Here is a 57,671-nt window from a genome sequence, read left to right as displayed (position 1 = left end):
CTGCGGAGGCCGCGTTTAACCACGGTGGTCCTTGGCTAGATAGTTTGAATCAGTATTTGGCGGGGAATCGCCAATTATTGACTGATTTCATCCGGCGCGAGCTGCCCCAAGTGCGCCTGATTGCCAGTGAGGCGACTTATTTGGCCTGGCTGGATTGTCAGGATGTCTGTGCTGATTCCACCGATTTGGCCAGCTTTATTCGGCAAGAAACCGGACTGTTTCTCACGGCCGGTGATGTTTATGGCGGCAATGGTCATCAGTTCTTGCGTTGGAATTACGCCTGTCCCCGGGCTCGGCTGCAAGATGGCCTTGAGCGGTTTGCCCAAGCGATCCACGCGTATCCGGATCACCAGTAAATCGACGCATGTCAGGATCAACGCTAAGAATCGTTTGGTCGGTAAAAATTGGTTGGTAAAAATCGGTCGAGGAAAAATCGTTTGGTAAACATTGTTTGGCAAAAACCATTCGGTAAAGATCATCCGGCGTGGACTGTTCCCGGTGTCCGCGGTACTGGTTGCCGATATTCGCAGTGAGCATCTGTCATCGTGTTTTGAAATTCGCGGTTTTGTGATGGTGGACTATGCTATAATACTTATGTTGATTTGGCCGAGCCGCGGCCAGGGTGCGCCGAGTCAGGTGGCAGCTGGCGCCGTGACTTGTGGCTGAAAAATCCAGTCAAGGATGGAGAAATATATGAAACGTGTCATTACTTATGGAACTTTCGACCTGCTGCACTGGGGTCATGTGCGCTTATTGAAGCGGGCCAAGGAATTGGGGGATTATCTGATCGTTGGGTTGTCCACCGATGAATTCAATGAGTTTCAGAAGCATAAAGAGGCTTACACCAGTTATGAACATCGGAAAATGGTGCTGGAAGCGATTCGCTACGTGGATGAAGTTATTCCAGAATCCGGATGGAATCAGAAGGTGCAAGACGTGCAGGACCGCGATATCGACGTTTTCGTGATGGGCGACGATTGGCGGGGCAAGTTCGATTTCCTCAAGGATTACTGTGAAGTGGTCTATTTGCCGCGAACGGAAGGTATTTCCACCACTAAAATCAAAGATGATCTTAAATAAGTAGTCTCCGCTCAGCCCGCGTTTTCGGCGGGTTGAGGTAGCGGCTACTAGACCTGTTGTCGTGAGACACAGGTCTTTTTTTGTAATGAGCGCTGCGACCCAGCTCCCTGCGCATAGCTACGGCAGGCTTCCGGAGGTCAAACACGCTTTTTTAAGACACTCATTGGGTGAAGGTGGACTGCTTTGGTTAATTCATCCAGAACTTGTCTTGGTTTATCTGGTAAACTATTCTGGGGTCACCAATTCAAAACTTGTAACCACTAACCACGGTCGTCAATTGCGTGGCGCCCATCAATTGGCCATAGCTTGCCAGCTGGCGTGTGTGCTCAAACGGCTGTTAAAACGTTGAGCGGCTGGAGCGGAGAAATTCGGGGTGAGATCGCCGTGTCGTTATTCTTAGCGGCTTTGCCGCTTAGAATAAGGCTCAGCTTTGAGATTCGCGCACTTTGCGAAGCTCAAAGTGACGCCCACAGCGAGCTCACCCCGAATTTCGCAGCGCAAGCTGCGGCCAACCTACTTTTGCTAGGTTAATGCTCAAAGTCAACCTGTTGCGTTTCGCCCTCTGTTTTTTGTGGGGATTTGCTTGTTTGAAATGCCGCATCTTCACTTAATCTTCAGAAGCTTTTCATACAAAAAGGTTTGTTTCACCATCCAATAACGGCTATGCTAAGTGAATAGAGGATCATTGGTATGAGAAAGTAGGGACGGCTCATGGAATATCAAACGCTGAATAACGGATTACAGATACCCAAACTGGGATTAGGAGTTTTCCAAATCTGGAACCCCCAAGAATGCCAGGAAATCGTTGAGCAGGCGTTGGCTTGTGGTTATCGCGCAATCGACACGGCCGCGGTGTATTATAATGAGGCTGCGGTGGGTCAAGCGTTGCGAACCAGTGGGGTGCCGCGCAAGGAGATCACTTTGACCAGTAAGTTGTGGCTGACCGATGCTAGTTACGAGGGGGCGAAGCGGGCCTTCGCGCGGTCAACGGAGCGCTTGGGCACCGATTATTTGGATGTTTTTTTGATCCATCAACCTTATGGCGATTATTTTGGCGCTTGGCGGGCGATGGGAGAGCTTTATCAAACCGGCCAGGTGAAGGCGATCGGCGTGTCGAATTTCTCCGCCGGTCGCTTGACCGACTTGATCCTCGCCGCGAAAATCCCCCCGGCGATCAATCAAATCGAACTGCATCCTTATCGACAAGCCCATTTGCAGCGGCAGGCCGGGGAATTAGCGGATGTGATCACCGAAGCGTGGAGTCCATTTCACCAGGGCCGCGACGGGATCTTCCAAGATTTAGTCTTGCATAAGATCGCGGCCGCGCATCAGAAAACCGTGGCTCAAGTTATTTTGCGCTGGCAAACGCAACAAGGTCTGATCACGATTCCGAAATCGGTTCATTTGGAACGGATGCAGGAAAACTTAGCGATTTTCGACTTTCGATTGTCGTCGGCGGAAATGGCCGCGATCGCGGAGCTGGATCAAGTGCCGGATAGCAATGGTCCAGATGAATCCACAGAATTGGTGCAACGTCTTCACCAGATCAATCCCGACCAGCCCCGGACGGATTAAACCCGCAATGGCCGAGCGGGGCGGGTGCTGGCAGCGACAAACGATTTTCCCGCCGCACTGTTCCTACCGCATTGGGTGGCAACAAAGTTAGTAAAGGAAGGCTGAGCCATGGGAACCACACAATTTAAGGAGATTTTGGTGACGGGCGGCGTTGGTTTTGTTGGCGCCAACTTCGTCCATTATTTGGTGGCCACGCAACCGGACGTTCATGTGACGGTTTTGGACAAGTTAACGTACGCTGGTCATCGCGCTAATTTAGCCGATTTGCCGGCCGCGCGTGTGCGGTTGGTGGTCGGTGATATTTGTGACGCCGTTTTGGTCGACCAATTGGTGGCAGGGGCTGATGCGGTGGTCAATTATGCCGCGGAGAGTCACAATGATCGTTCACTGTTGGCACCAGCGCCTTTCATCAAAACGAATGTTGAGGGCACTTACACCCTTTTGGAAGCCTGTCGCAAATATCAGGTACGTTTCCACCAAATTTCCACGGATGAAGTCTATGGCGATTTGCCCTTGGTGACCGCGGCGGAGCAGAAAACGGCGCCTAAATTCACGCCGGAGTCCCCATACCGCCCCAGTAGTCCCTACGCTGCCTCCAAGGCCAGCGCCGACTTACTGGTCCAGTCCTGGGTCCATTCTTTCGGCTTACCCGCGACCATTTCTAATTGTTCTAATAATTTCGGTCCCTATCAACATATTGAAAAATTCATTCCGCGCCAAGTTACCAATATTCTGGCCGGTCGGCGCCCAAAATTATACGGTTCGGGGCGCAACGTTCGCGATTGGATCGCGACTTCCGATCATTCGCGGGCAGTTTGGACGATTTTGACCCAAGGACGGCTGGGTCAGGTCTATTTGATTGGCGCAAATCAAGAATTGGATAACCTAACAGTGTTACGCATGATCTTGCGGGAAATGGGACAGCCAGAGGACGCCTTTGATTGGGTCGCTGACCGGCCCGGACATGATCGTCGTTACGCAATCGATGCGACTAAGCTCCAGCAAGAGTTGGGGTGGCGGCCGCTTGCTGGCGACTTTGCTAGTAATTTACGGACGACGATTGCGTGGTATCAGGACCATCAGGACTGGTGGCACAATCAAAAGGCTGCGGTGGAGGCGGCTTACGCGCGACAGGGACAATGAGTTGACGCCGCCGTGCTAGAAAAAGTATGATGCTCGCAGCTTGCGCTACGCGTGGCGTTGGTGGTTGGCAGACGTGGTGGGGCTCCAGGTCGGGCTGGGGGTGGTGGAACGCGGCGGGCACGACTTGAAGCTTTTCGGAAAACCGCCGAAAATCTTCAAGCTCGGCCTTATTGTAGGCGATAAATCGCCAACAATAATATCGCGGCTGACTCACCCCCAGCCCGACCTTCCGCCAGACGAACAAGCGAACCACCAACACCCAGAGTGTGAACCGAACTGGTCAGCTTCTGAGCATTAGCCTAGCAACTATTTTGGAGGCCGGTCTATGCCTCCAGAATAGTTGCGTAGCTAAGCGGAAGAAGCTAGGTCGGCGAACACGTTTCAATGATATCCACGGCTTGCGCTGCGAAATTCGGGGTGAGCTCGCTGTGGGCGCTGTTTTGAGCCAATCCGCAAAGTGCGCGGCTTGTCTCAAAATCAGGCCTTGTCCTAAGCGGCAGAGCCGCCAAGGACAATTTCACAGCGATCTCACCCCGAATTTCTCCGCTCCAGCCGCTCAACGTTTTAACAGACGTTTGAGCACTCACGCCGACCGGTAAGCTATCGTCAAGTGATGGAGAGCCACGGAATTGACGGCCGTGGTTAGTGGTTACCAGCTTTAAATTGGTGACACCAGTGCAGTCTGTCAGATGAACCAACGCAAGTTCTTGATGAATCAGCTGAATCGGTCGGCTTCCACCCAAGGATTGTCTACGGAGCAGGTAAAGATGTTCAACCAACGCAAACTGTATCAACCGACTAAACCGAATCGGTTGGCATTGCCATACCACCCTAAAACTGAGCAATCGTTTGACCTCTAGCTCGCAAAACCACTTCGTCAGATACCCAACTTCGATTGCAGATAAGCTCAATTCTGCCTAGCAACCGGCTGGAACTGCGCGGCTCAGTGGTGAAATTGTCCTTGGCGGCTTTGCCGCTTAGGACAAGGCTCGATTTGAAGCCAAGCCGCGCACTTGGCGGATTGGCTTCAAACGAGCCCACCACGTTCGAAACAGAGTGCGAACCGACCCGGGTAGCTCCTGAGCATTAGCCTAGCAATTGTTTTGGAAGCCGCACTTTGCTTCCAGAACAATTGCGTAGCTAAGCGCCGGGAGCTGGGTCGGTGAGCACGTTTCCAGTCCGCAACAGCAGTCCCAGCCGGTTGCGCTCACGCGCAACACCCAACACACCTGCCATCAGGCGATAACTTTGGAGTAAATTTTTTTGCTCGATGCCAGCACATCAAGAAGTGCACATCTCACCAAATCATAGGATTCGGCCCTTGTCTAGACGAGAAATTTAAGGGCTATTTTTTTCGTTCTTTTTCTGAACCTGACCATTCTTTTCTTGATCTACCGCGCTTTGTCGCCTCTCGGTCCGCTTTTTAGATGACTGAGAGGCGTTTTTTGCTGGGGTGATGGTAAGCATTGGCGCGGACTTTTGCCGGTAAAGTTTATATAATGCATTTGGAAATATGTTTAAACAACTTTATTTGCTTCTGGGTCCCGATTCGGGGGAGGATGTGGTCACAGTGACAACAAAAAAGACGTGTTTGCACCGACGCGAGCGGGGGTTCGCGGTGTCTTTGGTGGGAATGGCAACCTTGATCGTATTAGGCGAGCCACCTCATGCGGCGCAGGCGGAAACAGTGGCGGTGGCAGAGGCACCAACAACTGCCGCCACGCCGGCAGGATCAATCCCGGCCGTGGCTGGGGGAACGAGCCAATTAATCGAACAATTGGCGCAACCGGCCGAAGCACCAGCGGCGCCAACAGCGCTGGCACAGATTCAAGCGCAACAGCAGCAACTGGCGGGATTGGCGCAGGGAACGACGGCGTTAGCGGCGCCTACCACTGGTGTTGCCGCCGCAACGGCGCAAAGTGATTTTCAATGGTCAGTAAATGAGGGGACTGGTGGCGCGACCTTGACTGGCGTTAATGGCAATTCTCAGTTAGGTGCGGTAGTAATACCCGACACGGTCACATTGGACGGCAAAACATATCCCGTGACAGCTATTGGTGTCGGGGCTTTTCAAAGTCAAGAATCGTTAACTGCGGTTACCTTTGGCGCTAACTTGCAAAACATTGGCGCGAATGCCTTTATTTACGATGCGCAGCTGGCCAGTATAGACTTTAGTCAGGCGACCCAATTGACCACGATTGGTGCCCATGCTTTTCAATCAGATGGAAGTTTGACCAGTGTTGATTTACCACAGAATTTGACTGATCTAGGGGAGGGTGCCTTTGAGTACAGTGGGGTAACGAAGGTCAGCTTGCCTGCAAGCTTGACTAATTTAGCAGCTGAAACCTTTACCAGCTGTACCAAATTGACTCAGGTGACCATTGCGCCAGACTCAAAACTGCAGACGATTGGCGCTAGCGCCTTTGCGTATACTGCGGCCCTAACTGGCTTTGATTTGCCTGAAGCGGTTCAGGAGATTGGGGCCCAGGCCTTTGCTGGGTCGGGCTTGGAGAGTTTTACAATTCCGACCGCAACGCAATTGACCACGATCAGCGCTGGCGCTTTTATGTATGACGATCATTTGGTGAGCTTCACTTTTCCCGATACGCTGACCACGATTGGCGAGCAAGCCTTTCTGGGGGCCAGCAGTATTCCTCACGCTAGTTTTGGCCCGAATTTGACTACAATCGGGGCCCAAGCCTTTCTGTATGACCAAGGCCTGGCTAGCGCTGATTTCAATCGCGCCACCGCCTTGACCGCGATCGGTGCGCAAGCTTTTGAATATTGTGGGTTGACCGGCGCGTTGAATCTGCCGCAAAATTTGATTACGATCGCTGACGGTGCTTTTGCCGGCAATCATATCACGGCGATCGGTTTTCCAACGGCACTGAAAACCATTGGTGCTAGTGCTTTCGCCTATAACGTGATTCCCGGAACCTTACGTGTACCCGCTTCAGTGACGGCGATCGGCGCGGACGGGTTCTTGGGCAATCAATTGGAGGCCGTTATCCTGGATGGCACGCAGGTTGATCTGGGCAATGATGTGTTCACCTATAACCGAATCACCACAATTCATGGGCAAACGATTGTCAATGAGGATGTCATTGGCCGGCAAAATATGGCGACGATTTTCACCGACCCGGCGCACGTGGCCATTGGTGATTTCTTCAGTCTGGCTTACGATGGGCGCTCTGGGATCGAACAGGATCTGAGCATTAGCGATTTGACAAACGGTGTCACCTATCACAATGGTCAGTTCATTGTCCCCACGGGCACGACTGATTTCTATTTTGACTGGGATCTACCGCAAAATGGCACCACGATTTATAGTGGTCACTATCATGTAGTCTTGAGCAATCCCGAGATCAAAGCCGTCGATTCGACGGTGCTGATGGGGACCTCCTGGAATTCGGCGGATAATTTCTTAAGCGCGGTCTTGGATGACGGGCATGTATTGACCTTGCCCGATTTAACGGTCAGCGTTCAGGACCCGCAAGGCAACCCGGTTTCCACCGTTGATCCTACCAAAGTTGGTGCCTACAAAGTTACCTATTCTTATGGCAATTACGCGACAACGGTGACCGTGACCGTGGAGAAACGGCCGGGCAGTTACACCTTGACCGGCAGCAGTAGGGTTGTCTATTCTGGGCAAAAGCAAGCAGTCGGTTCCCCAGATAACTACCAAGTGCTCCTCTCTAATGGCACGAAGTACACGTTGAAGTCTGGAGATCTGGACCTAACAGCTGGAACCATGGCGATGAATGTGGGCCAGTATCCAGTCGCACTGAGCAGCCAAGGAATTACGAATATCCAGTGTTTTAATACGGAAAATGCCTACTACGACTGGACCCAGGCGGCCAATAGTCAGGCCAATTTGACCGTCACTCCAGCGGCAGTCACCATCACCGCTAATGATGCGGCGAAATTCACTGGTGATCAGGATCCCGACTTGACGGCCACGGTCGATAATCCTGCCGCAGCAACGGGCGGCACGCCGGTGACGTATCAATTGGAGCGGACCGCTGGCGAAACGGTCGGCGTATATCCAATCAACGTGACAGCCGCCGCTAGCGCCAATCCTAATTACACGATTAGCACAACTTCCGGCACGCTGACCATCAAGGCCAGCCAGCAAAGTATCTCCGCCTCACCATTCACAATGACAGTTGGTGATCCCGCGCCAACAGTCGCCGATTTCCAGGCTCAGGCCACCGACAAAAACGGTGACGCCAGCGCGTTAAGCTTAGATCTGGGTAACTGCGATCTGAAGACCCCAGGCACATATCAAGTCACCCTTCATAGCGCCGATGGTCAGAGTAAAGAGGTGACCTTGACAATCTTGCCGAACTTGGCCACCTTGACTGGCGCTGATTTCACCACTTACCTCAATCACCCCTTGCCAACATTAGCCGATCTGCAAGCAAAAGCCACCGACAAAAACGGCCAGGAGTTAGCGGTGAGTGCTGATTTCAGCCAGGTCAAAATGGATCAACTAGGCGACTATCAAGTGATTTTGTCAACGGCCACCGGGCTCCAGAAAACGGTCGTCGTCCATGTCGTGGCCAGTCAAGCCCAGATCAGTGGAAATGATTTCACCATGTATGTTGGCCAAACCGAACCTACTGTCGCCGACTTCAAGGGCGCGGCCCAAGACGATAGCGGTGCCAATCTCGACGTCACCGCTGATTTCAGTCAGGTGGTTTGGCAATCGCCTGGCGATTATCCTGTGACCCTTCATGCAGGCGCCAATCTGAGCAAGGTCGTTACTTTGCATCTTTTAGCCAGCCAGAAGGATATTCACGGGCAAAACTTCACCATGTATCTTGGCGATGATCAACCGACCGTCAAGGACTTCCAAGCCGTTGCGCAAGATGCCGCCGGCCATGATTTGCAGGTAACGGCGGCCGTCGATCAAGTCGATTTCCAAAAACCTGGGAAATATCCAGTCAAGCTGACCGCCAGTGACGGTCAGACCCTGACGGTGACGTTGACCATCTTAGCGAATCAGCAAAGCTTGACTGCCAACGATACGAGTATGTATGTTGGCGACCCATTGCCAACCGTTACGAACTTTGAAGCGCAGGCCACCGATAAAACTGGGCAAACAATTGGTGTCGAAGCTGATTTAAGTCAAGTGAATGATCAGGTTCCTGGCAAGTATCCTGTCATTTTGACCGCGGTGGATGGCCAGAAGAAGACAGTCTATCTCACGGTCAAGCCAGATCTAGCCAGCCTCACCGCTAAAAATTTCGCCATGTTTATTGGTGATCCGACACCGACCGTGGCCAACTTCAAGGCGGTGGCGACAGATCGGGACGGTCAACCAGAAACAGTCTATCTGGATTTGCGGGAAGCAGATTTGACGATGCCAGGCAAGTATCCGGTAACGTTAACGACCGCGTCTGGTGAGCAAGTTATCGTGAAATTAACCGTCATTGCGAAGTATCATCAGCCTGAAGAACCCGATAATCCAGAAAACCCCGAGAATCCGGAGAATCCTGAAAAACCGGTGAATCCGGACAACCCCGAGAATCCGGAAAATCCAGAGAAACCAGTTACTCCGGAGAATCCGAGTAAACCTGAAAATCCCGGGAAACCAACGTCACCAGCTAAACCGACCCAACCAACCGCGCCAAACAAACCAAGTCAACCAGTCGTGCCACAACAACCAGGTAGTGGTCACCAAACTGGTGCGACCAATAAACCAACGATCAATCTTGGTAGCCAGATGCCGCTGAACCAGAATAAACTCCCACAAGCTAACGAACAGCGGCACATTTGGCCGGTGATCCTCGGCGGTTTGGTGTTAGGCCTGGTGACTTTGGGAAGTTGGTTTGACAAGTTTCGACATCATGGCACCCACACTCCGCCTAGGAATCAGGGTAAATAGGAACCACGCTTCACGCGACTCAGCAAGACGCTAGTGAATTCTAGTGGACACCAGTGGCGTTTGCTTAACTCAGTCCGTGATTCAAACAGGTGTTACTGCTTGAACCGAGCTGAGATTGTGCATGTCAACGCCGCCAAGCAAGAAAAAAGCACGACCTCGTTATTTGTCCCTGGATCAGTTGCTCATGCAGCTGATCAGGTGACAATGTGGAGGTCGCGCTTTTACTTTGCCCGGATTTTATGGAAATCGTGTGAGGGTTGATTGAACCGCCTTAGAAAATATGGGCCCGATATAAACTGATAACTTTACCCAGAATCGTGGCGTTGGGCAAAATGATCGGATCCATCGTGTCATTTTCTGGTTGCAAGCGAATGTGCCCATTTTCGCGGTAGAAACGTTTACAGGTTGCTTCGTTCTCATCGTTCATGGCGATGACGATATCGCCATTGTTGGCGGCGCGTTGTTGGCGGACAATGACTTGATCACCGTCGAAAATGCCAGCATTGATCATACTTTCGCCGCGAATGGTCAACATGAAGAGGTCGTTATCATCCAAATTTAAGTTAGGAGGTAAAGGAAAGTAATCGGTAGCCTCTTCCACTGCCAAGATCGGTTCGCCGGCGGTGACCACACCTAACAGCGGAATCAATTGTTCCTTGATCCCAATGGCGTCGCGCCCCATCTCGGTCAACTCCATGGCGCGGGGTTTGGTTTTGTCGCGATCTAAGTAGCCGCGCTCGGTCAAGCGCGCTAAATGACCATGAACAGTCGATGAGGATGACAGGTCAACAGCAGCGCAAATTTCCCGGACGGTTGGCGGATAGCCACAATCGTTGACGGTATCATAAATAAAGCGTAAAATTTCAAGTTGTTTGTTGCTGATTCCTTTTGTCATAAGGCACCTCAAATGTAGTATAATTAAATCTTAGCATAAAAGCTAAACCATAGCAAACAGATGTTCCCCATTTTCTAGCTATTTAAAGGAGTTGTTAACGATGAGTGAGATCGATCCTAAGCTGATCGCCCGCATCAACGAACTGGCCGCCAAAGCCAAACGTGATCAACTGACCGCTGAAGAAACCGCGGAACGCCAAGAGTTGCGCCATGCTTATTTGGAACAATTCCGCGCGGGTTTCCGCACACAAGTTGAGAATATGCGCTTGTTTGATCAGCAAGGTCAAGAAGTGACCCCTGAGAAAGTGCGTCAGATCCAACGGGATAAAAATTTACGCGATGATTGATTCGATAGCGGCGCAAGTTAGGGGTACGGCTGGAACAAGTGGCGATTTACTGCTGTCGACCAGCCCATCTGGAATGAGAGTCTGATGAGATTCGCGAGAAATTTTTAAAAAACACATTATTAATTTGTAAAATACCCTTGCAAGTGACAGGGTAATCTGGGTAAAATGAAATTAGCATTTTTGATTAAGGAGTAGGGCGAGCATGAATACAGGACTATGGATTTTATTTATTGTGTTAGGTGTACTATTAGGTGCAGTGGCGGGCTTCTTTGGCGCGCGGGCCTACATGAAGAAGTATTTTCGCGACAATCCGCCGATCAATACTGATATGATGCGAGCGATGATGGTACAAATGGGGCAGAAGCCTTCTGAAAAGAAGCTGAACCAAATGATGAGTGCCATGAAGGCTCAACAAGCTAAAGCTGAGAAGGAAAAGAAATAATCATCCCACTTTAGGCCATACCAGGTAACGATCGCAGGTGCTTGCACCTGTTTTTTTTGTGGAATTTTTTAAGGTGAGGTAAAGAAATGGGAATATTTAAGAAACTCGGCTGGTTCTTCAAAGCCGAAAAGAAACGTTATATTTGGGGATTGATTTTCCTACTCTTGGCCGATTTAGCGGGACTGATCCCGCCAAGGGTGATTGGGATCTTGGCCGACAAAATGGGTAATAAGCAATTGACGCTGTCACTCCTAGCGGAATGGTTGGTGTTGTTGGCAATGGCGGCGATCATCCAATATTTGAGCCGCTTTGGCTGGCGGACGATGATCTGGGGCGGCGCGGCCACCTTGGAGCGGGAAATGCGCTCGCGTTTATTCGCGTTCTTCCTGAAAATGGACGCCACTTTCTTCCAGAAACATCGGACCGGTGACCTGATGGCCCACGCCACCAATGACTTGAACGCGATCCAGAACGTGGCCGGCGCCGGGATCTTGACCTTGGCCGATTCGATTTTGACCGGGAGCACCACGATCATTGCCATGTTGATCTTTGTCGACTGGCGTTTGACCTTGATGGCGATCTTGCCCATGCCGCTATTGGCGATTATGGCGCGGGTGTTGGGTCGCCACTTACACACGGCGTTCGGCGAGTCGCAGGCGGCTTTCTCCCGTTTGAATGATAAAACGCAGGAATCGATCAGTGGCATCAAAGTCATCAAAACATTCGGCCAAGAAGACGAAGATGTGGCTGATTTCGACAAAATCGTCGACAAAACGATCACGATCAATAAGAAGGTTTATCGGATCGATTCGTTATTCGATCCGGCAATCTCGATCATTATTGGACTGACCTACGTGATCACGATTATTTATGGCGGTACCTTGGTGGTCAACCAGACGATCACCGTGGGCCAATTGATTTCCTTCATCGCGTACATTGGCGCGTTGGTTTGGCCGATGTTTGCCATCGGTCGATTGTTCAACGTCATCGAACGGGGCAACGCCAGTTACGATCGGGTCAATGAACTTCTTTCTGAAAAGAGCCAAGCGGTGGCGCCGAAAGTGGACAGCGCGCCAGTTGTCAGCGGCGATTTGGATTATCAAATCGATCGGTTCAGCTATCCTGATGATCCACGCCCGGCCTTACAACAGATCCACTTCAAATTACGTCAAGGTCAAACCCTGGGCTTAGTGGGTCGCGTTGGCGCTGGGAAAACAACGATCATGAAATTGTTGCTCCGGGAATTCGACCATTATCAAGGCCAGATCACGATTGGTGGTCAGGATATTCGTGATGTGCCTGCCGCCAGTGTTTTAGGCGCGATCGGCTACGTTCCCCAAGATAATTTCTTGTTCTCTACCACCGTGCGCGATAATATTCGGTTCGCGGCGATGGATCAAGATCAAGACGCCGTTGAGCACGCGGCAGCCCAAAGCGCGATCCACGACGATATTTTGCACTTCAGTCAACAATATGAAACCCTCGTCGGTGAAAAAGGGGTCTCCTTGTCCGGCGGGCAAAAGCAACGGTTGGCGATCTCCCGGGCGTTGATGGTCTTGCCTGAGATCCTGATTTTAGACGACGCGTTATCGGCGGTGGACGCCAAAACAGAAGAAACGATTCTGGAGAATTTGAAGCATGATCGACAGAATAAAACCACGATCATCGCGGCCCATCGCTTGAGTAGCGTGATGAACGCCGATGAGATCTTGGTGATCGACAATGGTCAGATCACCGAGCGGGGCAATCATCAAGAATTACTGCAACGTGCCGGTTGGTACGCGGAAATGTGGGCCAAACAACAAGTTGAATCACAATTAGGGGGTGAGCAGCATGACGCAGAATAAAGAAAAGAAAACCAAACAACAGTCTGATCACCAGGAGCCAACGGACGTAACGACTTCGACTAGCGAGAATCAATCCGTTTGGGCGCAAAGCATTCCCATGAAGGAACAAGGTCAGATCATCAAGCGCATGCTGAAGTTCACTTTGCCGTTCAAGTGGTTGTTCATTATCGCCATCTTGAGCGCCACCGCCTTGTCCTTACTGAATGTTTTCTTGCCGCGGATCTTGCAGGAATTCATGGATAAATATCTAACGCCATCCCGGGGAACTACCCGGGTGATCTTAGGCTTTGCCGCTTTGTACTTTCTTGGTGTTTTATTGAAAGCGGTGCTCCAGTTTGTCAGTAATTATCTTTACTCCGTTGGGTCCGAGAAGGCGCTGGAAAGTGTCCGGCGCGCGCTATTCAGTAAATTGCACACTTTAGGGATGCGCTACTTTGACTTGACGCCGGCTGGTTCGATCGTCTCGCGGGTGACCAACGATACCATGTCTTTGATGGATTTCTTGCAATTCTTCGCGTCGATTTTGACCGGGTTGCTGGGGATCATCACCGCCTACTTTGCGATGGCGGCCTTGAATGGCACCGGCGCGCTGGTTGTTTTGGCCTTCTTGCCGATTCTGCTGGTGGCGATCTGGTATTATGCCCGTTACAGCTCGCGGGTCTACCGGCGGATGCGGGAACGCTTGAGTGAATTGAATGTGAAGTTGAATGAATCGATCGAAGGCATTGGCGTGATCCAAGAGTTTCGGCAGGAACACCGGATCGGTCAAGAATTCGAGCAGACTAACGGCGAATATTTGGCCACGCGTAAGGCGATGATCCACACCAACTCGCTGCTGTTGTCCTCGTTGATCAATTTGCTCTACGCTTTAGCGCTGACCGCTGTTTTGGCTTATTTCGGGCTTCTTTCGGAACATGTTTTCGTGGAAGCCGGGGTTATTTACGCCTTTACGACCTACGTCCAGAACTTCTTCAATCCGATCTCCGACATGATGGACTCGCTGTCCTTTATGCAAGATGGGGTGGTGGCCGGCAAACGGATCTTCCGGATCTTGGATGATTCGACGATCGCGCCGCAACAACATCCGGACGCGTCTGGGGAGATCACCGCTGGAAAAATCGAGTTCCGCCATGTTTCTTTCGCTTACGATGGCGAACACAAAGTCCTGAATGACATTTCCTTCATCGCTGAGCCCGGGCAGACGATTGGGATCGTCGGTCATACCGGTTCTGGCAAGAGTTCGATCATTAATATCATGATGCGCTTTTACGAATTTTATGAAGGTCAGATCTTGATCGATGGTAAAGACATCAAAGATTATCCCATGACCGAATTACGGCGGAAAATGGGCTTGGTCTTGCAGGATTCCTTCATGTTCTATGGTGATGTGGCCTCCAATATTCGCCTGTTCAATCAAGACATCACTGATCGGCAAATCGAAGAAGCCGCCGAATTCGTTCAGGCGGATCGCTTCATTAATAAATTATCCCGCGGCTACCACGCTCGGGTGATCGAAGGGGGTACTCAGTTCTCCAGTGGCGAGCGGCAGCTGATTTCCTTCGCGCGCACGGTGGTCACTGATCCGAAGATCTTGGTGCTGGATGAAGCCACGGCCAATATTGACACGGAAACGGAAAGTATGATCCAAGAAGGTCTGCGGCGCCTCCGCCGTGGTCGAACCACGATCGCCATCGCTCACCGTTTGTCGACCATCAAGGACGCTGAACAAATCATTGTCCTTGACGCCGGCCGCATTGTTGAGCACGGGACCCACGACCAATTGTTGGCACAAAAAGGGCGTTACTATCAGTTGTACCAATTGCAACACGGGGTCGACGCGACCGCGGAACCAACCGCCTAACTGCCCTTGACCACAACAGCCCACTGTTTTAAAACGTGTTCAGCGACCTAGCTGCGTTCACTTAGCGACGCCACGATTCTGGAGGCAAACCTGGCCGCCAAAATAGTTGCTAGACTAACGATTTGCAGTTGTTCAGATCGTTGCGCGCTCTCTTTTTGGGGGGTTAGGGTGTGTGTGGTGCTCTTGATCTGAAACATCGAACCTGAGACTGGTAGATGAGATCAAGAAATGCGGTCAACAGTGATCGGCACGATTTAGCGCCGATCAGTCAATCAAGTGAGACACATTAATCAAGTTAAGTTTAGTCGAGTCCTGTTGGGCTCGGCTTTTTTTGGTCCGCGGCGGCCACTAATTGCGTTTGGTGGGGAAGCTGATGAACGCCACTAATCAATAAATACGCAATGTTTGCCCATTTCACTTTAAAAAATGATCAAAATCCCAACTTTTTTCCTTACTGTTATTTTTCTGGTGGGCAGTCAGTGTGACCACGGATCTAAGAACGCCTGGGTATCGAAATGCTAAAACAGTTAAAAAAATAACCGCGCTTAGGGGCGACTTCGAAGAGTGCTCCTAAGGCGGTGTTTGTTGACGCTTGGCTATTTCAATTGGTTTTTGGCTTTCTCGGCTTCTAAATGTTTCTCATCAGGCACGTAATGGAAATCGGGGTTGATCTCTTGATCCAGCGCGGCCCAGGCGGCGGTCATCTGTTGATTGATCATTTCTGACCCGGCTTCGTCCAACTTCAAACGGCGGTCGATGGGGATCGGTTCGCCAAAGCCCACGGTCACTCGCTTGTGTTTGAGAAAGTCCTTGAAGGTCACTGGGCCTTGATAAACTGCGGGCAAAAGTGGCACATTGGCCAACTTGGCGATCAAAGCGGCGCCACCCTTGAGCTCACTGGAATAGCGGGTGCCAGACGGAAACATGATCAAGGCCAGCTTGCCGGCTTTTAACGTGCGCACCGGAATTTTGATGACCGAGGGACCAGGGTTGAAGCGGTCCACCGGAAAAGCATGAGCGTGGACCAAGATCCAGCGCAGGATTGGATTGCGGAAGAGTTCCTTCTTTGCCATGAAGCTGAATTCTTTCGGACTCGCCGCCAACGCGAAAATAATCGGTTCCCACCAAGTTCGGTGGGGCGCGACTAGAATGTAACTGCCTTCAGGTAAGTTTTTCTTATTCACGGTTTTGGTGTGACCGTTGAGTAGCCACACGATGAAGCGGGCAATCGGTCGGATGATTTTGTAGAACATGACGTCACCTTTTATGCTAAAATTGAGTTCATAGAAAATTATAGCAGAAAAAGCGGTCAAAGGATATTTTTCGCAATGATATTCTTGGGCGGTCAATGTGGAGGTCATGAAATGACAGAACGGGTCGATCAATTGGTCAACGGCGGTATCAAAATCATTCAAAGCGACGAGGTGTTCTCATTCTCACTGGATGCGGTTTTGCTGGCGGACTTCGCCCAAGTCAAAAGAACAGATCAAGTAGTCGACCTTTGCGCTGGTAATGGCGCCGTTGGTCTGTTTCTGAGCCAGAAAACTAAGGAAACAATCACAATGATCGAGCTTCAGGAGAAGCTGGCGGAAATGGCACATCGGTCAGTTCGACTAAACCACTTAGAAAATCAGATCAACGTTTTACCCATTGATTTGGCTGATGCGTCTGAATTCTTGGGCACTGACTTTGCGGATGTCGTGACTTGTAATCCACCTTATTTCGTTGACCAACCGCAAAGTACGAAGAATCCGAATCCTTATTACGCGATCGCGCGGCATGAATTGAAAACCAATTTGGCGGCGGTCTTGACAACCAGCGCGCGCTTGCTGAAAACCAATGGACATTTTTACATGGTCCATCGGCCGGAACGCTTGGACGAGATCATGGCCAAATGCGTCGCGGCGCGGTTGGCCGTTAAACGGTTGCAGTTCGTTTATCCCAAGGCGGATCGAGAAGCGAATATGGTTCTGGTCGATGCGATCAAGGACGGTCGACCTAATGGCGTGCGGGTGATGCCGCCGATCGTTGCTTATACAGAGCAGGACGAATATACGCCCCAGGTCAAAACCATTTTGCATGGCGATGATTTAACGAAATAAATTTTTGGTGGGCAATTGGTTGCGCGGCTTGGTGAAATTTGGTGTCCTACTTTTTGCTCTTCGCTTGATTGCTGGTTTGAGTGGGTGTTGCGCGTGAGCGCAACCGCCTCAGGACGTTTGTCGTGGCTGGAACGCGGTGGACGCTGTTTTGAGCCAACCCGCAAAGTGCGCGGCTTGTCTCAAAATCAGGTCTTTGTCTAAGTGATAAATCACTAAGACAAATTTCACCGATGAGCCACACGTCCTGAGGCGGTTGCTAGGCAGAATTGCGGTTATCTGCAATCAAAGTTGTGTATCTGACGAAGTGGTTTTGCAAGCGAGAGGTGAAAACAATCGTCCACTTTTTTGGGGTGGTACAGCAATGCTAACGGATTCGGAGTAATAGGCCGGCAGATTTTGGGTAGTGCCGACAGCTGGATCTCACTCGTTTAAACTGATTTTTTCTGGGAACCGACTGATTTGGTTGATTCATCATGATCCTGACCGCGTTCATCAAGAGAATTATACTGTTGGCGCCCACAGGCGAAATTGAGACTGTCAGGCTATGTTGGCAGTTGTGTGGATCCCGATCCGATTTGGAGCCCAATATCACACTAACCATGATTTCGATTTAATGAAAGGGAGGCGCACGATTATTTATTATTGTTATATTTTATTATGCGCCGATGGAACCTTTTATACGGGGTCAACCAATGATGTGGCCAAACGCGTCGCCACGCACAATGCGGGCAAAGGCGCCAAATACACCCGCAATCGCCGCCCGGTTCGCTTGCTGTATCAACAAGAATTCACCAGTAAGTCATTGGCATTGAGTTTTGAGGCCAAATTCAAGCGGCATCGTCGTCAAGAAAAAGAAGCTTTCCTGAGAGACCATCAGATAAGTTGGCAATCAGAATTAGGCGATGGTCGCAACTAGCTGCCGCGGACTGGAAACGCACCCGCACAACTGACTTCTGCGCTTAGCTACGCAACTATTCCGGAGACAGAATTGAGCTGATCTGCAATCGAAGTGAAGGATTGGACGAAGCGCTTTTGCAAGGTAGAAATCAAAAAAATTGTCCTTGATGGGGTGGTACAGTCATACCAATTGATTCGATTGAATGAACCGTTCTGTTTCGCGTAGCATGAACTGCTGTACTCGTTCTTCTAAGTAATTTTTGGTCGAAAACCGACCGATTCAGTTGATTCGTCAAGAACCAGCCTAAGTTTATCAGGCAGATTGTACTGGTGTCGCCAATATAAAGATTGGATCCACTAACCACGGTTATCGATTGCGTGGATCTTCATCAATTGGACATAGCTTACCAGTCGGTGTGAATGCTTCAATGAATCAGATAACGTTGAGCAGCTGGAGCGGAGCGTGGCGTTGAAACGTGTTCACCGACCTAGCTTCTTCCGCTTAGCTACGCAACTATTCCGGAGGCACAAACCAGCTTCCAAAATAGTTGCTAGGCTAATGCTCAGAAGCTGACCAGGTCGGTTCACACTCTGGCGTTGGTGGTCCGTTTGTTCACTTGGCGGAAGGTCGGGCTGGGGGTGAGTCAGCCGCGATATTATTCTTGGCGGCTTTGCCGCCTAGAATAAGGCTCAGCTTTGAGATTTTCGGTGAATTTCCGAAAAGCTCAAAGTGACGCCCGCCGCGTTCCACCACCCCCAGCCCGATCTGGAGCCCCACCATATCTGTCAACCACCAACGCCACGCGCAGTACCAACTTAAATTAATTTTCCTGAAGAAAAACATCAGATAAATTGGCGTTAAGACTTGCATCTTGTATGAGTTCTGGTATAATTTTAAACGGTGTTATCACCAAATTCACACACATTGTGATTACGCTTGTGTTGCCGAGAGGTGCAGACGTGAGGAGAGCAATGTGGCGGGAAAAAACATAGGAGGCTTTATCATGGCAGTATTATCAATGAAACAATTGCTTGAAGCAGGGGTTCACTTTGGTCACCAGACTCGTCGTTGGAATCCAAAGATGAAACCATACATCTTTACAGAACGTAACGGGATCTACATCATCGACTTGCAAAAGACCGTTAAAATGGTTGACGATGCTTATAACTACGTGAAGGCTGTTGCCGCTGACGGTGGCGTTTTCTTATTCGTAGGGACTAAGAAGCAAGCTCAAGACGCGATCGCTGAAGAAGCAACTCGTGCAGGTCAATTCTACGTTAACCATCGTTGGTTAGGTGGGACTTTGACAAACTGGAACACGATCCAAAGCCGGATCCAACGCTTAAAGAACATCAAGAAGATGGCCATTGATGGCACTTTTGATGTCTTACCTAAGAAGGAAGTTTCCTTACTTAAGAAAGAACAAGAAAAATTAGAGAAATTCCTGGGCGGTATCGAAGATATGCCTCGGATCCCTGATGTAATGTTCATCGTTGATCCTCGCAAGGAACGGATCGCCGTTAAAGAAGCGCAAAAGTTGAATATTCCGATCGTAGCGATGGTTGATACCAACACTGATCCTGACGATATCGATGTCATCATTCCTTCAAACGATGATGCCATTCGTGCCGTTCGTTTGATCACTGCAAAGATGGCTGACGCTGTTATCGAAGGTCGTCAAGGCCAAGATGAAGTTGCTGAAGAAGAACAACAAGCTCCTGCAGCAGCTGAAGGCGAAGAATCAATCGAAGATATTGCTAATCAAGTTGAAGAATCAACTTCTGATGACGCTGAATAGTTTTTCGTCAATCACTTATTGACAAAAAAGGAGAGTTTGCCGCAAAACCTGGTTTTGTCACCAAACTCTTTCTTTGTAAATTAGGGTACTTTTAAATCAAATTTTTAATAGGGGGCCTATTGAAATGGCAAAAATTACTGCAGCTCAAGTTAAAGAATTGCGTGAAAAAACCAGTGTTGGGATGATGGACGCCAAGAAAGCTTTAGTTGAAGCTGATGGCGACATGGAAAAGGCTGTCGATCTTTTACGTGAAAAAGGGATGGCTAAAGCCGCTAAGAAGAGTGATCGGGTCGCTGCTGAAGGGCTGGCGCAAATCGCTGTTGCTGGTGACACTGCCGCGGTCATTGAAGTCAACTCAGAAACTGACTTCGTGGCTTCTAACGACAAATTCACTGGTTTAGTTGACCAAATCGCCGAAGCAATCGCTGCTGGCAAGCCAGCTGACAACGACGCTGTTTTGAACTTGACGATCGCTGGCGAGAAGATTTCCGACAAGATCACTGCTTTGACAGCGGTCATTGGCGAGAAAATCAGTTTCCGTCGCTTCGCTTTAGTTGAGAAAACAGCTTCCCAAAACTTCGGTTCATATTTGCACAATGGTGGCCAAATCGCTGCTTTAGTCGTTGTGGAAGGCGCTGACGAAGAGACTGCTCGTGACGTGGCAATGCACGTGGCGGCAATCAATCCGAAATATGTTTCCCGTGACGATGTGCCTGCGGAAGTATTGGCGCACGAACGCGAAGTCTTGACTGAAGAAACCCGTAACGAAGGCAAACCAGAGAAGATCATCGGCAAGATCGTTGAAGGCCGTTTGAACAAATTCTTATCTGAGATCAGCTTGGCTGACCAAGAATTCGTGAAGGATCCTGATTTGACCGTCGCTAAGTTTGTTGAAAGCAAAGGCGGCAAGTTGGTCAGCTTCGTTCGTTTCGAAGTTGGCGAAGGTATCGAAAAGAAAGTCGACAATTTCGCGGAAGAAGTTATGAGCCAAATCAAGGACTAATTTCTGAAATTGTTTCTCTTGAAATTGAACTGAAAAAATCCGTTGACAGTGTCTGCTGCCGACGGATTTTTTATTTGTGGTCTGAGGTCGAAACGTGTTCACCGCCCCAGCTCCTTGCGCATAGCCACGCCAGGCTTCCGGAAGTATAGCCCGGCTTCCTTAAGACATTCATTAGGTGAAGGTCGACGACTTGGTTGATTCATCCAGAACTTATCTTGGTTTATCTTGCAAATTATTCCGGTGTCGCCAATATCACGCCTGTAATTACTAACCACGGCCGTCAATTGCGTGGATCCTCATCAATTGGCGATAGCTTACCAAATGGCGTGAGTGCTCAAACGGCTGTTATAACGTTGAGCGGCTGGAGCGGAGAAATTCGGGGTGAGATCGCCGTGAAATTGTCCTTGGCGGCTTTGCCGCTTAGGACAAGGCTCAGCTTTGAGATTCGCGCGGGTTTCGCGAAGCTCAAAGTGACGCCCACAGCGAGCTCACCCCGAATTTCGCAGCGCAAGCTGCGGCCAAACTATGGTTGCTCAAAATGCTCGGAAGCTACTCGGGTCGGTTCACACTGCTTTTAAACGTGTTCACCGACCCAGCTTCCTCCGCTTAGCCTAGCAATTGTTTCGGAAGCAAAGCCCAGCTTCCAAAACAATTGCTAGGCTAATGCTCAGGAGCTACCCGGGTCGGTTCACACTTTTAGTCACTTGGTTGTCACTTTGGCTTGGTAAACTAAAGATAATCAAGGAGTCAAGAAAAGGGGACCGGTAACGATGGAATTATTGCGTGTGGCAAATCTAAGCAAGATTTACGGGCAAGACAGTACGAAAGTGGTGGCGCTAGACAATGTCAGTTTTACGGTGGCACGGGGCGAATTTGTGGCGATCGTTGGCGCGTCTGGCAGTGGCAAGTCGACCTTGCTTCATTTGATCGGTGGCGTGGATCGGCCAACGGAAGGCACCGTTTTTCTCGATGGGCAGAACATTTATTCTTTCAATGATGACCAATTGGCGATTTTTCGGCGGCGTCAGGTTGGTTTGATTTATCAATTCTATAATTTAATCCCGATTTTAAACGTGACGGAGAATATCACCTTGCCGCTGGATCTGGATAATCGTCAGGCGGATCCGGAGAAGTTGGCGCGGTTATTGGCGCGCTTGGGTTTGACGCAGCGTCAGGATCACTTGCCCAACGAATTGTCAGGAGGTCAGCAACAGCGGGTCTCGATCGGACGAGCGTTGATCACCGAACCAGCGTTGTTGTTGGCCGATGAACCCACTGGTAATCTGGATTCTGCGGCCAGCGCGGAAATTTTAGCCTTGTTGCGCCAAGCCAATCGCGATTATCAACAAACGATCGTGATGATCACCCATGATTTGGAGATTGCCGCCCAAGCCGATCGGGTGATTGAGATCGAAGATGGGCATTTGGTAGGTGATGTCCAATGACGATCCTTCATAAAATCGCCCGGCGGGATTTTAAACTCAATCGCAAGCGCAGTATCGGTACGATCGTTGGAATCACCCTGTCGGTGGCCTTGATCATGGCGGTGGCAACGATGCTGACCAGTCTGCGGCAAACGTTGATCCAACGTGAGATTGACATGAGTGGTTATTATCATATCAAACTGTCTCAAGTAACGCCGCAACAACTCAAAAAAATCCGCCAGAACCGCGATTTTAAGCAAATCAAAACAACCAGTGATTTAGGCGTGGCCGCCTTCGATCACGCGGATGCGGCCGTCGAGCAATCACCGTTGCTGACCCTGCAATCGTTGAATGCGACCAAACCGACCGCGTCAGGCTATCATCTCAGCTCGGGAACTTGGCCGCAAACGGATCAAGAAATCGTTATTTCCGAATCGGCTATGCTGGCCAGTGGTTTGAAGATCGGCGATCAGCTCCAGTTAAAAATCGGCAAACCCACGGTCAAAAAAAGAAAATTGCCGGATAGCGACGCGCTGATCGAACAAGCGACGGTCGTCAAGGGGAAAAATCAAAATTTCCGGATCACGGGTGTTTTAAACGCTGATAATTATGGCTATCAAGGCCTGACAAGCGCGGCGAAAGCCAAAAGTTATACGGTCTATCTCGCCTTGAAAGACCCGCAACATTTTCGTCGTGATCTTCCGGAATTGCTGGGTCTCAGCAATTATCACCAAGTCCGCGAGGGTAAAAAAGCACGTTATCGGTACAGTCTCAATGATGGCTTATTGCACTGGGAAGTTTTGCAATTTTCTGATAAGACCATGCTAATGTTGGTTACCGTTGCCACCATCGTGATTGCGGTGATCATGTTGACAAGTATTTTCTGCATTCGCAATTCTTTCGCCATCTCGATCACTGAGAAAACTAAAACCTATGGGATGTTGGCCAGTGTTGGCGCCACCAAAAAGCAGATCAAACGGATCGTTTTACTGCAAAGTGGTCAGTTGGGGCTGATCGGGATTCCGCTCGGGTTGGGACTAGGCGTGTTGGCGTCTTACATTCTTGGACTTGTGGTCAATCACATCGGCAGTCAATTTTTGTTTGGCCGCGCCAACAGTTTTCAACTGAAATTCTCATGGATCGGGTTACTGATCGCCGTGGTCTTGGGTTGGGCAACGATTTATTTCTCCGCCTCAAGTTCAGCCCGGCGCGCCAGCAAGGTCAGTCCGATCGCCCAGATCCGCAATGAGCAAGATGTGAAACTGACCAGCAAAAATTTGCGTGTTCCGAAGTGGATCCAGCGTGTCTTCAAGTCCGGCGGCGTCCTGGCGTATAAGAATCTGCGGCGCAGTCGGAAGAAATATCGCACCACCGTGATCTCGTTAGCGGTCAGTGTTTTTACTTTTATCGCAATGAGCGCGTTTGTGACCGCGGCGTTTAACTTTTCCTATCAGCGCTTCCATAGCCTCGATTTCAACTTGTCTTTCTCGCCGAATTATGCGGGAATGGCGCTCAAATCGGCCAAAACTCAGGCCCAGATCCAAGCCATCACCAAGCTGCCTGACACCAAGCACGTTCAAGTGATGACCGCCTTAGCAGACAATGGCAATTTGAAATTAGCTGGCGTTGAAAACCATTTGGCACCGGGTCTTACGGCCAGGGATCATCGGGAGCTCCAGTTGCTGGCGTTGGATCGGACTGCTTTTCGTAAGTACGGTCGGGCCAATGGTTTGACCGAGCAACAATTGGCTTCGGGGCTGATTCTGTTCGACAATGACACCCAGACCGTCAATGGCAAACAAATCAATGTGCATAATTATCGTTATCAAGCCGGCGATTTGATCAGCGGGAGCTATCAGGATAATTCAAGTAGCCCCCATAAGAAGTATCAGGCCAAATTCCGCCTTAGTGGGGTGACACGGAAACTGCCAGATATGGTCAGCTTCTATTGGACCATGCCGAGTATCTTGATCGCCGATCAACAAGTGGCCCAGCAACAATTACCGCTGGTGCTGCAATCGATCGTCATGGACGCCAGCAAACCAGAAGACACCATTCGCGAAGTCCGCAAGATCACTTTGCAATTAGGCAGTTGGAATCTTGATGGCCAAATTCGCGAAGAGAAAACGATGCGGCTATTGATCAGCATCTTCTTGTATGGTTTCATTATCGTGATCACCTTGATTGGGATCACCAGTATCTTCAACACAATCACCGCTAATATGGCCCTGCGGCAGCGAGAATTCGCCGTCTTGAAATCTGTCGGGATGACGAAGAAAGAATTTGATCATATGGTTAATCTCGAAACCTTGTTCTATTCCCTGAAGTCGTTGGTGATCGGCGTCGTGAGTGGGATCGGGGTCGCACTTCTGATCTACTGGGGCTTCAATCGCGGTCAAGCCGAACAGGTCCATTACCAACTCCCTTGGCTGGCGATCGGCCTCGCCATCGTCTTCGTTTTCTTGCTGGTCTTTTGGATCATGCGCTATTCACTCCGTAAGTTCAACCGGCAGAATATCATCGAGACGATCCGCAAAGAGAACGTTTAGGTTTTCAGTGTTGTCATAGCGTTGGTCCATTTGTCGTCAAAAAGGAGTCGCCCCGTGCGGCTCTTTTTGTCTGTTGGTGGGGATGGTTTGAACCGATTTGAAAATATGATTTCTATTCTTGATTTTTGGCTTGATTGCAGATGGGGTGGGTGTTGCGCGTGAGCGCAACCGGCTGGGACTGCTGATGCGGACTGGAACGTGGTGGGCATCGTTTGAAGCCAATCCGCAAAGTGCGCGGCTTGTCTTCAAATCGAGCCTTGTCCTAAGCGGCAAAGCCGCCAAGGACAATTTCACCACTGAGCCGCGCAGTCCCAGCCGGTTGCTAGGCAGAATTGAGCCTATCTGCTATCGAGGCGAAGGATTTGACGAAGTGGTTTTGCGAGCTAGAGGTCAAACAATTGCCCACTTTTGAGGTGGTACGGCAATGCCAACTGATTCGGATTAAAAGGTCGGGACAGTTTGCGTTGTCTGAACATCTCTATTTGTTTTCGCAACGATCCATTGGTGATGATCTGGTGTTCTAAATTTTTTGCCTGATGCTGGTGTGGTGGGTTTGGGTGGTGACGCAACCGCCTCAGGACGTTTGTCGTGGCTGGAACGCAGTGGGCATCGTTTGAAGCCAATCCGCAAGCCCAGCGGCTTGTCTTCAAATCGAGCCTTATTCTAAGCGATAAATCGCTAAGAATAATCTCACTGCTGAGCCACACGTCCTGAGCCGGTTGCTAGGCAGAATTGAGCTTATCTGCAATCGAAGTTGAGTATTTGATGAAGTGCATTTGCAAGTAAGCGGTCAAACAATCGCCCCTTTTGGGGTGGTACGGCAATGCCAACCGATTCGGATTAGGAGACGGGTATACTTTGCCTAGGCTGAACATCTCCCCTCGTTTTCTTAACAATCAACGGGTGGGAAGCCGACCGATTCAGTTGATTCGTCAAGATTCTGCTCGAGTTCATCAAACAGACTTTACTGGTGTCACCAATTTAAAGCTGGTGACCGCTAACCACGGTCGTCAATTACGTGTCTCTCCATCAATTGACCATAGCCTGCCGATTGGCGTGAGTGCTCAAACGGCTGTTATAACGTTGAGCGGCTGGAGCGGAGCGTGGCGTTGGTGGTCCGTTTACTAGTTGGCGGAAGGTCGGGCTGGGGGTGAGTCAGCCGCGATATTATTGTTGGCGATTTATCGCCTACAATAAGGCCGAGCTTGAAGATTTTCGGTGCATTTCCGAAAAGCTTCAAGTCGTGCCCGCCGCGTTCCACCACCCCCAGCCCAACCTGGAGCCCCACCACATCTGCCCACCACCAACGCCACGCGCAGCGCAAGCCGCGGACATCATTGAAGCACGTTGCACACAACTGACATCTGCACTTGACGAAGCGCAACACCCAAGGGCAGTTCAGGCTAGTGAAGCCGCCTGGAGTCCGTTATAATGAAAGAGGAGGAATACAGCATGACATTGTTATTAGTGGAAGACAATCCCAACATTGCCTTGGGCTTGACTTATTCGTTTCGACAAAAAGGCTATGACCTACAAACATGCACAACCTTAGCGGCAGCACGGGCTTTTTTGACCCAGACGCGGCCGCGATTGCTGATTTTGGATGTAGCCTTACCAGATGGTGACGGCTTTACCTTTTACCAAGAGGAAGTGGCGGGCACCCAATTACCCACAATTTTCTTAACGGCCCGTGATGATGAAGATGATGTGGTCCATGGGTTGGATCTGGGGGCGGCGGATTACATGACCAAGCCCTTTTCGACCAAGGAGTTGCTGGCGCGGGTCGCTAAATATTTGCGTCCGGAAAATCGGCAGATCGAGGTGGGCGCGTTGGTTTTTGATCAGAGTAAGTTGACGGTGACGGTGGCGGGCCAGCTGGTCAGCTTAACCAGTCTCGAGCTAAAAATCTTGATCTTGTTGCTGGAAAATCTAAATCAGGTCGTGCGGCGGACAACGATTATTGACAAGGTTTGGGAGTGGACTGGCAACGATATTAGTGACAATGCGGTCACCGTATATCTGAAACGAATTCGCGAGAAAGTCGGCGTCGACTTGATCAAAACGGTGAAAGGTCAGGGCTATCGCATCGACCGTGCGCCTCAAGGAGACCGACCGTGATGCAAAATAAAGTGGAATTGAAACGGCTACTGCGCCAGGTTGCTGGGCTGACGGTGGGTGGTTTGATTTTACTGTTTGGCTTGATTTGGTGGCAAGATCATCTTGTTAACGTCCGCGTCAATCAGGCTTTGGCAACGATTATCACCACGGTGGCCACAAAATATCCGCAAGTGACCCAAGGCGAGTTAGTCGCGATTTTGGCGCAACCGCCAACAACCGCGTCAACGAGTCTTCGGGCTTACGGTCTGGATTTCCAAGTCGATCAGGTGATTGGTGGGTTGAACCGGCAGCGTTGGCTTTTTATGGGCTTGGATCTGGGGTTGATTTGTTTATTGGTCGGTGGGGTCTTAGTTATTTTCTTGCGCTATAATCGCCGCAAAGACGCGGACCTGCAACAAATCGTGGCTGACGTGGCAGCGATCAATCGCCGAGAATACCAGCTGAATCTGGCGGATTACAGTGAAGATGAGTTGTCGATCCTGCGCAATGAGTTGCATAAAACTACCATCGTTTTGCGGGAGGCCGCCGCCAATTCACTGCGAGATAAGCGGCTGCTCAAGGACGCGCTTTCCGATATTTCTCATCAGATCAAAACTCCGCTAACTTCGATTTTGGTGATGGTCGATAACATTTTGGATGATCCCGAGATGGCGCCGGCGGTCCGCACCGATTTCCTCCAGCGAATCAAACATGAGACCACCAGCATTAATTTCCTCGTGGCCGCTTTACTTAAATTATCCAAATTTGATGCGGCCACCGTCCAATTTCACCCGCAGATCACCGCGCCGCAAAACATTGTCCAGGATGCTTGTGATCGCGTCAGCGTCTTGGCCGATTTGCGCGGTGTGATCCTAGAATCCACCGGCGTCGGCCAACCAATAATGTGTGATCCCAAGTGGCAGAGCGAAGCACTCAGTAATATTCTCAAAAACTGTATTGAACATTCAGATCCAGCAACGACGATTTCGATTGCGTTGACGAGCAATAAATTATTCACGACGATCACGGTAACCGATCAAGGCGACGGAATCGCGCCGGTCGATCTCCCGCATATTTTTGAACGGTTCTATCGAGCACCGCGGGCAAATGGCCAGCCCGCTGATCAAAATAGTGTCGGGATCGGGCTAGCTTTGGCCAAAGCAATCGTCGAGCATGACCACGGCGTTATCGCGGTTCGTTCTGCTGTTGGTGTCGGTTCGGTCTTTACCTTACGCTATTTCTTTCATTAGCTTGCTGGCCTGGGTCCTGCTTGAGCCTTTTGCTTGATTGCAGGTGTGGGTGGGTGTTGCGCGTGAGCGCAACCGGCTGGGACTGCTGATGCGGACTGGAACGTGGTGGGCATCGTTTGAAGCCAATTCCAAAAGCGGGAATTGTCTTCAAATCGAGCCTTGTCCTAAGCGGCAAAGCCGCCAAGGACAATTTCACCACTGAGCCGCGCAGTCCCAGCCGGTTGCTAGGCAGAATTGAGCTTATCTGCAATCGAAGTCGAAGGACTAGACGAAGTGGTTTTGCAAGTGTGGTGGTCAAACAATTGACCACTTTTGGGGTGGTACGGCAACATCAACGGATTTGGATCAAGAGGTTGGAACACTTTGCGTAGACCGAACATCTCTACCCGTTTCCTTAACAATTCCTGGGTGGCAACCGCCCGATTCAGTTGATTCACCGAGAATTAGCTTTGTTCATCAGACAGACTGCACTGGTATCACCAATTTAAGGCTGGTACCCACTAACCACGGCCGTCAATTGCGTGGATCCCCATCGATTGCCCATAGCTTGCCGGCTGGTGTGAGTGCTCAAGCGGCTGTTATAACGTTGAGCGGCTGGAGCGGAGAAATTCGGGGTGAGATCGCCGTGTCGTTATTCTTAGCGGCTTTGCCGCTTAGAATAAGGCTCAGCTTTGAGATTTTCGGTGCCCTTCCGAAAAGCTCAAAGTGATGCCCACAGCGAGCTCACCCCGAATTTCGCAGCGCAAGCCGCGGCCAACCCACTTTTATCTACGAAGTGCACCACGACCACCACCGCCAAGCGACAACCAAACCCACGTTAAGCTAACTTTTTTGTAAAAAGAATTCGGACTTCTGGCAACATATGGTAGAATGTTATTTAGCAGATGACGGAGGCAAAATGATGACAAAAATCAAATATAAACGAATCGTCTTGAAATTAAGTGGAGAAGCATTAGCCGGTGAAAAGGGCTTTGGCATCCACCCACCAGTGATCAAAAAAATCGCTCAAGAAATCAAGGAAGTCCACGATTTGGGTGTTGAGATCGGGATCGTTGTTGGTGGCGGAAATATTTGGCGCGGTGAAACTGGCGCGGAGATGGGCATGGATCGTGCGCAGGCCGACTCCATGGGCATGTTAGCCACGGTCATGAACGCCTTAGCTTTGCAAGATGGTCTGGAGAATCTAGGCGAAGAAGTGCGGGTGCAAACTGCGATTGAAATGCGCCAAGTTGCTGAGCCCTATATTCGGCGGCGCGCGATCAGAAATCTGGAAAAAGGTCGAATCGTGATTTTTGCTGGTGGCACAGGGAATCCTTATTTCTCAACGGATTCAGCGGCGGCTTTACGCGCGGCGGAAATCGATGCCGATGTGATTTTGATGGCGAAGAATAATGTGGATGGGGTCTACAATGCGGATCCGAATGTTGATCCGAAAGCCGTTAAATTTGACGAGTTAACGCAATTGGATATTATTAATAAAGGCTTGCGGGTCATGGATTCCACGGCCAGCAGTTTATCAATGGACAATGACATTCCTTTTGTTGTTTTCAACATGACTGTGCCGGGCAACATCAAACGGGTCGTTGAAGGCGAAGCGATCGGAACGAAAATCAGTGGAGGTAAGAAATAATGGCGAATCCAATTATTGACAAAGCACAGGAAAATATGAAGAAGTCCCAAGAGTCATTGCAACGTGATCTGCAAAGCATCCGGGCCGGCCGGGCGAATGCTAGCTTGTTGAACCGGATCAACGTGGATTATTATGGCGCGCCGACGCCGTTGAACCAAATGGCGGCGATCAATGTGCCGGAAGCCCGCGTTTTGATGATCAAGCCTTATGATAAGACCTCTCTGAATGACATTGAAAAGGCGATTTTGGCCTCTGATTTGGGCTTGAATCCTGCCAATGATGGCGACGTGATTCGCTTGGTGATCCCACAATTAACAGGGGAACGGCGGCGTGAATTGGCGAAAGAGGTCGGCAAAGACGCTGAAAACGCCAAGATCGCGATTCGTAATGTCCGCCGTGAAGCCTTAGAGGCGCTGCGGAAACAAGAAAAAAATAGCGAAATTTCCGAAGATGATCTTCACGGCTTGGAGAAAGATTTGCAAAAGGTTACCGATGAGGCGGTCAAGGGTGTTGACGCGATCGCTAAATTGAAAGAAGACGAGATCACTGAAGTTTAAGCGGAGGCGATTTGTCCAGGAGGCGAGTGCAGGTGTCTGATATCGAAAAGATCCCGGAACATGTGGCAATCATTATGGATGGCAATGGGCGCTGGGCCAAGGCGCATCATCGTCCGCGCGCTTTCGGTCATAAGGCCGGCATGGATAATGTCAAAACAATCACCAAAGCGGCTAGTCAGATGGGGGTCAAGGTCTTGACCCTCTATGCTTTTTCAACGGAAAATTGGCGGCGACCGACCGATGAAGTCAATTATTTGATGCAGTTGCCGATCGACTTCTTCAACACATTTCTGCCTGAATTAATGGCGGAGAATGTGCAGGTCAAGGTGATGGGCTTTCTCGACCAATTGCCAGAGAAGACACGGCAGGTCACCTATGACGCCAAGGCGCAGACAGCGGCCAATACTGGCATGATCTTGAATTTTGCGTTAAACTATGGCAGTCGTGCCGAAATCACGGTGGCGGTGCAGGAATTGGCGCAAGAAGTTGCGGCCGGCCGCTTGACGCCGGAACAGATCGACGAGCAACAGATCAGTCAGCATTTGATGACCAGCGATCTTGGTCGTTTCGCGGATCCGGATCTGTTGATTCGGACTAGCGGTGAGTTGCGGTTGTCGAATTTCCTCTTGTGGCAGTTAGCTTATAGTGAGTTTTATTTCGTAGACGTTCATTGGCCGGACTTCAGTCAGCAAGACTTGGCCCAGGCAGTGGCCGCCTATCAACAGCGTCAGCGTCGTTACGGCGGTTTGGCTTAGTTTATTGAGATTGTAAAAGACAGGAGTTCATTTGTTATGAAGCAACGGGTTATTACGGCGGTTGTCGCCTTGATTATATTCATTCCAATCATCATTTTAGGTGGCGTTTGGATCGACGTGGCGGCGATCGCGTTGGCCTTGATTGGCTTGTCTGAGATGTTTATTATGCGTAAGCGGATCATCATCTCACCTGATTTCTTTATTTCCGCCTTGGGGATCATCACCTTGGTGTTGCCTGATGGCGCCTTTGTCAATCTGCCGAAGTATTTGTCACGGTTCGATATTTTCGCGATCACGATCGCCTTGCTTTTGATGGTGACTGTGTTGACGAAGAATCGCACCAATATTGATGATATTGGCATCAACACCTTGGCCATTGTTTACATTGGAAATGGCTTCCATTCATTGGTCGCCGTGCGCGGTGTGCATGGCGATGGCTTGGCGATGCTTTGCTTTATCCTGGTGGTGATCTGGTCCACCGATATTGGCGCTTATTCCTTCGGCCGCAAAATTGGCAAGCATAAATTATGGCCAGCAATCAGTCCCAACAAGACTTGGGAAGGTAGTATCGCGGGGACCGTTTGCGCGTTGATCGTGGCGGCGATTTATTTGCAGTTCTTCCCCGTGGGTTATCATAATTTCTGGGGAATGATGATTTTAACCTTGATTTTTTCTATTTTTGGACAGATGGGCGACTTGGTGGAGTCAGCCTACAAGCGGTATTATGGCGTCAAGGACTCGGGTAAGATCTTGCCTGGTCATGGTGGGATCTTAGACCGCTTTGATAGTTTATTATTTGTCCTGCCCATGCTACATTGGTTCGGGATGTTTTAGGCGATTTGAAGATTGATGGGTCCATTGTTGATTACCTAGTGTCAGCGTTCAGAAGCAATCGTTTTTGGCCGCAATGTAAGGGAGTTTGAGATAGTGTTAAAAACGATATTGATTTTCCTGATCATTTTCAGTATTTTGGTCGTCTTCCACGAATTCGGTCACTATTATGTGGCGCGCCGTTCGGGTATTTTGGTGCGGGAATTTTCCATTGGGTTTGGCCCGAAAATGGTCAGTTGGCGCCGGAACCATACGACCTTCACCATTCGTTGGTTGCCGATTGGCGGTTACGTGCGGATGGCAGGCGCTGAAGATGATGATTCGGCGATTGAACCTGGCACCAGCGGCACCGTGCAACTCAATGACGCCGGCGTGGTCACGGTGATCGACATTAGCGAGGAAAGTGGCAACTTGTCAGGGATCCCGCTGCAAATCGGCAAGGCTGATTTGGTAGACGCGTTGACCATCAGCGGTAATGAGAACGCGGATCCCGATCAACCGCGGACTTATCAGGTGGATCATGACGCCTTGATCATTGAAAAAGATGGTACCGAGGTCCAAATTGCCCCGCGCGATGTGCAATTCCAATCAGCAACGGTTGGTCGGCGGATCTTGACGAATTTCGCTGGGCCGTTCAATAATTTCTTGTTGGCGATCGTGGGCTTCATGATCGTGGCTTTCCTGCAAGGTGGGGTCGTCAGTAGCAGTAATGCGATCGGCACCGTGACCAGTGATTCCGTCGCCGCCCAAGCTGGCTTGAAAGCTGGCGACCAGATCACTCAAGTCAATGGTCAAGCGACCGCGAATTGGACCGAATTGGTGACCGCCATCCAGAAGCGCTATGGTCAGCAGACCACGATTACTTATCAGCGGGACAAGGCGACGGCAACCACAACGTTGACACCTAAAACCGTGACGGATCGCAGTAGCAAAACCAAATATGGTCAAATTGGGATCACGAATGCGGTCGATCGCAGTCTGGGCGCGAAATTGAAGTATGGTTTTACCGCGACTTGGGATCTAGCGGGCCGGATCTTGCAGGTGCTGGGGTCGTTCTTCACCGGTGGGTTCAGTCTGAATAAATTGTCTGGTCCAGTGGGCATTTACAACAGTACTGCCCAAGTTGTTAGTGGCGGTTTAGTTAATATTGTTTATTTCTTGGCGATGTTATCGATCAACTTAGGTTTGGTCAATCTGGTTCCGATTCCTGGGCTGGATGGTGGTAAGATCCTGTTGAACTTGATCGAGGCCATTCGCCGCAAACCGATCCCAGTGGAAAAAGAGGGCATCATCACATTGATCGGCGCGGGCTTTTTATTGATTTTAATGGTCGCTGTGACCTGGAATGATATCGTCCGCTATTTCATTAAGTAAAAAAGTTTTTTGGAGGAGTTTTGGCATGAAACAGTCACAAATGTTTATTCCGACGTTGAAGGAAAATCCTGCGGATGCAGAAGCGCGTAGTCATCAGTTGATGTTACGGGCGGGGTATATTCGCCAAACTTCTGCTGGGGTCTATACTTACTTACCTTTGGCGGTGAAAGTCCTGCACAAAATCGAGGCGATCATTCGCCAAGAAATCGAGGAAACTGGCGCGGTCGAGGTCTCAATGCCAGAATTGATTCCCGCGGATCTGTGGCATGAAAGTGGACGTTATGACACTTATGGCGACAATTTGTTCAAGCTGAAGGACCGTCATCAACGTGATTTCGTCTTAGGACCGACCCATGAGGAAACGGTGACTGATCTAGTTCGGAACGAAATTCGTTCTTATAAGAAATTGCCATTGACGCTTTATCAAATCAAGACGAAATTCCGCGATGAAGATCGGCCTCGTTACGGCTTACTTCGCGGTCGCGAATTCGTTATGAAAGACGGCTATTCATTTTCAGCAAACGAAAAGCAGTTGGATGATGTTTTTCACGCCACGGAGAAGGCTTATCGCGCGATCTTTGACCGGGTGGGCTTGAACTATCGGGTCATTATCGGGGATGCCGGCGCCATGGGTGGCAGTGATTCTCGAGAATTCTCCGCCATCGCTGAAATCGGTGAAGATACCATCGTTTATACGGATAATAATGACTACGCGGCGAACTTGGAAATGGCTCGCAACGTAGATAAGTATATCCCGACCCAGGAACCGGAGTTGGCCTTGACGAAGGTGGCGACCCCTGATGCTGGTACGATTGCCGAAGTAGCCGCGTTCCTGCAGATCGACGCCAAGAAATTGATCAAGAGTGTCTTGTTCATGGCGGACGGCCAACCAGTGTTAGCTCTGATTCGGGGCGATTATGACATCAACGATGTTAAATTGAAAAACTTCTTGAAAGCCGATTTCTTAGAGATGGCTTCAGATGATGAGGTCAAACAGTGGCTCCAAGCACCGGTCGGTTCAGTGGGACCAGTTGGAATCGCTGAAGAAATTCGGGTCGTGGCCGATGAAACCGTCACGAAAATGATCAACGCTGTAGTTGGCGCCAATGAGGCTGGCCATCATTTGACCAACGTTAATCCCGGTCGCGACTTCCCGTTAGCACCAGAGAGTGTCACGGATTTGCGCTTTGTGCGTGAAGGGGACACGGCGATGGATGGCACCAGCACCTTGCATTTCACGCGTGGCATCGAAATCGCGCATATCTTCAAGCTGGGCACCCGTTATACGGAGACGTTCCACGCCAATTTCTTAGATGAAAACGGGCGCGAACAACCTTTGATCATGGGCTGCTATGGGATCGGTGTTTCCCGGTTATTGTCTGCAATCGTTGAACAACACTCTGACGAACAGGGGATTGTTTGGCCGCGGGCGGTGGCGCCTTTCGATATTCATTTGATTCCGATCAATTTGAAGAACGCAGAACAGGCGGCCTTGACCAGCGAAATCGAAGAGATCTTGCGCCAAGCGGGTTTGACCTATTTAACGGATGATCGCAAGGAACGCCCTGGCGTGAAGTTTGCGGAATCCGAATTGATTGGTTTGCCGATCCGGATCACGGTGGGCAAGAAGGCCAGTGAAGGTGTGGTCGAGGTTCAATTACGCGAAACCGGTGAGAACGTGGAAGTCAAGAAGGACGATCTGATCAATGTTTTGCAGATCTTCCTGACCCGGTCGGCTTCCTAAACTGTTAGTAATCTGAAAATGAGACGAAGGGGCGGCGGTCAGCTGGGTCACTTGGTCTCATTTTTGTCAGGTGTGAAACTGGGGTCTTAGTGCGCCAATGCTCACGTTAAACTAGGCTAGGGACTGTGGCACTGAGTCAAGCAAGAAAAGGAGAAATCATTTGACGCAAGAAAATTTGATTGGCAAATTATTGGAACAGATCAATTGGCCGGCGGAACAGCAGGATAGCTTCGCGGGCGCGCAACTTACTGAAGTGGTGGTCCATGAGATCTCGGGGCGCTGGACCTTCAAGTTGCAGTTACCCGATATTCTGCCCTTTGCGATTTTCCAACAATTCCAAACGCAACTGCGAACGGCGTTTCAAGATATTGCCCAGGTGGAGTTAGCGGTGACGACGACCGCGCCAGTTGTGACCCAGACGAACTTGGGAGCTTACTGGCAATATGTGATCGGCCAAACCGGGATCGATTCGCCAATGATCACCGAAGTTTGTCAAAACCAATTACCAGAATTACAAGATCAACGCCTGTATCTGCAAGTTGACAACGAAATCGTGAAGAGCTTCATGGAAAAACAAGCCCTAGGGCCAATCCAAACAGCCTATCAACAGGTGGGCTTTCCTTTGTTGCGCTTCCAGATTCAATTAGACGATTCACAGGCCCAAGCCAAAATCGAAGAATTGAAGGCGAAACAGGCTGTGGCCGATCGCGAGTTTGCCCAGCAGGCCGCGCAAAAAGCCGCCCAGCAACAGCAGCGCCAACAAGCGCCAGCGGCTGCTAGTTCCGACGTGCCAGCGGTGATCGGTGGCGGGGTGGAACCCAAGTCACCGCTGATCACCTTAAATCAAATCGAACAAGAAGAACGCAATGTTTATGTCCAAGGGTATGCTTTTGCCAGTGAGATCCGGACCTTTAACTCAGGGCGTTCTTTGTTGACGCTGGAAATCACCGACTATACCGATTCGATCATGATCAAGTGTTTCTCCCGGAAACGCGGGAATGATCTGGCCATTTTCGAACAGTTCAAGAAAGGGGTTTGGGTCCGGGCCCAAGGGAGTGTCCAGAACGACCAATTCACTCATGAGTTGGTGCTGAACGCCAATGAGATGGAAATCTTCCAACATCCAGAACCACAAGAGGCCTACACCGGTGAACAAAAGCGGGTCGAATTACATTTGCACACGAATATGAGTCAAATGGACGCGACCAACAGTATTGGTGATTTCGCGAAACGCGCCAAAGCTTGGGGCCAAACGGCGTTGGCATTGACCGATCATGTCGGCGCTCAATCCTTCCCCGATGCCCATGCGGCCAGTCAAAAATATGGTCTAAAGTTGATGTACGGCGTGGAAATCAATTTAGTTGATGATGGCAATACCGTCGCGTACAACTTGCGAGATGAAGTCGCCGCCGATGCGACCTACGTGATCTTTGACGTGGAAACCACCGGCTTATCGGCGGTTTATGATACGATCATCGAAATCGGCGCGGTTCGAATGCAAAATGGCCAAGTTTTGGAACGCTATGACCGCTTTATTGATCCAGGCCATCCGTTATCGGCGACGACCATCAATTTGACCAACATCACTGATGAAATGGTCCAAGCTGGTGGCTCAGAAGCCGAGGTTATCGGCGAGTTCATGGATTTCATTGGCGACGCGGTGGTTGTTGGTCATAACGTCACTTTTGATATCGGCTTTTTGAACGCGGCTTTGCATCGACTGAAGCGAACCTCGATTCATAATCCGGTGGTGGATACCTTGGAAATGTCGCGGACGCTCCACCCGGAAAACGCCAATCACAAATTGGATACCTTGTCGAAACGTTATAACATCGTGCTGGAACACCATCACCGGGCTGATTCTGACGCTGAAGCCACCGGGTTGTTGTATTTCGCGTTGCTGAAAGAAATGAATCAGCGCTTCGCCACCACCAATCTCAATCAGCTGAATGAGCACATTGGCGACGGGACCGGTTGGCGTATGGCGCGGCCGCATCACGCTGTTTTGATCGCGCAAACTCAGGCGGGATTGAAGAACTTGTTCAAGATCATTTCCGGCGCCATGGTCAATTACTTTTATCGGGTCGCCCGCGTGCCGCGCTCCCTGCTGAACCGATATCGTGAGGGAATCATGGTGGGCTCGGCCTGCGATGCCGGCGAAGTTTTCACCAGCATGATGCAAAAAGGTTACGAAGAAGCGCGGCAAAAGGCGATGTACTACGATTATTTGGAAGTCATGCCTAAAGCCGTTTATCAGCCACTGATTCAGCGGGAACTGATCAATGATGACGCTGCCTTAGAGGATATTCTGAAGAACATTGTCAAATTAGGCGATGATTTGGGTAAATTAGTCGTTGCCACCGGCGATGTTCATTATCTCGATCCTCGCGACGCGATTTATCGTGAGATCCTGATTCGAGCCGATAAAAGTAACCCGCTGAGTCGGCAGCTTTTACCGGATGTGCATTTCCTGTCCACGGCGGAAATGTTGGCGGCGTTTGACTTTCTCGGACCGGAAAAGGCCAAAGAAATCGTCATTACCAATACTAACAAAGTGGCGGATCTCGTTGATGACGGGATCACCCCGGTCAAAGACAAGCTGTACACGCCGAAAATGCCTGGCGCGGAAGATGAAATTCGCAACTTAGCGATGACAAAGGCCCATCAACTGTACGGGGATCCGCTGCCGGAAATCGTTGATGCTCGGGTCAAGAAAGAGTTGAAGTCGATCATCGGCAACGGCTTCTCGGTTATTTACTTGATTTCGCAGAAATTAGTCTTCAAAAGTAACAAAGATGGCTATTTGGTTGGTTCACGGGGTTCGGTGGGATCCAGTTTAGTGGCGACCATGACCGGGATCACCGAGGTCAACCCGTTACCACCCCATTACCGTTGTGCCAAGTGCAAGTACAGCGAATTCTTTACCAAAGGGGAATACGGTTCCGGTTTTGACTTGCCGGATAAAGATTGTCCCAACTGTGGCGCGCCGCTGATCAAGGATGGTCATGATATTCCCTTTGAAACCTTCCTCGGCTTCCGTGGCGACAAGGTTCCCGATATTGATTTGAACTTTTCAGGTGATTATCAGCCGATTGCCCACAACTATACCAAGGTCCTGTTCGGGGAGAAATATGTTTTCCGCGCGGGGACGATCGGGACGGTCGCCGATCGAACCGCCTATGGGTACGTGAAGCACTACGAAGAAGTCAATGATTTGCATTTACGCGGCGCGGAGCTAGATCGCTTGGCGGCTGGTGCGACCGGCGTTAAGCGAACGACTGGGCAACATCCGGCCGGGATCATTGTTGTGCCCAATTACATGGACATTTATGATTTCACTCCGATCCAATTCCCAGCGGACAAAACCGATGCCGCTTGGCGGACGACGCACTTTGATTTCCACTCGATCCACGATAATATTTTGAAATTAGATATTCTGGGCCATGATGACCCCACGATGATCCGGATGTTGCAGGATTTGTCCGGAATCGATCCGGTCACGATTCCTACCGATGATCCTGGGGTTCTATCGCTTTTCTCAGGGACCCAGGCGCTGGGTGTGACTCCAGAACAAATCAATTCCAAAACGGGCACACTTGGCGTTCCTGAATTTGGGACCGCCTTTGTCCGGGGAATGTTGGAAGAAACCCATCCCAGCACGTTTGCGGAATTGCTGCAAATTTCTGGTTTGTCCCACGGGACCGACGTTTGGTTGGGCAACGCCGAGGAATTGATCAATCAAGGTGTGGTTACTTTGAAGGATGTTATCGGCTGTCGGGACAACATCATGATGGACTTGATCCACTGGGGCGTTGACTCGCAGTTAAGCTTCCAGATCATGGAAAGTGTCCGGAAGGGGAAAGGGATGAAGGAGGAATGGCAAGAAACGTTGCGGGAAAACGAGCACGTGCCAGCCTGGTATATTGATTCCTGCCTGAAGATCAAATATATGTTCCCGAAGGCCCACGCTACGGCGTATATTTTGATGGCCCTGCGCATTGCCTACTTCAAGGTTTACTTCCCGATCATTTATTACGCGACGTATTTCTCGGTGCGCGCCGATGATTATGATTTGGTCGCCATGAGCCACGGCAAAGAAGCCGTTAAAGCTCGCATGAAAGAGCTGAATGATGAGATCAACGAGAAGGGCAAGAGTCGCGCCGTTAAACAGGCCAATCTTTTAACGGTGCTGGAACTGGCCAATGAATGTTTGGAGCGCGGCTACGAGATCAAAATGGTTGATATTGAAAAATCCGATTCGGAAAACTTCCTGATCATTGATGAGCGGACGATTTTGGCGCCCTTCAAGGCGATTCCTGGTCTCGGGGGCAACGTCGCGAAGCAGATCGTTGCCGCTCGCGCCGAACGTCCCTTCCTATCGAAAGAAGATTTAGCGACTCGGGGAAAAGTTTCCAAAACATTGATCGATTACCTGAGCGCCAATGGTGTCTTGAATGACTTGCCTGATGAGAACCAACTCTCGCTGTTCTGATTTTCGGTAACGCGCGGCCTACGCTGCGCCTGAGCGCCAAGTTGGGCGGGTGAAACGCGGACAAAAGTAGCTTGCGCTGCGCGTGGCGTTGGTGGATGGCGAGTGTGGTGGGTGGATGGCGAGTGTGGTGGGGCTCCAGGTCGGGCTGGGGGTGGTGGAACGCTGCGGGCACGACTTGAAGCTTTTCGGAAGTGCACCGAAAATCTTCAAGCTCGGCCTTATTGTAGGCGATAAATCGCCAACAATAATATCGCGGCTGACTCACCCCCAGCCCGACCTTCCGCCAGACGAACAAACGAACCACCAACGCCAGAGTGCGGAACACAACGGGTTGACTTTGAACATTAACCTAGCTAGGATTTTGGAGGCTGGTCCTAGCCTCAAGAAACTCAGCGTGGTTAAGCGCAGAAGTCAGGTGTATGGAGCACGTTTCAATGATGTCCACGGCTTGCGCTGCGAAATTCGGGGTGAGCTCGCTGTGGGCGTCACTTTGAGCTTCGCAAAACCCGCGAATCTCAAAGCTGAGCCTTGTCCTAAGCGGCAAAGCCGCCAAGGACAATTTCACGGCGATCTCACCCCGAATTTCTCCGCTCCAGCCGCTCAACGTTTTAACAGCCGTTTGAGCACTCCCACCGACCAGCGAGCTATGGCTAATTGATAGAGCACCACGCAGTTGACGACCGTGATTGGTGGTTACCAGCTTTAAATTGGTGACACCAGCGCTGTCTACTTGATGAACAAACCTAGTTCTCGGTGAATCAACTGAATCGGTCAACTTCCATCCGTGGATTGTTAAGGAGACAAGTAGAAATGTTCAGTCCACACAAAATGTCTCGACCGCTTAATCTAATTCAGTTGGTATTGCCGTACCACCTCAAAATGGGCAATTGTTTGACCTCAATCTTGCCAAATCACTTCGTCAAATCCTTCGCCACGATTACAGATAGGCTCAATTCTGTTCAGCAACCGGCTGGGACTGCGCGGCTCAGTGGTGAAATTGTCCTTGGCGGCTTTGCCGCTTAGGACAAGGCTCGATTTGAAGACAAGCCGCGCACTTTGCGGATTGGCTTCAAACGACGCCCACCACGTTCCAGTCCGCAACAGCAGTCCCAGCCGGTTGCGCTCACGCGCAACACCCACCCACACCTGCAATCAAGTGTAAGTTTAAGATAAGATTCAAGCACTCCAATGATTTCAAACAACACCCAGCGCAACAAATCCTTGAGTCATTCACATGAAGCTATTAACCATCAGGTGAATCTACCCAACAGAATGCTTGTTGTTGCAAGCGTTCTGTGTTATACTATTGTCATGAATTGGTTCGAGTGAGCAGAAATGCTCACTCTTTTTATTGACCGATTTCCGAAAGGAGGTTAAGTTTTGAGTTCAGTCATCGAAACCGTTCGCACGCTCGTTATGCCGATCCTCAACGCTAACCATTTTCAATTAGTCGATCTAGAATACCAAAAGGAAGGTAAAAGCTGGTATCTCCGGCTTTATATTGACAAACCTGGTGGTATTGATATTGAAGAATGCGCGCTCGTCAGTGAGTTAGTCAGTGAAAAATTAGATGGAATGGATCCTGATCCGATTCCCCAAGCTTATTTCTTAGAGGTGTCTTCGCCTGGTGCGGAGCGGCCATTGAAGAATGAGCGTGATTATCAGAACGCCGTTGATCAATATATTCATGTTTCTTTGTATCAAGCTATCAACAAGGCCAAAGTTTACGAAGGTTATTTGCGTGAGCTAAGTGACACGGAATTAACGCTTGAGTACAAGGACCGTGGCCGGCAAAAGTCTGTGGTCATTTCACGGGAAAACATTGCGCAAGCACGTTTGGCAATCGAATTTTAGACGGAGAAGGGAAGACATCATGAACGATGAGATGTTAGGTGCTTTAGACGCACTGGAAAAAGAAAAGGGCATCAAAAAAGAAGTCGTTATTGAAGCGATTCAGGCGGCCTTGGTTTCTGCTTACAAGCGGAATTATGGCCAAGCGCAAAATGTAGAAGTTGATTTTGATAACAACAGTGGTAATATCCATGTTTATGCCGTGAAAAAAGTTGTTGAAGAAGTCGCGGATGATCGTCTGGAAATCAGTTTGGACGACGCGTTGAAGATCAACCGGGCTTATGAAGTCGGGGATGAGATCAAGCGCGAAGTCACGCCGAAGAATTTCGGGCGGATCTCAGCGCAAACAGCCAAGCAGGTCATTATGCAACGGTTGCGTGAAGCGGAGCGTTCCCAGATTTATAATGAATATACTCAATATGAGCATGAAATCATTCAAGGAACGGTTTTGCGGCGGGACAATAAGTTCATTTACGTGGATCTTGGTGATATCGAAGCCGTGATGGGCAAACAAGATCAGATTCCGAATGAGGATTATCAAGTTCACGATCGGATCAAAGTTTTTGTCAGCAAGGTTGAGAATACGACCAAGGGGCCGCAAGTTTTCGTTTCGCGGACGAACCCAGAATTGGTCAAGCGGTTATTCGAGCAGGAAATTCCTGAAGTTTATGATGGCACGGTGGAAATCGTTTCGATCGCCCGAGAAGCAGGCGACCGCTCGAAAGTTGCGGTTCGTTCGACCAACCCTAATGTGGACCCGGTCGGCACTTGTGTCGGTCCTAAAGGTCAGCGGGTGCAAACGATCGTCAACGAACTTCACGGCGAAAACATGGACATTGTTAAATGGGAAGAAGATCCTTCCGATTACATTGCCAATGCCCTTAATCCAGCTGAAGTGATCGCGGTTCAATTCGATGAAGCCAAGCGGGAATGTATGGTGATCGTTCCTGATTATCAACTCTCCTTGGCGATTGGTAAGCGGGGGCAAAACGCCCGTTTAGCGGCGAAGTTGACCGGGTATAAGATCGATATCAAACCAGAATCCGAAGTTGAATTCGTTGACGATGATGGTGATGATGTGGACGCGCCAACTGATGCGCCAGCGTCGACCGAACCGGCCACTGACTCTGATCAAGCGGACTCAGAAGCATAATTGGTGAAGTTATGAAGAAAAGAAAGATCCCAATGCGGAAAGATGTTTTAACGAATGAGATGCAACCTAAGAAAAGTTTAGTGCGGATCGTTCGCAGTAGTGAAGGCGAAATCAGTCTTGACCCAACTGGCAAGAAGCCGGGCCGGGGAGCGTATGTTTCCTTGGACCCCGCCGCTGTTCAGCAGGCGAAGGCTAAGAAAACCTTGGATAAAGTTTTTGGCCAGCCGATCCCACCGGCTTTCTATGATGATTTGTTTGCCTATGTGGATCATCAAAAAGCCCGTCAAGAATTATTCGGAGCCCAAGAATGAGTGCACAAAGTGAACAGCAAACGAAGACCTTGAACTTGTTAGGTTTAGCGCGGCGGGCACAGCAGTTAGTCATGGGTGAAGCATTAGTGGTAGAAGCGGCGCGTCATGGCCAGCTTCAACTGATTTTTGTCGCCAGTGATTTGGGACCAAATACAATGAAACGAATCAAGAATAAAGCAAATTTCTATCAGATTCCCATGATCGAAGTTTTCTCTGCAACGCAACTCACACATGCGATCGGCGCGTCACGTAAAGTGATCGGTGTTAAAGACGCCGGCTTCGCCAAAGGAATGGTGAGCTTGATGCAGTAATTAAGGAGTGTGAAATATGGGGAAGAAACGAGTTTACGAATTAGCGAAGGAATTAAATGTCGCCAGCAAAGATGTGATCAGTGAAGCCAAAACCATCGGCCTCGATCTCAAAAACCATATGTCAACTTTGGATGACCAGCAAGCCCAACAATTGAGCCAAAAGTTAGGTCACCAAAAGTCAGTTAGCCCAGCGGCAGCGTCTGCTAAAGCGTTGGCTAAAGCACGGATCACGGCAGCGGGTTCCGACGCGCCAGCGCTTAAGCCGGCACAGCCAACCCCGGATAAACCGCAAGCGAGCGCGCCAAAACCGGCCGGCAAACCAGCGACGTCTGAAGCCAAGCCAAGCACGACCGCCAATGAGGCTAAGGGTCAAGCTAAGAACGATGGTAAAACCAAGATCAAGATCACCGCGATCCGCCGCAATCGCTCCACTAACACGAATCACGGGCAAAACGCTGAGCAGCGGCCAGCGAACCGCGGCCAGAATGGTCAACGAAATCAACGCCAGAATGGCACAAATGGGGATCGCATGAATAACCGCAATAACGGCACGAGCAATTCTAACAACAATCGCAATCGTAATAACAATAATGGCAGTAATAACGGCGGCAACAACCGTTTTAACAACAATCGTCCGGCTCAATCCGAGCGGAACGCGGCGGGAAGCAATAATCAACGTCGCAATAACGGTCAGGGCCAGAACCGCAATAATCAAAATCGCGGTAACGCTAGCAGTCCACGGCCAGCGGCGAATGCTGGGCTGCGGCACTTGCAACAGTACAAGGAGCAAGCGGCGCAAACACAAGCTTCGATCCAGCAGGAACGGGCCGACGAACAACGCCGTGCTGAAAAGCAACGGCGCGATCAAAAGGCCAAAGCTAAGCAGGCGCAGGAAGCTCAAGTTAAACAGCAAGCCCAAGCGCGCGCTGAAGCGGCCGCTGAGAAGAAGGTTGCGGCAACCAAGCCAACGCCAACCACAGAAGTGAAAGAATCAGCGCAAAGCACAGCTAAGAAGCGTCCTGAGAAGGTGTTCACCCATAACGCGGCGCCAAGACGTGAAGGTGGCTTCAACGCTAACGATCGGGAAGGCTACAAGCCAAATCCACGGAAGCGGAATAAACGAAAGCAACGGGCACAACAACGTCATCAAGTTGCTAAAGTGATGCCGCAACGGAAAGATCGGCCATTGCCAGAAGTGCTGGTTTATACCGATGGCATGAACGCCCAAGATTTGGGTAAGCTTTTGCACCGGGAACCAGCGGAAATCGTTAAGAAGCTCTTTATGCTGGGCGTGATGACCAACCAGAACCAATCTCTTGATGGTGATACGATCGAGTTATTGGCGACGGATTATGGCATCGAGGCGCAGAAGAAGGTCGAAGAAGATCTTTCTGATATTGAGAAGATCGTCAAAGAAGAAGTTGCAAATACTGATTATCAAGCACCGCGGCCACCAGTGGTCACCATCATGGGTCACGTTGACCATGGTAAAACAACCTTGCTGGATCGTCTGCGGCACACCCACGTGACTGCTGGCGAAGCTGGCGGGATCACCCAGCATATTGGGGCTTACCAAGTTAAGCTGAATGACCGTTTGATCACGTTCTTGGATACGCCAGGACACGCGGCCTTCACGAATATGCGGGCGCGGGGCGCTGATGTGACGGATATCGTTGTTTTGGTCGTGGCGGCTGACGATGGTGTCATGCCGCAAACGATCGAAGCAATCAATCATGCCAAGGCAGCGCACGATCCGATCATCGTGGCGGTCAACAAGATCGATAAGCCAGGCGCGAATCCGAACCACGTGATGGAACAATTGACGGAATATGAATTGATTCCTGAATCATGGGGCGGCGACACGATTTTCGTAGAGATCTCCGCGAAAAACGGCACCAATATCGACGAGCTGTTGGAAATGATCTTGCTGGAAGCCGATATTTTGGAATTGAAGGCCAATCCTAAACAACGGGCAGTCGGCACTGTTCTGGAAGCACGTTTGGACAAGGGTAAAGGCCCAGTCGCTTCATTATTGATCCAACAAGGGACCATGAATGTCGGCGATCCAATCGTCGTTGGTAACACCTTTGGTCGGGTCCGGGTCATGACCAATGACCACGGTCGGCGGGTCAAGACGGCCTTGCCATCAGAACCAGTGGAAATCACTGGGCTGAATGACGTTCCTGACGCAGCTGATCACTTCGCCGTCTTCGAAGACGAGAAGACAGCGCGGTCAGCCGGTGAAGAACGGGCTAAACGCGCGCAATTGGCAGAACGGAACAAGGCGCATCGCGTGACCTTGGATAACCTCTTTGAAACGATGAAGGAGGGCGAACTCAAGGAAGTCAACGTGATCATCAAGGCCGACGTTCAAGGTTCGGCCGAAGCGTTAGCTGGTAGTTTGCAGAAAATCGATGTTGAAGGTGTTCGGGTCAATATCATTCATCAAGCCGTTGGCGCGATCAATGAAAGTGACGTTACCCTAGCGTCCGCAAGTAACGCAATCATTATTGGCTTCAACGTGCGGCCAACACCGCAAGCCAAGTCTCAAGCTGAAAGTGAAGACGTGGAAATTCGTCTACACAACGTCATTTATCGGGCGATCGATGAAATCGAAGCGGCGATGAAGGGGATGCTGGAACCTGTTTATGAGGAACAAGTTACTGGTGATTTGACGATCCGCGAAACCTACAAGGTCACCAAGTTAGGCACGATCGCTGGTTGTATCGTGAATAACGGCCTGATCCAACGGAATTCAGGCGTGCGCTTGATCCGCAATGGCATCGTGATCTATGAAGGCAAGTTGGCGTCATTGAAGCGTTTCAAAGATGACGTTAAAGAAGTCCGTCAAGGCTTCGAATGTGGCGTGATGATCGAGAATTACAACGATCTTAAAGTCGATGATCAGATCGAAGCTTACGTCATGAAAGAAGTTCCCGCAAAATAATTTAAATAACCGACCGCAAACAACTCAAGAGTGCGAGCTGACCTGGGTAGCTTCTGAACATTAGCCTAGCAAGGATTTTGGAAGCCGAACTTTGCTTCCAGAAGCATTGCGTAGCTAAGCGGAAGAAGCTAGGTCGGCGAGCACGTTTCAAAAAAGGAGACCATGGATGAAACATCGTATTGGTCGTGTTGAACAGGAGATCCAACGAGAAGTCAATGACATCTTGTTGAAACGTGTCCGTGATCCGCGGGTCGATGGGGTGACCATCACCGGCGTTGAACTGACCGGCGACCTGCAACACGCAAAAATCTTTTATAGTATTCTCTCTAACAAAGCCAGTGATGTTGAGAAGGCTCAAGCCGGTTTGGATAAGGCAACTGGTTTAGTTCGTAAAGAACTAGGCGGACGTTTGTCTTTATACAAAACTCCGGATTTGACTTTCGTTCAAGATGAATCTGTTCGTTACGGCGAACGGATCGATCAATTGATCCGACAACTGGACGCCGAGAAAAAAGATCAGGATTAAAACCTGAAACGCCAACCCACTTCTAAGCAGAAGTGGGTTTTTTTTGAACGCGTTTTCTGACGTAATCTCTTTCGCCCAACTACGCAGGGGTTCCTGGAGACCAACCCATATCTCAATCTACTTTCAAAACGCCTGCTCGGTTATTGGTTCGGAAGTTACTCAGGTGGGCGCCAACTCTTTTTTTCAACAGTGGTTGATGGCGGCCATAATGTTGTTGCCAGTTGGCTTTCAAGAAAAACCGCAAATAAGTATCCACAACAACAACGGGTTTTTCTGTTATAATAAATGCATTGTTTTCTAAGTCAGGTTATGAGGAGAATTGGAATGGACGGCGTGATCCCATTGTACAAACCGCGGGGGATGACCAGCGCGGACTGTGTTTATAAGTTAAGAAAGATCTTACATGAGCGACGTATTGGCCACACCGGCACTTTAGATCCGGATGTGGACGGCGTTTTGCCAATTTGTGTGGGGCAGGCCACAAAACTGGTCAATCGTCTGCTAGCCGGCGGGAAGGTTTATCAAGGTGAGATCACTCTGGGCTTTGCGACCACCACCGAGGATCTTAGCGGCGACGAGGTTGAACGGGTCTTTCTGACGCAGGCGCCGACAGAAGCTGAGGTGGATGCGGCCTTGACGAAACTGACTGGCGATGTGGCGCAGATCCCCCCGATGTTTTCGGCGGTCAAGGTCAACGGGCGCCGACTTTACGAGTACGCTCGCGCTGGCGAAACGGTGGAACGGCCGGTGCGGCAGATCCACGTTTTTAGCTTCCAGCGGACGGCGCCCCTTGATTATGACGCTACTGCTGGGGTGGTTCGCTTTCCTTTCACGGTCAGTTGCTCCAAGGGGACTTATGTGCGGACTCTGGCCACTGATTGTGGTCAGTTATTAGGGGTGCCTGCGGTGATGTCGTCGTTGCAGCGGCTGGAAAGCGGCGGCATCACTTTGGCGGAAACTGTGACCTTGGCGCAGGTCGCAACGGCGATGGCGCAAGCTGAACTGAGCACGGTTTTGCGCCCGATCGAAACAGTATTGGCGGCCTTGCCGGCGGTGCGGCTGGACGCGACCCAATGGCAACTGGTCAAAAACGGCGGCGCGATCACCTTGGCAAGCTCGGCGCCGGAAGTGACGCTGTTCTACGAAGATAAAATCAAGGCGATCTATCGTTATCAGCCAAGTCGGTTAGGTAATTACAGCGCCGAAACCATGCTATTGGCCAATCAGTAGGGCGGTTTTTCAAATATTTTTACTTCAAAATTTTCGAGTTTAATATTCGATTTCAAAGATTCCGAGTTTAAGCGTTTCTACTTTCAAATACTACCATTTTAAATAGCACAATTTCGTACTTTACACCGGTTGATTTCAAACTTATCTCAGGCTCGTTTTAGCTATTTCAAAGCATTATTTTAGAATTTTCAAAGCGTTGTGGCACTGTTCAAGGAAGAGGGAACAATTGTGGAAGTCATTCATTTAAGCTATCCATTTCAGGCAACAAAAATCGATCTGCGCCCTAAAGTCATGGCCCTAGGGTTCTTTGACGGGGTCCATCGCGGCCATCAAGCGGTGATCAAGACTGCGTTAGCGGCGGGACAGGCGGCGGGGTTGCCGGTAGCGGTGATGACTTTTGATAAGTATCCGGGGATCGTTTTTCAGAAAGTCGATGCGGCGGACTTCACGTATTTGTCGACCTTGGAGCGTAAAATCGAATTGATGGCGGGGCTGGGCGTCGATTATTTATATGTGGTCGATTTCACCTCACAAGTGGGTCATTTGACGCCCCAGGATTTCGTCGATCAATTCCTCGTTGGCTTAGGCGTGCATGTGGCGGTGGCCGGCTTTGACTATACCTATGGGCCGAAAACCATCGCCGACATGGCTCATTTGCCGGCTTATGCCAAAGACCGTTTCGAAATCATTGAAGTGCCGCAACAGCAATTGTTGGCGCATAAAATCTCATCAAGCGCCATTCGGGACGCGCTGGCTAGTGGTCAGGTTGAGACTGCGAATCATTTGCTGGGTTATGTGTATCAAACCTCAGGTATCGTGGTCCATGGTGAAGCGCGGGGTCGGACCTTGGGCTACCCAACGGCCAATATTCGCACGACTCACGGTGAGCGTTTGCCCGGTGTGGGGATCTATACCACCGAAATCTTGGTTCAGGGGCGTTGGTACCCGTCGATGACCTCGATTGGCCGCAATGTCACGTTTGGCGCTGACCATCCGCTGACCGTGGAATGTAATATTTTTGATTTTGATCAGGATATTTATGGCGAGACGGTCAAATTGCGCTGGCATCACTACTTACGAGGTGAGGTCAAATTTACCGGCGCGGCTGGGTTAGTCGCCCAGTTGCAAAAAGATGCCCAGCAGAGTCGCGCTTTTTTAGCCGCTCCGAAGGGTTAACACGCCGAAGGGTTAAAAAGCTCGTTAAAACCCGCGCGGCAGTTATTTTCAAAGTATCCGAATAGGAGGAGCGCACATGGTAGCACAGGTTAGTCGCCAACAGGCCGCTGTCTATATTCACATTCCTTTTTGTGATCATATTTGTTACTATTGCAATTTCAACAAGGTGCTGATCAATGGGCAACCCGTTCATGATTATTTGGTGGCGTTGCTGGCTGAGATCCGGTTGACCTTGGCCCAGCATCCCGATGTGACCATCGGCACCATTTATTTCGGCGGCGGCACCCCTAGCGCCTTACCTGCGGCGGAGCTGGATTTCCTCTTGACCGGTGTTCAGGAATTATTGCCATTTCGCGGTCAAGAGGTGACCTTTGAGGCCAATCCCAATGACCTGCTTGATGGTGACAAACTGGCGATACTCCAGGCGCACGGTGTCAATCGGCTCAGCATCGGGGTCCAATCTTTCAACGACACCGTTTTGAAGAAAATTGGCCGGACCCATACGGCGCGCCAGGCGGTCCAAGCGGTGGAACAGGCCCAACAAGCCGGTTTTGACAACATTTCCATTGACCTGATCTATCGCTTGCCAGGCCAAGATCTGGTTGATTTTCAACGCAGTTTGCGTCAAGCCTTGGCGCTGGAAATTCCTCACTACGCGACTTATTCGCTGATTTTGGAACGCAAAACCGTTTTCTACAATTTGATGCGCCGGGGCAAATTACAGCTACCTAGTCAAGATATGGAAGCGGATATGTACCAACTGGCGATGGACACGTTGAACGCCCATGGCATCGAACAGTACGAGATCAGCAACTTTGCGCGACCGGGTTTTCAATCGCAACATAACTTGGTCTATTGGCATAACGAGTATTATTTCGGCTTTGGCGCCGGTGCATCGGGTTACTTGGGGCAAACTCGGTATCAGAATTTCGGCCCGATCCAGCAATACTTGCAGCCCTTGGCCCAGGAACAATTACCGATCCTAACGTCGGAGCAGATCACCACCAATCAACAAATCGAGGAGCAACTTTTCCTAGGGTTACGGCTCAACGCTGGAGTGGAAAAGGCGCGTTTTCAGGAACGTTTCGGCCGTTCGATCTTGGCGGTTTATCCGCAGGTGATCCCTCGGTTGATCCAGCAGGGGTTGCTGGTTGATCTGGGTCCTGCTTATGCGCTGACCGAGCGCGGTCGGTTTGTTGGCAATGATGTTTTCGCTGATTTTATGTTGGTTTGATTTGCAGTGATGGTTTAATTTTGAAAAGTGGCGGTCACGCCGCTTTTTTTGCTGATTGCAGGTGTGGGTGGGTGTTGCGCGTGAGCGCAACCGGCTGGGACTGCTGATGCGGACTGGAACGTGGTGGGCGTCGTTTGAAGCCAATCCGCAAAGTGCGCGGCTTGTCTTCAAATCGAGCCTTGTCCTAAGCGGCAAAGCCGCCAAGGACAATTTCACCACTGAGCCGCGCAGTCCCAGCCGGTTGCTAGGCAGCATTGAGCTTATCTGCAATCAAAGTTGGGTATCTGACGAAGTGGTTTTGCGAGCTAGAGGTCAAACAATTGCTTTCTTTGGGGTGGTACGGTAATGCCAACTGATTTGGATTAGTAGGTCGGTACATTTCGGATAGTGCCGCCAACTTTATCTCACTTATTTAAACGGATTTTGGTTGGAAACCGACCAATCCAGCTGATTTATCAAGAACTTGCTTTAGTTCATCAGACAGACTGTACTGGTGTCACCAATATGAAGCTGGTAACCACTAACCACGGTCGTCATTTGCGTGGTTCTCCATCAATTGGCCATATCTTGCCGGATGGCGTGAGTGCTCAAACGGCTGCTATAACGTTGAGCGGCTGGAGCGGAGAAATTCGGGGTGAGATCGCCGTGAAATTGTCCTTGGCGGCTTTGCCGCTTAGGACAAGGCCTGATTTTGAGACAAGCCGCGTACTTTGCGGATTGGCTCAAAACAGCGCCCACAGCGAGCTCACCCCGAATTTCGCAGCGCAAGCCGCGGCCAAACTACTTTATCTGGTCCGAGTCCCATCGATAATCAGGTCGGAGAAGCTCATCGGTCCCCGGTCTGATTTCGCGTTTTTTTAAAGAAAAATGGTGCGTTTCCTTGACTTTAAAAGCCGCGGTTGGTATATTTTATAGTGTTGTTAGCACTCATAACAATCAAGTGCTAAAAAAGAGGTGATAACTATGCCGACCAAACGTCAGGCACTGATTTTGGCAGAGATCGTTCGTATTTATAACGAAACAGGACAGCCTGTTGGTTCCAAGACATTGATGGGGCAATTGCCGTTCCACATCAGTTCCGCCACGATTCGTAATGAAATGGCGGCGCTGGAAGATGATGGGTTGATCATGAAAAATCACACATCATCGGGACGGATCCCATCAACGGCTGGTTATCGTTATTATCTCGATCATTTGCTGCAACCGACCGCGGTATCTCCGCAGGTTTTTGATAAAATCGCGGCGAACTTTGACCACGATTATCATGAAATCGATGAGATCGTCAAGCAATCCGCGACGATTTTGTCAAATTTAACCAATTACACCACGATTTCGCTGGGACCGGAAAGCGCCAATGTGACGTTGACTGGGTTTCGGGTGATTCCGTTGGGTAATGATCAGATCATTGCCATTTTGGCGACCAGCGCTGGTACGGTGGAAAGTCGCGTTTATCGTTTGCTGCATTTGATCAGCTCCGACGATTTGGAGAAGGCCGTCCGGATCATTAATGATCAATTGGTCGGCTTGCCTCTGGCTGTCGTGAAACAAAAACTCGCCAGTGAAATTCCCCAATTGTTGACGAAATATTTGCATTCTTCAACTGGTTTTATCGATTTGTTTGGTGATGTGTTGAAGCGGGCGGCGTCCCAGCATTTCTATGTGGGTGGTCGTTCCAATCTTCTCAGTTTCGCCCAACCGACCGATCTAGATCAACTGAAGAGTGTGTATCAACTGCTTGACAAAGAATCGATCCTACCATCATTATTGGACCTGGATCAGGTGGCGGCGTCGAAGAAACCACAAGATCCGCAACAAGTGTTAGGTCCGATCTCAGTCCGCTTAGGCGACGAATTCAATAATTCGCTGCTCAGTGACTATGGTTTGATCACGGCCAAGTATCATGTGGGTCAGCACGGGGATGGCGTGATCGCGATTCTCGGGCCCACCAGCATGCCCTATTCGCAACTGATTGGGTTGTTACAACTTTTCAGCGATGAATTGGTTAAGAAGCTAGTTGAGTATTACGGCTATTTTCACGATGATAGCTAGTTTAAATCAAGGGAGTGACGGCTTTGTCCGCTAAGACAAACAAACAACCTGAGCAGCCAGTTGAATTTCCATCTGAAAAAGACGCGAAATTCGCAGAACAGGCCCAACAGGCTAAACAGAGTAAGAAAGCTGCCAAAAAGGCTAAGCACGAAGAGTCCGTTAAGCAAGTGATCGAGGATCTGAATGATGAGGATCTGAAAGAGGTCATCGGAACGGATCCAGCCGCGTTGGAACAGAAAATCGCGGAACTGACGGCGAAGAATGAAGAATTACAAGATCAATGGCTGCGCTCGCAAGCTGAGATCCAAAACATGCACGCGCGTCACGAGAAAGAACGGGAAACGCAAGCGAAATACGCGGCCCAAAAGTTAGGCACGGCGATTTTGCCAGTGGTCGATAACTTGGAACGGGCATTGGCTGTTGCAGTGGAAGGCGAATCAGCGCAGCAACTGCACAAGGGTGTCGCAATGGTGTTGGATCATTTGCAGGCCGCTTTGCAGGATAGCGCGATCACCGCGGTTGGTCAGGTCGGCGAACCATTTGATCCTCATTATCATCAGGCCGTGCAAACGGCGCCAGCCGACGCTGAACATCCGGTGGATACGATTTACCAGGTCCTGCAAAAGGGCTATTGCCTGAAAGATCGCACGATCCGGCCAGCGATGGTCATCGTGGCGAAATAGCCGCGTTGAGCGAACTTGTTTCATCAAAGTCAAATTAATTTTTAAATAATAAGTGAGGTAATTCAATATGGCAAAAGTTATTGGGATCGACTTAGGGACAACCAACTCTGCAGTTGCAGTCCTTGAAGGCGGCAAACCAAAAATCATTACAAACCCAGAAGGCAATCGGACCACACCTTCTGTCGTGGCTTTTAAAGACGGTGAGATCCAAGTTGGTGAAGTTGCCAAGCGGCAAGCAATCACTAACCCAGATACGATTTCTTCGATCAAACGTCATATGGGCGAGGCTGGCTACAAAGTCTCAGCCAATGGCAAGGAATACACACCACAAGAAATTTCCGCGATGATCTTGCAGTACATCAAGAAATTCTCTGAGGACTATCTTGGCGAAACCGTGACAGACGCGGTCATTACTGTGCCTGCTTACTTCAACGACAGCCAACGTCAGGCCACTAAAGACGCTGGTAAGATCGCCGGTTTGAATGTGCAACGGATCATCAACGAACCAACGGCCAGCGCTTTGGCTTATGGCCTTGATAAAGGCGACGCTGACGAGAAAGTTTTAGTTTACGACCTTGGTGGTGGGACTTTCGACGTTTCCATCTTGGAATTAGGCGATGGCGTTTTCCAAGTGCTGTCCACGAACGGTGACACTCGTTTGGGTGGCGATGACTTTGATAACAAGATCATCGACTGGCTGGTCGCGCAATTCAAGCAAGCTAATGGCATCGACTTGTCCCAAGACAAGATGGCGATGCAACGCTTGAAGGACGCGGCTGAAAAGGCTAAGAAGGACTTGTCTGGCGTTAGCCAAACATCGATCAGCTTGCCATTTATTTCCGCCGGCGCTAATGGACCTTTGCACTTGGAAGAAACTTTGACCCGAGCACAATTCGACCAATTGACTGCCGATTTAGTTGAAAAAACCCGGATCCCAGTTGAAAATGCCATGCGTGATGCTGGCTTAAGCAATGCGGATATTGACAAAGTTATTTTAAATGGTGGCTCAACGCGGATCCCAGCTGTTCAAGACGCAGTCAAGAGCTGGACGGGCAAGGAACCAGACCATTCGATCAACCCTGACGAAGCCGTTGCAATTGGCGCGGCGATCCAAGGTGGCGTGATCGCTGGTGATGTTAAGGACGTTGTCTTGCTTGACGTAACGCCATTGTCATTAGGAATCGAAACCATGGGTGGTGTCTTCACCAAGTTGATCGATCGGAACACGACGATCCCAACTTCTAAGTCACAAACCTTCTCAACGGCTGCGGATAATCAACCTGCTGTTGATATCCACGTGCTCCAAGGCGAACGGCCAATGGCGGCTGACGACAAGACTTTAGGTCGTTTCCAATTGACTGATATTCCAGCTGCGCCTCGGGGCGTCCCACAAATCCAAGTGACTTTTGATATCGACCGGAATGGTATCGTTAACGTTTCCGCGAAGGATATGGGCACTGGCAAGGAACAAAAGATCACCATCAAGAGTTCATCAGGCTTGTCCGACGAAGAAATCGAACGGATGAAGAAAGAAGCCGACGAGAACGCTGAAGAAGATAAGAAGCGTAAGGAAGAAGTCGACTTGAAAAACGACGTTGACCAATTACTCTTCCAAACTGAAAAGACTTTAGGCGAACTCAAAGGCAAGGTTTCTGACGAAGAAATCAAGAAAGCTGAAGACGCTCGTGACGCTTTGAAGAAGGCGCAAGAAGCCAATGACACTGAAGAGATGAAGACCAAGCGTGACGAATTAAGCAAGGTCGTTCAAGACTTAACGGTCAAACTTTACCAACAAGCTCAAGAAGCGCAGCAAGCCCAAGGCGACGCTGCCAAGGGTGACGAAGGTAAAGGCTATGACGATCAAGGCAAGGGCGACGACAACGGCACGGTTGACGGTGACTTTGAAGAAGTCGATAAAGACAAGAAATAAGCAACCAGCGCAACCAACAGCGTAATAAGTAAAAAGTGGCAAAGAGCACCAGTCTGTTTGTCACCAAGGGAGATTGGGTCGTTGATCCAATCTCTTTTTGATGGCAGGCGGTGTTGGTGGCAAAATCAGTGTCTCGATTCTGCCAATGAAGTGGGAAGTGGCGGATCAACGCAAGAAGCAATTGCCAGGCACGGTCTGATCACCTCAAGCCGCTTGTCGCGCTCTCTTGTTTATGCTACAATTTTTGATGTGTATTAATTCGACGAATGGTCGATAAGGAGGAAAACAATGGCAGACGATCAGGACTTTTATGATGTTCTTGGTTTGCAGAAAGACGCATCCGACGCAGATATCAAAAAAGCTTATCGACAATTATCCAAAAAATATCATCCCGATATCAACAAGGCTCCAGATGCCGAAGCGAAATTTAAAAAAATCAATGAAGCTTACGAAACTCTTTCAGATCCCCAACAACGCGCGACTTATGACCAATATGGCAAGGCCGGCATGGATGGGGCTTTTCAGGGCGGCGGTAATCCCTTCGGTGGCGGTGGCTATGGCCAAGCCGGTGGCGATTTCGGCGGTGGCTTTGGTGATTTCGGTGACATCTTCAGTCAGTTCTTTGGCGGTGGCGGCAGTCGCGCGAATAGCGCCACCGCTCCGCGCCAAGGCGCCGATCTACAATATCGGATGGATCTGAAATTTGAAGAAGCGATTTTTGGCAAGGAAACGGATATCAGTTATAATCGCGAAGCCAATTGCCATACCTGTAACGGGAGTGGCGCGAAGCCTGGTACCCAGCCGATCACTTGTCCCAAGTGTCATGGCACTGGTTTTATGGAAGTTGAGCAACAATCACCGCTGGGTCGTATTCGGACGCGGGTCAACTGTGATCGTTGCGGCGGCAAAGGCAAGATCGTTGAGAACCCTTGCCCAACTTGTCACGGTACCGGCAAAGAGAAACAAAGTCATCAGGTCAAAGTCACGATTCCCGCGGGAATCGAGGACGGCCAACAAATGCGCTTGGAAGGTCAAGGTGAGGCTGGCGAAAACGGCGGCCCTTATGGCGATCTTTACATTGTCTTCCGCGTGGCGCCAAGTGATAAATTTGAACGTGACGGCGCGGAAATCTTCGTGACGATCCCGATCAGTTTCCCCCAGGCGGCTTTAGGCGATGAACTCGAAGTGGATACGGTTCACGGACCAGTCAAACTGAAGGTGCCAGCGGGAACACAATCAGGCACGAAATTCCGGCTGAAAGGCAAGGGTGCCCCTCGTTTGCACAGCAAGACCAACGGCGATGAAACCGTCACCGTTAACGTGGTGACCCCGAAACGCTTGAATGACAAGCAAAAGAACGCGTTGAAAGATTTTGTGATTGCCAGTGGCGACAAGATCGATCCGCAAAAAGGTGATTTTTTCAGCCGCTTTAAAGAGAAGTTTCAATAACATTAGGTGCGGCTAGCGTTGGCTCAATCGGCTAACCATCATTGAATGAAGCAAGCTGTCTCAATCAAGTGACACCAGCTTCTTTGAAAAATAGGTAGGAGGCGGCTGTTGGTAATGGCAGTGGATTATCATCTCGCGTTTGGTGTTTATGGCATCATTGGCGATCAAACTTCGCTGGTCGTGATCAAGAAAAATGGGGGACCTTACATCAATCGGTTTGATCTCCCCGGTGGTAGCCTGGAAAATGGCGAGTCATTGGACCACGCGATTCTCCGCGAGATTACCGAAGAAACAGCGCTCCAGCCATTGCGTCTGACCCAACTGGGCGTGACTTCCTTCAAATATCCTTGGGACTATCAAGATTTCCATTGGAATCAGCACATTTGCGTTTTTTATCGGATCAATGAAGTGACCGGTCAAGTCGCGGCAAAGGTAGATCAGTTTATCGGACAGGATTCATTGGGAGCCGTTCGGGTCAACTTGGCCGATTTGAACTTGGCGAATGCGTCACCATTGGTTTTAAAAGCCAAGGACTATTTACAAAATGGCCAAAAGTTTACGCCAGCCGATACTAGCTATGCTACTTGGCAAGTTCTCAGCCAGCCAGTATTCTAGCGCGAAGGCCAAGGGCTAATACCAATTATAAAATCAAAAACAAGTGGGTCGCAATGGCGTCCAGAGGCAACTTGTCCATTAACAAGCTGATCCTTTGAGGCCAGCGTCCCACTTTTTTTGCTTGGAGTTTAGTTGGTGACGTTTGCCGTGGCCGGATGCACAGCTCTTTTGCAGGTGTGCTGGGTGTTGCGCGTGAGCGCAACCGGCTGGGACTGCTGTTGCGGACTGGAACGTGGTGGGCGCTGTTTTGAGCCAATCCGCAAAAAGCGCGGCTTGTCTCAAAATCAGGCCTTGTCCTAAGCGGCAAAGCCGCCAAGGACAATTTCACCACTGAGCCGCGCAGTCCCAGCCGGTTGCTAGGCAGAATTGAGCCTATCTGCAACCGAAGTTGTGTATCTAACGAAGTGCTTTTGCAAGGTAGCGGTCAAACAATTGCCCTTTTTTTGGGTGGTACAGCAATCCCAACTGATTCATCAAGAGCTTGCTTTAGTTCATCAGTCAGACTGTGCTGGTGTCACCAATTTAAAGCCGGTGACCACTAACCACGGTCTTTAATGGCGTGGCTCTCATCAATTGACCATAGCTTGCCAGCTGGCGTGAGTGCTCAAACGGCTGTTATAACG

55 protein-coding genes (2 of these 55 running past the window's edge) are annotated in these 57,671 nt (G+C 50.1%); 48 read left to right on the top strand and 7 right to left on the bottom strand.

What is annotated here, in order from left to right:
* The 5 genes from EKM94_RS01300 to rfbB all read left to right on the top strand — a co-directional run.
* On the top strand, nt 1–356 hold the end of the coding sequence (locus EKM94_RS01300; protein WP_125596310.1) for a MalY/PatB family protein. Its footprint begins 814 nt before the window's first position; 356 of the gene's 1,170 nt are visible here — the last part of the coding sequence; its start codon lies beyond the left edge, outside the window; its stop codon occupies nt 354–356.
* Between the two features lie 337 nt (nt 357–693).
* Nucleotides 694–1,080 carry a glycerol-3-phosphate cytidylyltransferase gene (gene tagD, locus EKM94_RS01295; protein WP_125596307.1) on the top strand — a complete coding sequence of 129 codons (387 nt, stop codon included), beginning with the start codon at nt 694–696 and terminating at the stop codon, nt 1,078–1,080.
* A gap of 306 nt (nt 1,081–1,386) precedes the next feature.
* Nucleotides 1,387–1,611 (top strand): hypothetical protein, encoded by a 225-nt coding sequence (locus EKM94_RS01290; protein WP_125596304.1) that lies wholly within the window; start codon nt 1,387–1,389, stop codon nt 1,609–1,611.
* A 180-nt stretch (nt 1,612–1,791) separates the two neighbouring features.
* On the top strand, nt 1,792–2,655 hold the full coding sequence (locus EKM94_RS01285; protein ID WP_125596301.1) for an aldo/keto reductase: 864 nt from the start codon (nt 1,792–1,794) through the stop codon (nt 2,653–2,655).
* Nucleotides 2,656–2,763: 108 nt separating this feature from the next.
* Nucleotides 2,764–3,798, top strand: a complete 1,035-nt coding sequence (gene rfbB, locus EKM94_RS01280) for a dTDP-glucose 4,6-dehydratase (RefSeq protein WP_125596298.1) — start codon at nt 2,764–2,766, stop codon at nt 3,796–3,798.
* A gap of 362 nt (nt 3,799–4,160) precedes the next feature.
* On the opposite strand, the gene EKM94_RS01275 is transcribed toward rfbB, so the two are convergent.
* Both EKM94_RS01275 and EKM94_RS01270 read right to left on the bottom strand, forming a co-directional pair.
* Nucleotides 4,161–4,541, bottom strand: a complete 381-nt coding sequence (locus EKM94_RS01275) for a hypothetical protein (RefSeq protein WP_125596295.1) — start codon at nt 4,539–4,541, stop codon at nt 4,161–4,163.
* An 88-nt stretch (nt 4,542–4,629) separates the two neighbouring features.
* Nucleotides 4,630–4,839 carry a hypothetical protein gene (locus tag EKM94_RS01270; protein WP_125596292.1) on the bottom strand — a complete coding sequence of 70 codons (210 nt, stop codon included), beginning with the start codon at nt 4,837–4,839 and terminating at the stop codon, nt 4,630–4,632.
* A gap of 529 nt (nt 4,840–5,368) precedes the next feature.
* Between EKM94_RS01270 and EKM94_RS01265 the strand changes: the two genes are divergently transcribed.
* Nucleotides 5,369–9,688 carry a leucine-rich repeat protein gene (locus tag EKM94_RS01265; RefSeq protein WP_164511044.1) on the top strand — a complete coding sequence of 1,440 codons (4,320 nt, stop codon included), beginning with the start codon at nt 5,369–5,371 and terminating at the stop codon, nt 9,686–9,688.
* A gap of 271 nt (nt 9,689–9,959) precedes the next feature.
* Here the strand turns inward: EKM94_RS01265 and lexA are convergent, their stop codons facing one another.
* On the bottom strand, nt 9,960–10,583 hold the full coding sequence (gene lexA, locus EKM94_RS01260) for a transcriptional repressor LexA (protein WP_125596286.1): 624 nt from the start codon (nt 10,581–10,583) through the stop codon (nt 9,960–9,962).
* 100 nt (nt 10,584–10,683) lie between these two features.
* On the opposite strand from lexA, the gene EKM94_RS01255 reads away from it, so the two are divergent.
* The 4 genes from EKM94_RS01255 (at nt 10,684) to EKM94_RS01240 (ending at nt 15,079) form a co-directional block, all read left to right on the top strand.
* Complete coding sequence (locus EKM94_RS01255; protein WP_125596283.1) at nt 10,684–10,929, top strand: DUF896 domain-containing protein; 246 nt, start codon at nt 10,684–10,686, stop codon at nt 10,927–10,929.
* A gap of 202 nt (nt 10,930–11,131) precedes the next feature.
* The gene (locus EKM94_RS01250; RefSeq protein ID WP_125596281.1) at nt 11,132–11,371 is read left to right on the top strand and encodes a YneF family protein; all 240 of its coding nucleotides are present in this window, start codon (nt 11,132–11,134) and stop codon (nt 11,369–11,371) included.
* A gap of 86 nt (nt 11,372–11,457) precedes the next feature.
* Nucleotides 11,458–13,218 (top strand): ABC transporter ATP-binding protein, encoded by a 1,761-nt coding sequence (locus EKM94_RS01245; RefSeq protein ID WP_125596278.1) that lies wholly within the window; start codon nt 11,458–11,460, stop codon nt 13,216–13,218.
* Nucleotides 13,219–13,315: 97 nt separating this feature from the next.
* Nucleotides 13,316–15,079: an ABC transporter ATP-binding protein gene (locus EKM94_RS01240; protein WP_225422124.1), complete on the top strand. Its 1,764-nt coding sequence runs from the start codon at nt 13,316–13,318 to the stop codon at nt 15,077–15,079.
* Between the two features lie 596 nt (nt 15,080–15,675).
* Here the strand turns inward: EKM94_RS01240 and EKM94_RS01235 are convergent.
* Nucleotides 15,676–16,332, bottom strand: coding sequence for a lysophospholipid acyltransferase family protein (locus tag EKM94_RS01235; protein ID WP_125596272.1), 657 nt, complete (start codon nt 16,330–16,332; stop codon nt 15,676–15,678).
* Nucleotides 16,333–16,443: 111 nt separating this feature from the next.
* On the opposite strand from EKM94_RS01235, the gene EKM94_RS01230 reads away from it, so the two are divergent.
* The 21 genes from EKM94_RS01230 (at nt 16,444) to EKM94_RS01135 (ending at nt 39,583) form a co-directional block, all read left to right on the top strand.
* Nucleotides 16,444–17,181 carry a tRNA1(Val) (adenine(37)-N6)-methyltransferase gene (locus EKM94_RS01230; RefSeq protein WP_125596269.1) on the top strand — a complete coding sequence of 246 codons (738 nt, stop codon included), beginning with the start codon at nt 16,444–16,446 and terminating at the stop codon, nt 17,179–17,181.
* A gap of 613 nt (nt 17,182–17,794) precedes the next feature.
* Entirely contained in the window at nt 17,795–18,097 is a 303-nt protein-coding gene (locus EKM94_RS01225; RefSeq protein ID WP_125596266.1) for a GIY-YIG nuclease family protein, read from the top strand.
* A 985-nt stretch (nt 18,098–19,082) separates the two neighbouring features.
* Nucleotides 19,083–19,877: a 30S ribosomal protein S2 gene (gene rpsB, locus EKM94_RS01220; protein ID WP_125596263.1), complete on the top strand. Its 795-nt coding sequence runs from the start codon at nt 19,083–19,085 to the stop codon at nt 19,875–19,877.
* 124 nt (nt 19,878–20,001) lie between these two features.
* Complete coding sequence (gene tsf, locus EKM94_RS01215; RefSeq protein ID WP_125596260.1) at nt 20,002–20,880, top strand: translation elongation factor Ts; 879 nt, start codon at nt 20,002–20,004, stop codon at nt 20,878–20,880.
* Between the two features lie 194 nt (nt 20,881–21,074).
* A complete protein-coding gene (locus tag EKM94_RS01210; protein ID WP_125596257.1) occupies nt 21,075–21,458 on the top strand; it encodes a hypothetical protein in 384 nt (127 codons plus the stop codon).
* A 192-nt stretch (nt 21,459–21,650) separates the two neighbouring features.
* A complete protein-coding gene (locus EKM94_RS01205; RefSeq protein WP_125596254.1) occupies nt 21,651–22,325 on the top strand; it encodes an ABC transporter ATP-binding protein in 675 nt (224 codons plus the stop codon).
* Nucleotides 22,322–24,853 (top strand): ABC transporter permease, encoded by a 2,532-nt coding sequence (locus EKM94_RS01200; RefSeq protein WP_125596251.1) that lies wholly within the window; start codon nt 22,322–22,324, stop codon nt 24,851–24,853. The genes EKM94_RS01205 and EKM94_RS01200 overlap by 4 nt, the downstream gene beginning before the upstream one ends.
* 145 nt (nt 24,854–24,998) lie before the next feature.
* Nucleotides 24,999–25,265, top strand: a complete 267-nt coding sequence (locus EKM94_RS01195; protein ID WP_125596248.1) for a hypothetical protein — start codon at nt 24,999–25,001, stop codon at nt 25,263–25,265.
* A 176-nt stretch (nt 25,266–25,441) separates the two neighbouring features.
* Nucleotides 25,442–25,567, top strand: a complete 126-nt coding sequence (locus EKM94_RS12710) for a hypothetical protein (RefSeq protein ID WP_263853206.1) — start codon at nt 25,442–25,444, stop codon at nt 25,565–25,567.
* Nucleotides 25,568–25,777: 210 nt separating this feature from the next.
* On the top strand, nt 25,778–25,981 hold the full coding sequence (locus EKM94_RS01190; protein ID WP_125596245.1) for a hypothetical protein: 204 nt from the start codon (nt 25,778–25,780) through the stop codon (nt 25,979–25,981).
* 324 nt (nt 25,982–26,305) lie between these two features.
* Nucleotides 26,306–26,971 (top strand): response regulator transcription factor, encoded by a 666-nt coding sequence (locus EKM94_RS01185; RefSeq protein WP_125596242.1) that lies wholly within the window; start codon nt 26,306–26,308, stop codon nt 26,969–26,971.
* On the top strand, nt 26,971–28,200 hold the full coding sequence (locus EKM94_RS01180; RefSeq protein WP_125596239.1) for a sensor histidine kinase: 1,230 nt from the start codon (nt 26,971–26,973) through the stop codon (nt 28,198–28,200). Before EKM94_RS01185 ends, EKM94_RS01180 begins: the two co-directional genes overlap by 1 nt.
* A gap of 116 nt (nt 28,201–28,316) precedes the next feature.
* Entirely contained in the window at nt 28,317–28,571 is a 255-nt protein-coding gene (locus EKM94_RS01175) for a hypothetical protein (RefSeq protein WP_125596236.1), read from the top strand.
* Nucleotides 28,572–28,717: 146 nt separating this feature from the next.
* A complete protein-coding gene (locus tag EKM94_RS01170; protein ID WP_125596234.1) occupies nt 28,718–28,909 on the top strand; it encodes a hypothetical protein in 192 nt (63 codons plus the stop codon).
* A 192-nt stretch (nt 28,910–29,101) separates the two neighbouring features.
* Nucleotides 29,102–29,830 (top strand): UMP kinase, encoded by a 729-nt coding sequence (gene pyrH / locus EKM94_RS01165; protein ID WP_125596231.1) that lies wholly within the window; start codon nt 29,102–29,104, stop codon nt 29,828–29,830.
* Nucleotides 29,830–30,387, top strand: a complete 558-nt coding sequence (frr, locus tag EKM94_RS01160) for a ribosome recycling factor (RefSeq protein WP_125596228.1) — start codon at nt 29,830–29,832, stop codon at nt 30,385–30,387. Before pyrH ends, frr begins: the two co-directional genes overlap by 1 nt.
* A gap of 74 nt (nt 30,388–30,461) precedes the next feature.
* A complete protein-coding gene (locus EKM94_RS12585) occupies nt 30,462–31,142 on the top strand; it encodes an isoprenyl transferase (protein WP_125596394.1) in 681 nt (226 codons plus the stop codon).
* A 36-nt stretch (nt 31,143–31,178) separates the two neighbouring features.
* Nucleotides 31,179–31,976 (top strand): phosphatidate cytidylyltransferase, encoded by a 798-nt coding sequence (locus tag EKM94_RS12580; protein WP_125596225.1) that lies wholly within the window; start codon nt 31,179–31,181, stop codon nt 31,974–31,976.
* Nucleotides 31,977–32,069: 93 nt separating this feature from the next.
* The gene (gene rseP, locus EKM94_RS01145) at nt 32,070–33,347 is read left to right on the top strand and encodes an RIP metalloprotease RseP (protein WP_125596221.1); all 1,278 of its coding nucleotides are present in this window, start codon (nt 32,070–32,072) and stop codon (nt 33,345–33,347) included.
* A gap of 25 nt (nt 33,348–33,372) precedes the next feature.
* Nucleotides 33,373–35,091 carry a proline--tRNA ligase gene (locus tag EKM94_RS01140; protein WP_125596218.1) on the top strand — a complete coding sequence of 573 codons (1,719 nt, stop codon included), beginning with the start codon at nt 33,373–33,375 and terminating at the stop codon, nt 35,089–35,091.
* Nucleotides 35,092–35,251: 160 nt separating this feature from the next.
* Nucleotides 35,252–39,583 (top strand): PolC-type DNA polymerase III, encoded by a 4,332-nt coding sequence (locus EKM94_RS01135; protein WP_225422119.1) that lies wholly within the window; start codon nt 35,252–35,254, stop codon nt 39,581–39,583.
* 349 nt (nt 39,584–39,932) lie between these two features.
* On the opposite strand, the gene EKM94_RS01130 is transcribed toward EKM94_RS01135, so the two are convergent.
* Nucleotides 39,933–40,358, bottom strand: coding sequence for a hypothetical protein (locus EKM94_RS01130; RefSeq protein ID WP_125596215.1), 426 nt, complete (start codon nt 40,356–40,358; stop codon nt 39,933–39,935).
* A gap of 122 nt (nt 40,359–40,480) precedes the next feature.
* Nucleotides 40,481–40,723, bottom strand: coding sequence for a hypothetical protein (locus EKM94_RS01125; RefSeq protein WP_125596212.1), 243 nt, complete (start codon nt 40,721–40,723; stop codon nt 40,481–40,483).
* A gap of 240 nt (nt 40,724–40,963) precedes the next feature.
* Here EKM94_RS01125 and rimP point away from each other — a divergent pair, with 240 nt between their 5' ends.
* From rimP to EKM94_RS01045, 16 genes are all read left to right on the top strand, one after another.
* Nucleotides 40,964–41,437: a ribosome maturation factor RimP gene (rimP, locus tag EKM94_RS01120; RefSeq protein ID WP_125596209.1), complete on the top strand. Its 474-nt coding sequence runs from the start codon at nt 40,964–40,966 to the stop codon at nt 41,435–41,437.
* A gap of 19 nt (nt 41,438–41,456) precedes the next feature.
* Nucleotides 41,457–42,587 (top strand): transcription termination factor NusA, encoded by a 1,131-nt coding sequence (gene nusA / locus EKM94_RS01115; RefSeq protein ID WP_125596206.1) that lies wholly within the window; start codon nt 41,457–41,459, stop codon nt 42,585–42,587.
* Nucleotides 42,588–42,598: 11 nt separating this feature from the next.
* Nucleotides 42,599–42,898: an RNase P modulator RnpM gene (gene rnpM / locus EKM94_RS01110; protein ID WP_125596203.1), complete on the top strand. Its 300-nt coding sequence runs from the start codon at nt 42,599–42,601 to the stop codon at nt 42,896–42,898.
* Complete coding sequence (locus tag EKM94_RS01105) at nt 42,895–43,209, top strand: YlxQ-related RNA-binding protein (protein ID WP_125596200.1); 315 nt, start codon at nt 42,895–42,897, stop codon at nt 43,207–43,209. Before rnpM ends, EKM94_RS01105 begins: the two co-directional genes overlap by 4 nt.
* 16 nt (nt 43,210–43,225) lie before the next feature.
* Entirely contained in the window at nt 43,226–46,156 is a 2,931-nt protein-coding gene (infB, locus tag EKM94_RS01100; protein WP_125596198.1) for a translation initiation factor IF-2, read from the top strand.
* A 166-nt stretch (nt 46,157–46,322) separates the two neighbouring features.
* The gene (gene rbfA / locus EKM94_RS01095) at nt 46,323–46,682 is read left to right on the top strand and encodes a 30S ribosome-binding factor RbfA (protein ID WP_125596195.1); all 360 of its coding nucleotides are present in this window, start codon (nt 46,323–46,325) and stop codon (nt 46,680–46,682) included.
* A 324-nt stretch (nt 46,683–47,006) separates the two neighbouring features.
* Nucleotides 47,007–47,912, top strand: a complete 906-nt coding sequence (gene truB / locus EKM94_RS01090) for a tRNA pseudouridine(55) synthase TruB (protein WP_125596192.1) — start codon at nt 47,007–47,009, stop codon at nt 47,910–47,912.
* A gap of 228 nt (nt 47,913–48,140) precedes the next feature.
* Complete coding sequence (gene ribF / locus EKM94_RS01085; RefSeq protein ID WP_125596189.1) at nt 48,141–49,088, top strand: riboflavin biosynthesis protein RibF; 948 nt, start codon at nt 48,141–48,143, stop codon at nt 49,086–49,088.
* 76 nt (nt 49,089–49,164) lie between these two features.
* Entirely contained in the window at nt 49,165–50,322 is a 1,158-nt protein-coding gene (gene hemW / locus EKM94_RS01080) for a radical SAM family heme chaperone HemW (RefSeq protein WP_125596186.1), read from the top strand.
* A 67-nt stretch (nt 50,323–50,389) separates the two neighbouring features.
* Nucleotides 50,390–50,668, top strand: coding sequence for a hypothetical protein (locus EKM94_RS01075; RefSeq protein WP_125596183.1), 279 nt, complete (start codon nt 50,390–50,392; stop codon nt 50,666–50,668).
* 77 nt (nt 50,669–50,745) lie between these two features.
* Nucleotides 50,746–51,183, top strand: a complete 438-nt coding sequence (locus EKM94_RS01070) for a hypothetical protein (RefSeq protein ID WP_125596180.1) — start codon at nt 50,746–50,748, stop codon at nt 51,181–51,183.
* A 102-nt stretch (nt 51,184–51,285) separates the two neighbouring features.
* Nucleotides 51,286–52,371: a heat-inducible transcriptional repressor HrcA gene (hrcA, locus tag EKM94_RS01065; protein WP_125596177.1), complete on the top strand. Its 1,086-nt coding sequence runs from the start codon at nt 51,286–51,288 to the stop codon at nt 52,369–52,371.
* A gap of 23 nt (nt 52,372–52,394) precedes the next feature.
* Nucleotides 52,395–53,054 (top strand): nucleotide exchange factor GrpE, encoded by a 660-nt coding sequence (gene grpE, locus EKM94_RS01060; protein ID WP_125596174.1) that lies wholly within the window; start codon nt 52,395–52,397, stop codon nt 53,052–53,054.
* 67 nt (nt 53,055–53,121) lie between these two features.
* Nucleotides 53,122–54,984: a molecular chaperone DnaK gene (gene dnaK, locus EKM94_RS01055; protein ID WP_125596171.1), complete on the top strand. Its 1,863-nt coding sequence runs from the start codon at nt 53,122–53,124 to the stop codon at nt 54,982–54,984.
* Nucleotides 54,985–55,272: 288 nt separating this feature from the next.
* Nucleotides 55,273–56,433: a molecular chaperone DnaJ gene (gene dnaJ / locus EKM94_RS01050; RefSeq protein WP_125596168.1), complete on the top strand. Its 1,161-nt coding sequence runs from the start codon at nt 55,273–55,275 to the stop codon at nt 56,431–56,433.
* Nucleotides 56,434–56,547: 114 nt separating this feature from the next.
* Nucleotides 56,548–57,048, top strand: coding sequence for an NUDIX hydrolase (locus EKM94_RS01045; RefSeq protein ID WP_125596389.1), 501 nt, complete (start codon nt 56,548–56,550; stop codon nt 57,046–57,048).
* Nucleotides 57,049–57,073: 25 nt separating this feature from the next.
* Here EKM94_RS01045 and EKM94_RS01040 read toward each other — a convergent pair whose 3' ends face one another.
* Nucleotides 57,074–57,376 (bottom strand): hypothetical protein, encoded by a 303-nt coding sequence (locus tag EKM94_RS01040; protein WP_125596165.1) that lies wholly within the window; start codon nt 57,374–57,376, stop codon nt 57,074–57,076.
* Nucleotides 57,377–57,602: 226 nt separating this feature from the next.
* Here EKM94_RS01040 and EKM94_RS01035 point away from each other — a divergent pair, with 226 nt between their 5' ends.
* A protein-coding gene (locus tag EKM94_RS01035) for a hypothetical protein (protein ID WP_125596162.1) crosses the window boundary here: on the top strand, nt 57,603–57,671 show its 5' end (the start). Its footprint extends 123 nt past the window's final position; only the first 69 of its 192 coding nucleotides appear in the window; the start codon lies at nt 57,603–57,605; its stop codon lies beyond the right edge, outside the window.

The sequence above is a fragment of the Lapidilactobacillus achengensis genome (assembly GCF_003946655.1).
In the GTDB taxonomy this organism is placed as follows: domain Bacteria; phylum Bacillota; class Bacilli; order Lactobacillales; family Lactobacillaceae; genus Lapidilactobacillus; species Lapidilactobacillus achengensis.
The sequence above is the reverse complement of the archived record's forward strand: the minus strand, read 5'-3'. Positions and strand labels throughout refer to the sequence as shown.

Excerpts from the sequence above, each read along its gene's own strand:
- tagD (WP_125596307.1), top strand. The coding sequence starts at position 694 with ATGAAACGTGTCATTACTTATGGAACTTTCGACCTGCTGCACTGGGGT.
- EKM94_RS01285 (WP_125596301.1), top strand. The coding sequence starts at position 1,792 with ATGGAATATCAAACGCTGAATAACGGATTACAGATACCCAAACTGGGA.
- rfbB (WP_125596298.1), top strand. The coding sequence starts at position 2,764 with ATGGGAACCACACAATTTAAGGAGATTTTGGTGACGGGCGGCGTTGGT.
- lexA (WP_125596286.1), bottom strand. The coding sequence starts at position 10,583 with ATGACAAAAGGAATCAGCAACAAACAACTTGAAATTTTACGCTTTATT.
- EKM94_RS01255 (WP_125596283.1), top strand. The coding sequence starts at position 10,684 with ATGAGTGAGATCGATCCTAAGCTGATCGCCCGCATCAACGAACTGGCC.
- EKM94_RS01250 (WP_125596281.1), top strand. The coding sequence starts at position 11,132 with ATGAATACAGGACTATGGATTTTATTTATTGTGTTAGGTGTACTATTA.
- EKM94_RS01245 (WP_125596278.1), top strand. The coding sequence starts at position 11,458 with ATGGGAATATTTAAGAAACTCGGCTGGTTCTTCAAAGCCGAAAAGAAA.
- EKM94_RS01240 (WP_225422124.1), top strand. The coding sequence starts at position 13,316 with ATGAAGGAACAAGGTCAGATCATCAAGCGCATGCTGAAGTTCACTTTG.
- EKM94_RS01235 (WP_125596272.1), bottom strand. The coding sequence starts at position 16,332 with ATGTTCTACAAAATCATCCGACCGATTGCCCGCTTCATCGTGTGGCTA.
- EKM94_RS01230 (WP_125596269.1), top strand. The coding sequence starts at position 16,444 with ATGACAGAACGGGTCGATCAATTGGTCAACGGCGGTATCAAAATCATT.
- EKM94_RS01225 (WP_125596266.1), top strand. The coding sequence starts at position 17,795 with ATGAAAGGGAGGCGCACGATTATTTATTATTGTTATATTTTATTATGC.
- rpsB (WP_125596263.1), top strand. The coding sequence starts at position 19,083 with ATGGCAGTATTATCAATGAAACAATTGCTTGAAGCAGGGGTTCACTTT.
- tsf (WP_125596260.1), top strand. The coding sequence starts at position 20,002 with ATGGCAAAAATTACTGCAGCTCAAGTTAAAGAATTGCGTGAAAAAACC.
- EKM94_RS01205 (WP_125596254.1), top strand. The coding sequence starts at position 21,651 with ATGGAATTATTGCGTGTGGCAAATCTAAGCAAGATTTACGGGCAAGAC.
- EKM94_RS01200 (WP_125596251.1), top strand. The coding sequence starts at position 22,322 with ATGACGATCCTTCATAAAATCGCCCGGCGGGATTTTAAACTCAATCGC.
- EKM94_RS01185 (WP_125596242.1), top strand. The coding sequence starts at position 26,306 with ATGACATTGTTATTAGTGGAAGACAATCCCAACATTGCCTTGGGCTTG.
- EKM94_RS01180 (WP_125596239.1), top strand. The coding sequence starts at position 26,971 with ATGCAAAATAAAGTGGAATTGAAACGGCTACTGCGCCAGGTTGCTGGG.
- pyrH (WP_125596231.1), top strand. The coding sequence starts at position 29,102 with ATGACAAAAATCAAATATAAACGAATCGTCTTGAAATTAAGTGGAGAA.
- frr (WP_125596228.1), top strand. The coding sequence starts at position 29,830 with ATGGCGAATCCAATTATTGACAAAGCACAGGAAAATATGAAGAAGTCC.
- EKM94_RS12585 (WP_125596394.1), top strand. The coding sequence starts at position 30,462 with ATGGATGGCAATGGGCGCTGGGCCAAGGCGCATCATCGTCCGCGCGCT.
- EKM94_RS12580 (WP_125596225.1), top strand. The coding sequence starts at position 31,179 with ATGAAGCAACGGGTTATTACGGCGGTTGTCGCCTTGATTATATTCATT.
- EKM94_RS01140 (WP_125596218.1), top strand. The coding sequence starts at position 33,373 with ATGAAACAGTCACAAATGTTTATTCCGACGTTGAAGGAAAATCCTGCG.
- nusA (WP_125596206.1), top strand. The coding sequence starts at position 41,457 with ATGAACGATGAGATGTTAGGTGCTTTAGACGCACTGGAAAAAGAAAAG.
- rnpM (WP_125596203.1), top strand. The coding sequence starts at position 42,599 with ATGAAGAAAAGAAAGATCCCAATGCGGAAAGATGTTTTAACGAATGAG.
- EKM94_RS01105 (WP_125596200.1), top strand. The coding sequence starts at position 42,895 with ATGAGTGCACAAAGTGAACAGCAAACGAAGACCTTGAACTTGTTAGGT.
- infB (WP_125596198.1), top strand. The coding sequence starts at position 43,226 with ATGGGGAAGAAACGAGTTTACGAATTAGCGAAGGAATTAAATGTCGCC.
- rbfA (WP_125596195.1), top strand. The coding sequence starts at position 46,323 with ATGAAACATCGTATTGGTCGTGTTGAACAGGAGATCCAACGAGAAGTC.
- truB (WP_125596192.1), top strand. The coding sequence starts at position 47,007 with ATGGACGGCGTGATCCCATTGTACAAACCGCGGGGGATGACCAGCGCG.
- hemW (WP_125596186.1), top strand. The coding sequence starts at position 49,165 with ATGGTAGCACAGGTTAGTCGCCAACAGGCCGCTGTCTATATTCACATT.
- hrcA (WP_125596177.1), top strand. The coding sequence starts at position 51,286 with ATGCCGACCAAACGTCAGGCACTGATTTTGGCAGAGATCGTTCGTATT.
- dnaK (WP_125596171.1), top strand. The coding sequence starts at position 53,122 with ATGGCAAAAGTTATTGGGATCGACTTAGGGACAACCAACTCTGCAGTT.
- dnaJ (WP_125596168.1), top strand. The coding sequence starts at position 55,273 with ATGGCAGACGATCAGGACTTTTATGATGTTCTTGGTTTGCAGAAAGAC.
- EKM94_RS01045 (WP_125596389.1), top strand. The coding sequence starts at position 56,548 with ATGGCAGTGGATTATCATCTCGCGTTTGGTGTTTATGGCATCATTGGC.